Origin of the sequence: Pseudomonas sp. 1D4, assembly GCF_001728925.1 — a bacterium.
In the GTDB taxonomy this organism is placed as follows: Bacteria; Pseudomonadota; Gammaproteobacteria; order Pseudomonadales; family Pseudomonadaceae; genus Metapseudomonas; species Metapseudomonas otitidis.
In genome coordinates this window covers 1-56654 of the sequence record NZ_LXJQ01000005.1, presented here as the reverse complement: position 1 = coordinate 56654, position 56654 = coordinate 1, and the positions used below count along the sequence as shown (strand labels likewise).

Here is a 56654-nt window from a genome sequence, read left to right as displayed (position 1 = left end):
GGCCGGCCGTGAGCCGACCGAGAAGATTCAACTGACCGCCGAGGGCACGCGCCTGCACTGGCTGGCGGAGGGTGCCCTGGAGGTGACCCCGCCCGCCGGCGCCGATGACGGCCTGGACCTGCTGCTCTCCGCCGGCATCCACGGCAACGAGACGGCACCGATCGAACTGCTCGACCGGCTGCTCCAGGGCGTGGCCCGGGGTGAACTGAAGCCCCGCGCACGCATTCTCTTCCTGCTCGGCAACCCCGAGGCCATGCGCCGGGGCGAGCGCTATGTGGAGCAGGACATCAACCGCCTGTTCAACGGCCGCCACGAGCAGACCAGCGGCACCGAGGCCATGCGCGCCAACGAGCTGGAACACCTGGCCGCCGCATTCTTCGCCCGTGAGGGCCGCACCCGCCTGCATTACGATTTGCACACCGCCATCCGTGGCTCGAAGGTCGAGCAGTTCGCCCTCTACCCCTACAAAGAAGGGCGTGAGCATTCCCGTCGCGAACTGGCCCGTCTGGGCGCCGCCGGCATCGAAGCGGTGCTGCTGCAGAACAAGACCGGCATCACCTTCAGCTCCTACACCTACGCGCGGCTGGAGGCCGAGGCCTTCACCCTCGAACTCGGCAAGGCCCGGCCGTTTGGGCAGAACGAGGGCGTGAACCTCGATCGGCTGGAAACCCGCCTGCGCCAGTTGATTGAGGGTTCCGAGCCTGAAGCGGACGCGCTGGGCGATCTCAAGCTGTTCGCCGTGTCCCGCGAAGTGATCAAGCACAGCGATGCCTTCCGCCTGCACCTGCCCGATGACGTGGAGAATTTCAGCGAGCTGCCCACCGGCTACCTGTTGGCCGAGGACATCGCCGGGACCCGCTGGGTGGTGGCAGAGCAGGGCGCGCGCATCATCTTCCCCAACCCCAAGGTGAAGAACGGCCTGCGCGCCGGCATCCTCATCGTGCCCGCCAACGTCGACTGATCCAGTGGGCCTATCCCTCGTGGGCTGAAGCCCGCGCCGTGGGGCGCCTGGCGCCCCTTGCCCCACTCGCCGCGCTCCTTTAGGGTCACCCCCTTACCCAGCCAAGGAGCCCGAGATGTCCGTCATCGACCTGCGCAGCGACACCGTCACCCAACCCACCCCGGGGATGCGCGAGGCGATGAACCGCGCCCCGCTGGGTGATGACGTCTATGGCGAAGACCCCACCGTCAACCGCCTTGAGGCCTGGCTGGCCGAGCGCCTGGGGTTCGAGGCGGCGCTCTTCGTCCCCACCGGCACCATGAGCAACCTGCTGGGCCTGATGGCGCACTGCCAACGGGGCGACGAGTACATCGTCGGCCAGCAGGCCCATACCTATAAGTACGAAGGCGGCGGCGCGGCAGTGCTGGGCTCGATCCAGCCACAGCCCATCGAGGGCGAGGCCGACGGCAGCCTGGACCTGGCGAAGGTGGAGGCCGCCATCAAGCAGGACGACTTCCACTTCGCCCGCACCCGCCTGCTGGCGCTGGAGAACACCATGCAGGGCAAGGTCCTGCCCCTGGCGTACCTGGCGGCGGCCCGCGAACTGACCCGCCGCCGTGGCCTGGCGCTGCACCTGGACGGCGCGCGGCTGTACAACGCCGCCGTGAAGCTGGGGGTGGAAGCCGCCGAGATCACCCGCCATTTCGACTCCGTCTCCGTGTGCCTGTCCAAGGGGCTGGGCGCTCCGGTCGGGTCGGTGCTGTGCGGCGGCGCCGAGTTCATCCAGCGTGCCCGCCGGCTGCGCAAGATGGTCGGTGGCGGCATGCGCCAGGCCGGCCTGCTGGCCGCCGCCGGGCACTACGCCCTGGAACACCAGGTGGCGCGCCTGGCTGACGACCACGCCAATGCCGCGCGCCTGGGCGAAGGGCTTGCGGCACTGGGCTTCAGCGTGGAGCCAGTGCAGACCAACATGGTCTACGTCGACATCGGCGAGCGGGCCGCGGCCCTCAAGGCCTTCATGGCCGAGCGCGGCGTGGTATTGAGCGCGGCGGCACGCCTGCGCATGGTCACCCATCTGGATGTCGATGCCGGCGGAATCGAGCGGGTGATCGAGGGTTTTGCCGCGTTTCTCGATCATGCGAGATGAAATCCCCCCGATAGCCCCTTTCTATCGCACAAGGCACTATCCGCGCGGCAAAGGGCCGATATAATGCGGCCCTTTGCCGGCGATTCTTGACCGCAGATTCCGTGGACGAACCTATGAAAAGCGCAGAAATCCGTGAAGCCTTCCTGAGCTTCTTCGAAGAGAAAGGGCACACCCGCGTTGCCTCCAGCTCCCTGATCCCGGGCAACGACCCGACCCTGCTGTTCACCAACGCGGGCATGAACCAGTTCAAGGACTGCTTCCTGGGCCTGGAAAAGCGCGCTTACACCCGTGCCACCACCAGCCAGAAGTGCGTCCGTGCCGGCGGCAAGCACAACGATCTGGACAACGTCGGCTACACCGCGCGCCACCACACCTTCTTCGAAATGCTGGGCAACTTCAGCTTCGGCGACTACTTCAAGCGCGATGCCATCCACTACGCCTGGGAATTCCTCACCGGTGACAAGTGGCTGAAACTGCCCAAGGAAAAGCTCTGGGTCACCGTCTACGCCAGCGACGACGAGGCCTACGACATCTGGACCCAGGAAGTCGGCATCCCCGCCGAGCGCATGGTCCGCATCGGTGACAACAAGGGCGCGCCCTATGCGTCCGACAACTTCTGGGCAATGGGCGATACCGGCCCGTGCGGCCCGTGCACCGAGGTTTTCTACGACCACGGCCCGGACATCTGGGGCGGCCCGCCCGGCTCCCCGGAAGAAGACGGCGATCGCTACATCGAGATCTGGAACAACGTCTTCATGCAGTTCAACCGCACCGCCGATGGCGTGATGCACCCGCTCCCCGCGCCGAGCGTGGACACCGGCATGGGCCTGGAGCGCATCAGCGCCGTGCTGCAGCACGTGCACTCGAACTACGAGATCGACCTGTTCCAGAACCTGCTCAAGGCCGCCGCCGAGGCCATCGGCTGCGCCAACGACGACGCCCCGTCCCTGAAGGTCGTGGCCGACCACATCCGCTCCTGCTCCTTCCTGGTGGCGGACGGTGTGCTGCCGTCCAACGAAGGCCGTGGCTACGTGCTGCGCCGCATCATTCGCCGCGCCTGCCGCCACGGCAACAAGCTGGGCGCCAAGGGCACCTTCTTCCACAAGATCGTCGCTGCCCTGGTGGCCGAGATGGGCGAGGCCTTCCCCGAGCTCAAGCAGCAGCAGGCGCACATCGAGCGTGTGTTGAAGACCGAGGAAGAGCAGTTCGCCAAGACCCTGGAGCATGGCCTGAAGATCCTCGAGCAGGACCTCGTGTCCCTGCAGGGTCAGGTCATCCCGGGCGATATCGTCTTCAAGCTCTATGACACCTATGGGTTCCCGGTGGACCTGACCGCCGACATCGCCCGCGAACGCGAGCTGACCGTCGACGAGGAAGGCTTCGAGCGCGAGATGGAGGCCCAGCGCGAGCGCGCCCGCGCCTCCAGCGCCTTCGGCATGGACTACAACAGCCTGGTCAAGGTCGACGGTGACACCCGCTTCCTCGGCTACGCCGGTACCAGTGGCAGTGGCAAGGTCGTCGCGCTGTTCAAGGCCGGTGCTGCCGTGGACAGCCTCGCCGAAGGCGAGGAGGGCGTGGTGGTGCTGGACCAGACCCCGTTCTACGCCGAGTCCGGCGGCCAGGTGGGTGACTGCGGTTACCTGGAAGGCGCCGGAGTGCGCTTCGACGTCCGCGACACCACCAAGGCCGGCGGTGCCTTCCTGCACCACGGCATTGTGGCCAAGGGCGGCCTCTCGGTCGGTGCCAGCGTCATGGCCGAAGCCGACTCCACCGTTCGCAGTGCCACGGCGCTGAATCACTCCGCGACCCACCTGCTGCACGCAGCCCTGCGCCGCGTGCTCGGTGAGCACGTGCAGCAGAAAGGCTCCCTGGTGGACAGCCAGCGCCTGCGCTTCGACTTCAGCCACTTCGAGGCCATCAAGCCCGAGCAGCTGAAAGCGCTGGAAGACATCGTCAACACCGAGATCCGCCGCAACACCGCAGTCGAGACCGAAGAGACCGACATCGAAACCGCCAAGGCCAAGGGCGCCATGGCGCTGTTTGGCGAGAAGTACGGCGACCAGGTGCGTGTGCTGAGCATGGGCGGTGATTTCTCCGTCGAGCTCTGCGGTGGTACCCACGTCTCCCGCACCGGCGACATCGGCCTGTTCAAGATCACCAGCGAAGGCGGTGTTGCCTCCGGCGTGCGCCGTATCGAGGCAGTCACCGGTGCTGCGGCCCTGGCCTACCTGAACGGTGCCGAGGAGCAACTGAAGGAAGCGGCCGTGCTGGTCAAGGGCAGCCGTGACAACGTCCTGGACAAGCTCGCAGCCCTGCTGGAGCGCAACCGCCAGCTGGAAAAAGAAGTCGACCAGCTCAAGGCCAAGGCGGCCAGCGCGGCCGGCGATGACCTAGCGGCATCGGCAGTGGAGGTCAAGGGTGTCAAGGTCCTGGCCGCGCGCCTGGACGTGGACGGCGACGCGCTGCTGGCGCTGGTCGACCAATTGAAGAACAAGCTCGGCCGCGCAGTGATCCTGCTCGGCGGTGCGCTGGAGGGCAAGGTGACACTGGTCGCCGGCGTCACCCAGGACCTGACCGGCCAACTCAAAGCCGGCGATCTGATGAAGCAGGCCGCAGCAGCGGTCGGTGGCAAGGGCGGTGGCCGTCCGGACATGGCGCGTGGCGGTGGTACCGACGCCGCAGCCCTGGATCAGGCCCTGGCACTTGCCGTTCCGTTCGTCGAGCAGGGGCTCTGATGCCGTTGGCGCCCGGTTGCCACCCGCACCGGGCGCCCGCCGGAACCCTTCGCCAGGAGCTCCGCGCCACGCCCGGCGGGCCCTTGGCAGTGTCCTGCGTTGATTGTTTAATGGGCGCCCTTCACGGGATTAGGCGGCTTTGAAATGGCTTTGATCGTACAGAAGTTTGGGGGGACCTCGGTCGGCACCATCGAGCGCATCGAGCAGGTGGCCGAGAAGGTCAAGAAATTCCGCGAGCGCGGTGACGACATCGTCGTGGTGGTTTCCGCCATGAGCGGCGAAACCAATCGCCTCATCGATCTGGCCAAGCAGATCAGCGACAACAAGCCGGTTCCGCGTGAGCTGGACGTGATGGTGTCCACCGGCGAGCAGGTGACCATCGCCCTGCTGGCGATGGCGCTGATCAAGCGCGGTGTGCCGGCCATCTCCTACACCGGCAACCAGGTCCGCATCCTCACCGACAGCGCCCACAACAAGGCGCGCATCCTGCAGATCGACGACCAGAAGATCCGCGCTGACCTCAAGTCCGGTCACGTCGTGGTGGTGGCCGGTTTCCAGGGTGTGGACGAGCACGGCAACATCACCACCCTCGGCCGTGGTGGCTCCGACACCACCGGCGTAGCCCTGGCGGCTGCCCTGAGGGCGGACGAGTGCCAGATCTACACCGATGTAGATGGCGTCTACACCACCGACCCGCGCGTTGTCCCTCAGGCCCGTCGCCTGGACAAGATCACCTTCGAGGAAATGCTGGAAATGGCCAGCCTCGGCTCCAAGGTGCTGCAGATCCGCTCGGTGGAGTTTGCCGGCAAGTACAACGTTCCGCTGCGCGTGCTGCACAGCTTCCAGGAGGGTCCGGGCACCCTCATTACCCTTGATGAAGAGGAATCCATGGAACAGCCGATCATTTCCGGCATCGCCTTCAACCGCGACGAGGCCAAGCTGACCATCCGTGGCGTGCCGGACATCCCCGGCGTGGCCTTCAAGATCCTCGGCCCGGTGAGTGCGGCCAACATCGAAGTGGACATGATCGTGCAGAACGTCGCGCACGATAACACCACCGATTTCACCTTCACCGTGCACAACAATGACTACCAGAACGCCCTAGCCGTGCTGGAGAAGACCGCTGCCGAGATCGGCGCCCGTGAAGTCGGCGGCAACACCAACATCGCCAAGGTTTCCATCGTCGGTGTCGGCATGCGCTCCCACGCGGGCGTCGCCAGCCGCATGTTCGAAGCCCTGGCCAAGGAAAGCATCAACATCCAGATGATCTCGACCTCCGAGATCAAGGTCTCCGTCGTCATCGAGGAGAAGTACCTCGAGCTGGCCGTCCGTGCTCTGCACACTGCCTTTGAACTGGATGCACCCGCTCGACAGAGCGAGTGAGCCTTATAACGAAAGGCGCGGCTCACACCGCGCCTTTCGTCGTTTTTGGTCTGCGGTGGTGGAACTTTCCTTTTGCCATCGCTGGTCAATACTTGGGTGGACGCCCCTTGAAATTCATGGGGGGCCGACGCCATTTCTTTTTTGCAGACTGTCCCTGAAACACATCCGTGAGGAGAAAGGAATGCTGATTCTGACTCGCCGGGTCGGAGAGACCCTGATGGTCGGTGATGAAGTCACCGTCACCGTATTAGGCGTGAAAGGTAATCAGGTGCGCATTGGCGTCAACGCCCCGAAAGAGGTAGCCGTGCACCGTGAGGAAATTTACCAGCGCATCCAGAAAGAGAAAGACCAGGAACCAAACCACTAATTTTTCTACTTTTTTTCTTTGCAAACGGGGAAAACATGGTTATCATGCGCCCCGTGTTGCGGAGAGGTGGCCGAGTGGCCGAAGGCGCTCCCCTGCTAAGGGAGTACACCTCAAAAGGGTGTCGGGGGTTCGAATCCCCCCTTCTCCGCCATTATTCAGTGTTGTAGAGATGTCAGCGGTTAGTTCGATAAGTTATTGAAAAGTATCGAAAAAATCAGTTGACGGTGGTTTTGAAGTCTCTATAATGCGCGCCCACAACGCACTCGTAGCTCAGCTGGATAGAGTACCCGGCTACGAACCGGGCGGTCAGAGGTTCGAATCCTCTCGAGTGCGCCATTTTCAATCAGCCGATTTAGCGTCGGATGTTTGAAGAAACCAGCGGTGATCTGGTCTAAAAACACCACAACGCACTCGTAGCTCAGCTGGATAGAGTACCCGGCTACGAACCGGGCGGTCAGAGGTTCGAATCCTCTCGAGTGCGCCATACAAGAAAGGCCTGCAGAAATGCAGGCCTTTTTCTTTTTCCGTCTTTTTATCTCTCTGGCAATCGCGTCGCTTTGTACGGGCAAGCGGTCACAGTGCTGCCGTGCCAGTGGCGAGACCGTCGAGGAAGGACTGGTAGTGGCGAGCCGTCTCGGCGGGGCGCTCAATCATCGGCGCGTGTCCGCAGTCCTTCATGATCACCGTGCTGGCGTGCGGGATCAGTGGCTTCATGACGTCAAGGCTCGATACGTCCAGTATGCGGTCCTTGTCGCCCCAGAGCAGCAGGGTAGGGGCCTGGATCTTTGGCAGTTCCGGCTCCAGGGGGATATAGCGCTTCACCAGTTGCTGGAAGATCGCTTCATAGCGGGCCTGGTTGGCGATGGCCCTGTCTGCCAGATAGCGCTTGAGCGGCGCCGGTAGGATCGGCGGATCGACGAAGACGAAGTCCATCAGCCTGTCGTAGTCGGCAGTCCTGGTGACCACCAGCGGGTTGGGCTGGCCCTGTTCAAGAAGGTTGAACAGTTCGCTCTTGTGCGGCGCGGTGATGCCTGCATTGTCGAAGAGTGCCAGTGAGCGCACCCGTTCCGGGTAGCGCGCCGCATACAGCGCCACGATGTGGCCGCCCATGGAGTTGCCGACCAGATGGACCTTGCCCACTTCCAACGCCTGGATGAAGTCCGCCAGCCGCTCGGCCTGGGTACCGACGTCATAGCTGCCTTCTGGCCGGCTGCTTTCGCCGAAGCCCGGTAGATCGGGCACCACCACCTGATAGCGGCTGCTGAAATGCCGGGCCATGCGCAGCCAGTTGTCCTTGTCTGCCCCGAAGCCGTGGACCATGACGATGGTCTCGCCCAACTGCGGGCCGCCGCCGTAGTAGGCGAAATCCAGCTCGCCTACCGTCAGCGTCTGGCTGTCCAGGCCAGCCAGATGGGTTTCCACCAGCCGTGCACTGGCCATCAGCGCAGGGGGATAGAAATAAAGCGTGGCCGCCACCGCTGCCAGCACCGTCACAAGTCCTGCAAGCAGTTTCTTCATCAAGGCTTCCTTATGACAAAAAACGATTTCAAATGGCCTAAGCTAGCACGGCGTCATGGTCGTGCAGCGCCACGGCCGGCGTCTTCCCAACCAAGCTCCAGTACTGGGACCCCATGATGTACAGACGTCTCTTCCTCGCTCCGTTGCTGATCGCCAGCCTGCTGGTTCCTACCCTCGCCCTGGCGGCCAAGAAGTGTGAGCACCTGGTGGCGACGGGCAACCCCGAGTACCCGCCTTACCTCTGGCGCGACCCGCACAATCCCAAGCTGTTGATTGGTGCCAATGCCGATCTGCTGCACCGCATCGGTGATGAGATCGGCGTGAAGATCGACGTCCTTTACACCGGTCCCTGGTCCCGTGCGCAGGATGAAGTGCGCACCGGCCGGATCGATCTCATCGCCGGCGCCTTCCTCACCCTGCCGCGGCTGGAGACGATGGACTACATCCACCCCGCCTTCCTCGAAACCCCCAGCGTGGTCTGGGTCAAGCACGGCCGCGCGTTCCCCTTCCAGGGGCGTGATGACCTCAGGGGGCGCATCGGTGGCACCCTGGTCAACAACAGCTTCGGCCAGGATTTCGATCAGTTCGCCCGCGACAATCTTTCCCTCGAAGAAGTCCCCAGCGTCACCCAGGCCTTCCAGAAACTGCTGCTGGAACGCACCGAGTTCGTTCTCTACGAGCACTATCCCGGCGTCGCCCTGGCGGAGACCCTCGGCATCACCCATGACCTGGAGGTGCTGGAACCGCCCATCGCCAGCGAAGGGCTACACCTCACGCTCTCTTACAACTCCGCCTGCAACGACCCCTGGCTGCGCGGACAACTGGCGAAAAAGATGACAGAATTGGTCGCCGCAGGGGTGCCGCAGGCCCTGCTGCAACGCAATCTCGAGCGGTGGCGGACCCAGCAGCTACAGCCCGCCACGGCCCCGAAACCGTAGGAACCCCCAGTGATCGAACACCGCATACTGGCCGCCGGCCTGGCACTTCTTGCCCTCTCCGGCTGCGCCAACGATCCCGCCCCCGTCGAGCAGATGCGCCTCTCCGAGCAGGCCGTGGCCCAGGCCCGCGCCGTCGGTGCGAGCGCCGACCAGGTCCCGGAGATGAAACTGGCTGAAGAGAAGCTGGCCCGCGCCCAGAAGAACATGGGCGAGCAGGATTACAAGCGTGCGCGTTTCTTTGCCGAGCAGGCCGAACTGGACGCCCGCCTCGCCGAATCCCTGGTGCTGACCCAGAAGAGCAAGGCCCAGCTCAGCGACCTGACCACCCGCATCAACCGCCTGCGCAAGCAACTGGGGGACCTGGAATGACCCCGCGTATCGCCATGAGCGGCCTCGTTGCCGCGCTCCTGCTGCTCGCTGGCTGTGCCTCCTCGCGCCAGGCCGAGCAGAGCCTGGATGAAGCCCGCAACCGCTTCCAGCAGGTGAAGGAAGACCCCCAGGTACTGGCCAGTGCGCCCAAGGACGTGATCCGCGCTGGGGAATCCCTGGCCCGCGCCGAGCGCCTCGCCACCTACTGGGGCAACGATGCTGACGTCGAGCACTACGCCTTCCTCAGCCAGCGCTACAGCCAGATCGCCGCCCAGCACAGCGAACTGGCCCGTGACCAGGAGCGTGCCGCGCGCCTGCAGGGCGAGCGTGAGCGTCTGCAGCAATCCCTGCGTGAAGCCAAGCTGCTCAGCGCGCAGCAGAAGGGCAACTGGCTCGAAGAGCAGATGGTCGCCCTTGCCGCTACCGAGACTGATCGCGGCCTGGTGATGACCCTGGGCGACGTGCTGTTCGACACCGGCCGCTCCGAGCTCAAGGGCAGTGCCAACCGCACCGTGCTCAAGCTTGTGCAGTTCCTGCAGATCAACCCGCGCCGCACCGTGCGCATCGAGGGCTACACCGACAGCAGCGGTACCCGCGAAGAGAACCTCGCCCTGTCCCGTGACCGCGCCCAGTCCGTGGCTGACGTGCTCACCGACCTCGGGGTCGATGCCAAGCGCATCGAGGTGAAGGCCTATGGCGAAGCCTTCCCCATCGCGGAGAACGCCTCCAACAGCGGCCGCGCGCAGAACCGCCGCGTCGAGATCGTCATCTCCGACGAAAAGGGCAACCTCGGCGAAGCCCGCTGATCGCCCTCTGCGCCACCATTGGAACCCCGGTGACCTCACGGCGCCGGGGTTTTTCATGCCTGCTCGCCACGGCTCGCCCCCATACAGCGCGGGTTTGCAACGGGGCACTTGCGCAACGAAGCGCCACCACCGGTCACTGTGGCGGTACAGTCCCTGGCAATTTTCACTGTATGGTCCACAATTTTGCGGACTGTACCGGTGCAATCCCGTTTTGCTTCGGTACTGTTACGGTCCAGTGAGACAGGTGCCGCCGCCATGACCAATCTGCTGCTTTACCAACGCATCGCCCAGCAACTGGCCGAAGACATCAGGCGTGGCGTGTACCAGCCCGGCGAACGGGTGCCCTCGGTGCGCAAGCTCAGCGCCCAGCTCAACGTCAGCCACGCCACCGTGCTGCAGGCATACGCCAACCTCGAAGACCAGGGCCTGATCCGCGCGCGGCCGCAGTCCGGCTTCTACGTCCACCAGACCCCTGCGCTCACCGCCTCGACCCCCGACATCGCCCGGGTCGAACGCCCCGGCCTGGTCACCCGCGCCAGCATCATCAACCAGGTGCTCACCGAATCCCGTCGCGAGGGCGTGTTCCCCCTCGGCGCCGCCGTGCCCCATGTGGACTACCTCCCCGTGCGCGCCCTGCACCAGCAACTGGCCAAGGTCACCCGCTTCCACAGCCCGCGCGCCTTCAGCTACATGTTCAGCCCCGGTTTCGAGCCACTGCGTCGCCAGGTGGCGATCCGCATGCGCGATGCCGGCGTGGTGGTCGACCCGTCCGAAGTGGTCATCACCCACGGCTGCGTCGACGCCATCCAGATGAGCCTGCGGGTGCTGACCCGCCCCGGCGACCTGATCGCCACCGAATCGCCGACCTACTACGGCCTGCTGCAACTGGCGGACCTGCTCGGGCTCAAGGTCATCGAGATCCCCAGCGACCCCACCACCGGCATCAGCCTCGAAGCCCTGCAACTGGCCGCCAACCAATGGCCCATCAAGGCCCTGGTGCTCACCTCGCGCCTCAGCAACCCGCTGGGCGGCACCGTGCCCGAAGAGCGGCAGAAGCAGCTGCTGCGCCTGGCATCGGACTTCGACATCCAGATTGTCGAGGACGACATCTACGGCGAGCTCATGTTCGAGCAGGGGCCTTCCAAATCCCTCAAGGCCAGTGACCGTGACGGCCGGGTGATCTACTGCTCCAGCTTCTCCAAGACCCTCTCGCCCGGCGTGCGGATCGGCTGGATCGTCGCCGGCAAGTACCAGGACGAAATCCAGCGCCTGCAGACCTTCACCACTCACTCCGCCTGCAGCGTCACCCAGATGGGCGTTGCTGCCTACCTTGAGAACGGCGGCTACGACCGGCACCTGCGCTACATCCGTCAGGAGTACCGCAAGAACCTCACCGCCTTCCAACTGGGGGTGCAGCAGTACTTCCCCGAAGGCACCCAGATGACCCGGCCCAACGGCGGCTTCATCCTCTGGATCAGCCTGCCGGCCAAGGTCAACACCAAGGACCTGCATGTCCGCGCGCTGCAGCAGGGCATCAGCATCGCCCCGGGGCTGATCTTCAGTAACACCGAGCAGTTCAACCACTGCGTGCGCCTGAACTGCGGCATCCCGTGGAACCGCGAAGCCGAGCGCGCCATCATGACCCTCGGCATGCTCGCCAAGCAGCTCTGCCAGGAAGCCGGCGGCAGCTACTGATAACCAGGCGGGGGAGGGCGGACGCTCATTGGCGTTGACAGCCCTCCAGCGTTCCCCGCAGTATCCAGCCCCTCGCAATCTGCAACCTGAGCCCGACCATGCCCGCCCACGCCTTCTCCCGCGCTTTCGTACCGGCCCTGCCGGCACTTGCGCTTGGCGTCGCCGCGAGCAAGGTCAAGAAACAGCCGCTCATTTGACCGGGGCGCGCTGTCCCGTCAGATGGGCTGACAGGACAGCAGGCGCGAAGGTCGAACCCTCTCTCACTCCCGCATCCCTGTACCCCTCCGACGGCGACGACAGACGGTCAGCCTGAAGGAGTGAAGCAATGCCCGCGTTTTCTGGAATCTGGGTCGCCCTGGTGACCCCCTTCGCCGACGGCGAACTCGACCTGCCCGCCCTGCAACGCCTCGCCCGGCACCTGCTGGATGCCGGAGCAGCCGGCCTGGTCGCCTGCGGCAGCACCGGCGAAGCCGCCGCCCTCAGCCGCGACGAGCGCCTCGCCGTGCTGGATGCCCTGCTTGAGGTCGTGCCCGGCGAACGCCTGGTGATGGGCCTGGCCGGCAACAACCTCAACGACGTATTGGGCATGCTCGACGCCATCCAGCCGCGTCTCATCGGCGGCGTGCTGGTCCCGGCGCCTTACTACATCCGCCCCTCCCAGGCCGGCCTGCTCAACTGGTTCAGCCGCATCGCCGACGCCTCCCGGCTGCCGGTAATCCTCTACGACATCCCCTACCGCACCGGCGCCACCCTGGCCCTCGACACCCTGCGCCAGCTCGCCCGCCATCCCCGCATCGTCGCCCTCAAGGATTGCGGCGGCGACACCGGCAAGACCCAGGCCCTGATCGCCGACGGGCAACTGGCCGTGCTGGCCGGCGAAGACAACCAGGTGTTCACCACCCTCTGCCTGGGCGGCAGTGGCGCCATCGCCGCCTCCGCCCACCACCACACCGAGCGTTTCGTCGAGATGGCCGCCTGCGTGCAGCGGGGCGACCTGGCCCGTGCCCGGGCCCTCGCGCACAGCCTGCAACCCCTGATCGAACTGGCTTTCGCCGAGCCCAACCCCGCACCGGTGAAGAGCCTGCTGGCCCAGCGCGGGCTGATCCGCGATGAGCTGCGCGAGCCCATGCAGCCCAGTTCGCCGGCCTTGGTGGAGCGCCTGCGCAGCCTGCTCGTCTGAGCCGGCTGCCGCCCGCCCGCCGGGCCGGGTGGGGCGGCGCCGGGGTTGCGATATATACTTCGCGCCTCTGAACCGAGGAGAGCCTTGTGGCCATCGATTTTCACTGGATTCGCGACGACGCCAAACTGGCCTCCCACTGCGAACGCTGGCGCCGACTGAGTTTCGTCGCGCTGGACACCGAGTTCATGCGTGTCGACACCTTCTACCCCAAGGCCGGCCTGGTCCAGGTCGGTGACGGCGAGACGGCCTGGCTCATCGACCCCCTGCTGATCCAGGACTGGCGCCCCTTCGCCGCCCTGCTCGAAGACCCCGCCGTGACCAAGGTGCTGCATGCCTGTGGCGAAGACCTCGAAGTCTTCCTGCGGCTCACCGGCAGCCTGCCGCAACCGCTGCTCGACACCCAGCTCGCCGCCGGCTACCTCGGCATCGGCTACTCCATGGGCTACTCGCGCCTGGTGAACGCCGTGCTCGGCATCGACCTGCCCAAGGAAGAGACCCGCTCCGACTGGCTGCAGCGCCCGCTCACCGAGATGCAGGAGCGCTACGCCGCCGAGGACGCCGTGCACCTGGCCGAGATCTACCGCATCCTCGACCAGCGTCTCGACGCCACCAAGCGCGCCTGGGTTCTCGAAGACGGCGCCGAACTGGTGGCCAACCTGCGTCGCGAGACCGACCCCCAGACGCTGTACCGCGAGTCCAAGCTCGGCTGGAAACTGTCCCGCCAGCAACTGGCCGTGCTCCGCGCCCTCTACGCCTGGCGCGAGGCCGAGGCCCGCCGCCGCGACCAGCCGCGCAATCGCATCATCCGCGAGCACGCCCTGTGGCCCATGGCGCGTTTCCAGCCGGACAACCTGGTCGCCCTCTCGCGCATCGAAGACATGCACCCGCGCACCGTCCGCCAGGACGGCAACACCCTGCTCAAGCTGATCCGCGAAGCGGCCGAACTGCCGCCCGCCGAATGGCCCGAGGCACTGCCCGAGCCGCTGCCCGCCGAAGTCAACGGCCTGCTCAAGAAGCTGCGCGCCGTCGGCCAGGCCCAGGCCGAGCGCCTGGGCATCGCCCCCGAGCTGATGCTGCGCAAGAAACACCTCGAAGCCCTCATCAAGAGCGGCTTCCCCAACGGCCCCTACCAACTGCCCGAAGGCCTGCGTGGCTGGCGCCGCGAACTGATGGGCCAGGCCCTGCTGGACGTCCTGGCCGGAGAGACCGCCTGATGAAACGCATCTGCTCAATCTACAAGAGCCCCCGCAAGAACGAGATGTACCTCTACGTCGACAAGGCCGAAGCCCTCAGCCGCGTGCCCGAAGGATTGCTGGCCGCCTTCGGCGCCCCCCGGCACACCTTCGACCTGGTCCTCAGCCCCGAGCGCCAGTTGGCCCGCGAGGACATCCACAAGGTGCTGGAGAACATCGAGAAGCAGGGCTACCACCTGCAGATGCCGCCGGGTGAAGAGGAGTACATCGAGCACCTGCCCGAAGAGCTCCTGCGCATGAACGACCCGGTCTGATGCGCGTCCTTCTCGCCGACTCCAACCATGCCCGCCACGCCGAACTGCTGAGCGAGCTCGCCCCCGAACTGGAACTGTTGGCTGCAGATTCGCCTGACGAACTGGCCCGCCTGGCCGCCGACTGCCCGGTGTGGCTGGGCAGCCCGGATCGCCTCGCCGAGCTGTTGCGCCAGGGGCTCCGGCCCGAATGGGCGCAGTCCACCTGGGCCGGCATCACCCCGCTGCTGGCCGAGGGCCTGTCGCGCCAGTACCGCCTCACCCGCGCCGTCGGCATCTTCGGCCAGGTGATGGCCGAATACGTGCTGACCTACCTGCTGGCCCACGAGCGCGCGCTGCTGGCGCGCCTGGCCAGCCAGGTAGAAGGCCGCTGGGATGGCCGGTTGCCGCGCAGCCTCGCCGGGCGACGGGTGCTGGTGGTGGGCGCCGGGGACATCGGCAGCAGCGTCGGGCGCTTCCTCGCCCCCTTCGGTGTCGAGCTGCGCGGCATCGCCCGCCAGCCGCGTCCGCTGGAGCCCTTTGCCGAGGTCGCCGGCCTTGAGGCCCTGCCCGACCAGATCGGCTGGGCCGACTGCGTGGTCAACCTGCTGCCGGACACCCCCGCCACCCAGGACCTCTACAACCGTGCGCTGTTCCAGCGCATGCAGCCCACCGCGCTCTTCATCAACGCCGGGCGTGGCGTTGCGGTGGTGGATCACGACCTGGTCGCGGCCCTCGAAGCCAACGAACTGGCCGGCGCCGTCATCGACGTCTGCCGCCAGGAACCGCTGCCGGCCGAGCACCCCTTCTGGCGCGCCCCGCGCCTGCTGCTCACCGGCCACAGCTCCGCCCCCACCTTGGCCGAGCCGCTGGTCAGGCTGTTCACCGACAACCTCACCCGCTTCCGGCAAGGCCAACCGCTCCGCGGCGAAGTGGATTTCCAGCGCGGCTATTGACCCCAAGCGTGGGGATAATCCACCGGAACGTAGGATGGGCTGAGCTGTGCGAAGCCCATCATTGCCTAGGCGTCCCGTATTCGATGCGGTTCGCACAGCTCACCGCATCCTACGGATGCCCCTGCCACGGCTCGCGTGGGGGTAATCCATCGGAACGTAGGATGGGCTGAGCTGTGCGAAGCCCATCATTGCCGGGCGACCCGGATTCGATGCGGTTCGCACAGCTCACCGCATCCTACGGATGCCCCTGCCACGGCTCACGTGGGGGTAATCCACCGGAATGTAGGATGGGCTGAGCTGTGCGAAGCCCATCATCGCCGGGCGTCCCGGATTCGATGCGGTTCGCACAGCTCACCGCATCCTACGGAGCCTTGCCATGGCTCGCGTGGGGGGAATCCATCGGAACGTAGGATGGGCTGAGCTGTGCGAAGCCCATCATCGCCGGGCGATTCGGATTCGATGCGGTTAGCTCACCGCATCCTACGGAATCCCTGCCATGGCTCTTGTAGGGTGGGTCGCGCTTCATCGACCCACGCGGAGGGAGAGGCCATCAATCCCATGGCGGGCTCCGTTCCCGGGCTGAAGACCGGGCTACGTCAGGGAGGTGTATCGGGCGGGCCGCATTCCACCGATCCACCGTCGGGGCGGCGCTGCTGGAGGATATTGCGAACGATTTTCCTTACACCGCGCTACCGGTCGCTCCTGGGTCGGCGGTGCTTGGCCGGCACCGTCGGCGCGACTAGACTACCGCGCCCCTTCACCCAGTCAGATCGCCATGGCCGCCAAAGTCGAACCCTTCTGGAAGCGCAAGACCCTCGCTCAACTCGATCAGGAGGAGTGGGAGTCCCTGTGTGACGGCTGCGGCCTGTGCTGCCTGCAGAAGCTCGAGGACGAAGACGACGGCGCGGTGTACTACACCCGCATCGCCTGCAAGCTGCTCGACCTCAACACCTGCCGCTGCACCAACTACCCCAAGCGCCGCGACTTCGTGCCCGACTGCATCCAGCTCACCCCGGCCCAGGCCGACGAGTTCCGCTGGCTGCCGCCCACCTGCGGCTACCGCCTGGTGGCCGAGGGCAAGGACCTGCCGCCCTGGCACCCGCTGGTCTGCGGCGACCCCGAGGCCGTGCACAACGCCGGCATCTCCCAGTCCGGGCGCATGGTCAGCGAGACCAAGGTGGCCGAGGACGACTGGGAGGACTACATGATCTTCCGCGCCGGCTAGCGCACCCCAAGGGATCGAATCGCCGTTCGCCGCGTCATAGGGAAATCGCCACGAGGAAGCCCGCCATGTCCCACCGCGCCACCCTGCTGCTGTCCGCCACCGCCCTGCTGTTCAGTGCCCCGCTGCTGGCGGCCAAGCGCACCGACCTCGACTACAGGGTTCGCTTCCTGCCCGACAGCGACCAGGCCGAAGTCCAACTGGTGGTAGAGGAGGGCGAGAAGGTCCGCAGCCTCAGTTTCGACCTGGGCGACAAGGGCTACTACAGCGACTTCAAGGCCGACGGCCAATGGCAGCAGGAAGGCGCCGGCCGAGGCACCTGGCAACCCGCACCGGGCAAGGCCACCCTCAGCTACCGCGTGCGCATCACCCATGACCGCGGCAACGGCACCTTCGATGCGCGGATGACCCCCGACTGGGCCCTGCTGCGCGGCGACGACCTGGTGCCCCCGGCCCGGGCCGACGTGGTGGAAGGCACCGACCTGGCCGCGCGCATCCAGTTCGAACTGCCCAAGGGCTGGACCTCCGTGGAAACCGGCTGGACCCGCGTCGGCAAGAACCGCTTCCGCGTGGACAACGCCGAGCGCGTGTTCGACCGCCCCACCGGCTGGATCATCGCCGGCAAGCTCGGCAGTCGCCGCACCGAACTGGGCAACACCGACGTCACCATCAGCGCCCCGGTGGGCGAGGGCATGCGGCGGATGGACATCCTCACCCTGCTGACCTTCGTCTGGCCCCACGCCCAGGCAGTGTTCCCCCGCGACCCCGGCAAGCTGTTGATCGTCGGCGCCGGCGACCCCATGTGGCGCGGCGGGCTGTCCGGGCCCAACTCCTTCTTCATGCACGCCGACCGCCCGCTGGTCAGCGAGAACGGCACCAGCTCCCTGGTGCACGAACTGGTGCATGTGTTCACCCGCATCCAGGACACCGAGCGCAGCGACTGGATCAGCGAAGGCATCGCCGAGTACTACGCCATCGAACTGATGCGCCGCGCCGGCGGGCTCAGTGAGGACCGTTACCACAAGGTGCGCGCCCACCTGAAGCGCTGGAGCCGCAAGGTCACCAACCTGCGCGGTGAGCATTCCACCGGGCCGACCACCGCCCGCGCCGTGCTGCTGCTGCAGGACCTCGACGAAGAGATCCGCAAGAGCAGCAAGGGCGCTCACTCCCTCGATGACGTGGTGCGCGGGCTGATGCGCCTGGACAAGGTCGCCACGGCAGACTTCGTCGGCATCGCCGAGAACGTCCTCGGCGGCCCCTCCAGAACCCTCGACACGCCGCTGCTGGACGACAAGGCCGCCCGATAGCCCTCAGCGCATCAGTGCGGGTACAGCGGCGGCAGCGCGCTGGCCGTGGTCTGCTGCTGCACCTGGCGCGCCGGCAGCGCGCGGATCGCCTTCCACAGGTCCTCGCCCTGCCAGTGCTGGCCGCTCTCGCTGTAGAGCGCGCCGTTCAGACCGTCCATCGCATCCGACAGCGGCACGAAGCGCGCCGCCATCTCCGCCAGGGTTTCCGGCTGCTGGCGCGCCCAGGCGTCCAGCGCCTGGCGGGTCGCCTGCGGGTCGTTGGCCTGGCAGGCGCGCTTGAGGTCGTCCAGCAGCGTGCGCGGGCTCGGCCCGGTCTGCACCGTCGGCAGGATCGCCGGCTGGCGGCGGGCGTGCCACCACAGGCCGAAGCCCAGCAGCGTGGTCAGCGCCAGGATCAGCGTCGCCAGTTGCCAGGGCCACAGCGGCGGGCCGGCTTGGGTCGGCTGGTCGGCACCGGGTGTTTCCACCGGGGCTTCCGGCTCCATCGCCGGGTTCACCGCCACCTCCAGGGTGCGGGCCGGCAGGCGGCTGTGCTCCAGGCGGTCGTCCCGGGTGTTCCACCACACCACGTCCACTGCCGGCAGCTCGATGCGCCCGGCCGCCGTGGGCACCAGCGCCTCGCGCTCCTCGCGGCTGCCGGTCACTCCGCGCTCGCCCACCTCATTGGCCAACTGAGGCTGGTCCGGGTAGCGGCGCAGGTCATTGGCGCTGGTGGCCGGCAGCGCCGGGATCTGCGCGCTGGAGAGCCCTTCGGTCTTCACCATCAGGCTGCGGGTCAGGGAATCGCCGACCTGCGCCTTGTCCGGCTCCGGGCTCCAGGCTTCCACCAGGGTCAGGTTGCGCGCCGGCAGCCACGGCGCATCGGCCGGGTAGTCCGCCGGGCGCGGCTTCACCGCCAGGGGGATCTGTGGCGAGCTGACCCGCGTCAGGCGGCCCGGGCGCGGCCCGAAGGGCTGGTAGGCGTCCTGGCTGCTGCGTTCGGCCAGGGTCGCGCTGAACACCTGGGAGGGGATCATCAGTTGGCCGCTCTTCTGCGGGAAGATCGCGTAGCGCAGCTCGATCACCCCATGGCGCACGCCGTTGATCTCCTTCTCGTAGGTGCGCGGCTCACCCAGTTGCTCGATGCGCGCATCGGCCATCTGCAGCGGCGTCAGGCTGCTGTCGTCGTACAGCGAGACCGAGTGGTAGATGCGCAGGGTGAGGATGGCCTGGGCCTGCACGTAGACGCTTTCCTGGTCCAGGCTGGCGTCGATGAACACCGGTGCCAGCTTGCCGGAGTCCGCGTTGGGGTCGTTCTTCTGGATGTGCAGCGGGATCGGCTGGGTCTCGGCCTCGCCCAGCTTCAGCGGCGGGATGACCACATAGCCGGTCTGCTTCGGCTGCAGGGTGACGATCCAGCGGGTGGCACGGTTGCTTTGGCCGTTGAGGGTGCTCAGGCGGTTGATCTGGCGGGTGCCGAGGACATCGAACAGCGACTCCAGCGGCGACAGGTCCGGCTTGCCGAACAGCGTCGGGTCGGAGGACTCCAGCACCAGCTCCACTGTCTCGCCTTCGCTGAGGCGGGTGCGGTCGACGCTGGCGGTGAAGCCGGCGGCGTGGGCGAGGCTGGCCAGCAGGAGGAGGATCAGGGCGCAGGTCAGGCGCTTCATTCTTGGTTTTCCTGGCGGCGTTGCTGTTCGTACCAGAACTTGCGGCGCAGCAGTTCGGCGGGGTCGTCGGGAATCTGTCGCAGCCACTGCTCCAGGGACTGGCGGCGTTCGTCGCCCAGGGGCTCGTGCTCGCTGTCCAGCGCTTGTGGCTCGCCGTCCGGTTCGGAGGGCTGGGCGTTGGCCGCTTGCTGGTCCTGGCCGCCGGCACCCTGGCCGTTCTTCTGCTCGGCCTCTGCGGCCTGCGGGTCCTGGCCGGAGTCGGGCTGGGCGTCCTGCTCCGCCGGTTGGGGCGTGCCCTTGGGCGCGTCCTGGGCGGCATCGTCCTGGCCGGTCTGTTGCTGCTGTTGTGGCGTGGAGGTGGGCTGGGGCTGCTCGGCCTGGGCCTGGCGCTGCTTCAGCAGCGCCTCCACCAGGGCCTTGTTCTTCAACGCCGGCTGCAGGTCGGGCTGACGCTCCAGGGCCGAATCGTAGGCATCCAGCGCGGCTTCCAGTTGCTCGGCCTTGGCCAGGGCATTGCCTCGGTTGTAGTGATCGGCGGCGCTGTCGCCGGCGGCGAAGCGCTCGGCAGCCTCGCCGTACTGGCCAGCCTGGTAGAGGGCATAGCCCTGCCAGGCGCGGTCCTGGAAGCGCTGTGCGGCCTCTGCCGGTTGCTGCGCTTCCAGCAGGCGCTGGCCCTGCTGGTCGGCGCGCAGCCACAGGTCGTCCAGCTCGAAGGCCAGGGCAGGGCGGGGCAGCACGAAGAACAGCGGCAGGCAGAAGATCCAGCCCCGGCGGCCGGCGCAGGCGGCGATCAGCAGCAGCGGCAGCAGCAGCCAGTGGCCCTGGTCGGCCCAGGCTTCCAGGCGGGTGGTCTCGCCGCTGTCACGCAGGGTGGTGGCCCCGCCGAGCAGGCCCAGGTTGCGCAGGTCGCGCTCATCCACCCGGGCCGTGGCGTACTTGCCGCCCAGGTCGCCGGCGAAGCGCTTGAGCCCCTGTGCGTCCAGGCGCGGCAGGAGGATGGCGCCCTGGGCGTCCTTGAGGAAGCCGCCGTTGTCCTGGGCGATGGGCGCGCCCTGGGCGGTGCCGATGCCGAGGATCGACAAGCGGTCACTGCGCGAGCCGAGGGCCTTGCGGATGCCAGTGCGCTCGGCCTCGCTGAGGCCATTGGTGATCAGCAGCAGCCGGCCCTGGCCGCGGGCCCCCTGCTCCAGCAGCGCCAGGGCCTTCTGCACCGCCAGGTCGGCGCGCTGGCCGGGCTCGGGCATGATCGCCGGCTTGAGGGCGTCCAGCAGGTTGCCGGCGGTCATCAGGTCGTCCGACAGCGGCACCAGGCTGTGGGCGCTGCCGGCGTAGACGACGATGGCCGTCTGCGCGTCGCGGCGGGCGTCCAGCAGGTCGCGCAGCTTGCGCTTGGCGTGTTCCAGGCGGCTGGGCGGCACGTCGCCGGCGAGCATCGAGGGGGTCAGTTCGAGAATCACCACCAGCGGGTCGGCGCGTTTCTGGGTGCTTTGCTCCACCCGCTGCCAGCTGGGGCCGAGCAGCGCCAGCAGGCCCAGCAGCCAGGCCAGGCCGAGGGCGATCCACGGCAGCCGGCTGCCGCGCTGGCGCCCGCCACCCAGCAGCCAGGGCTGGAAGTGCAGGGGCAGCAACTGCTGCCAGCGGCCGGTGCGGCGTTCGCGGTGCAGCAGCTGCCAGAGCAGCCACAGCAGCAGGGGCAACAGCAGCAGCCACAGCGGGCGCGACCAGTGGGGCCAGAGTTCGCTCATGAGCGCCTCCAGCGGTTGCGGGCCCAGGCCAGCCCCTGCTGGGGCAGGTCGGGCCAGAGTTCACGGGCGATCAGCACCAGGCTCAGCAGCAACGCCAGCCCCAGTGGCCAGCAGTACAGCGCCAGGGCCGGGCGTGCCTGGCTGGGCAACTGGCTCACCGGTTCGAGCGTGTCCAGTGCCAGTTCGATCTCGGTCAGCTCCTGGCTGGAGCGGGCGCGGAAGTACTGGCCGCCGGTCTGCTCGGCGATCTGCCGCAGGGTGGGCTCGTCCAGGTCCAGCGCCGGGTTGAGGCCGAACAGACCGGGTATGCCGCTCTGCTCGGGGTCGGCGCCGATGCCGATGGTGTAGATCTTCACGCCTTCCTCGGCGGCCAGGCGCGCGGCGGTCAAGGGCTCGATCTGGCCGCCGGTGTTGGCGCCGTCGGTCACCAGCACCAGCACGCGGCTGTTGGCCGGGCGCTGGCGCAGGCGCTTCACCGCCAGGCCGATGGCGTCGCCGATGGCGGTGTTCTTGCCGGCGATGCCGATCAGCGCCTCGTCCAGCCACACGTGCACGGTCTTCCGGTCGAAGGTCAGCGGTGCCTGCAGGTAGGCCTGACTGCCGAAGAGGATCAGGCCGATGCGGTCGCCCACCCGGCCGTCGATGAACTCGCCCATCAGGTGCTGCACCAGCGCCAGACGGCTGACCGGCTTGCCGTCCAGGCGCATGTCGGCGTAGTCCATGGAGCCGGACACATCCACCGCCACCAGCAGGTCGCGGCCGCTGGCCGGCAGCGGCTGTGGCTCGCCGACCCACTCGGGGCGCGCGGCGGCGCACAGCAGCAGCAGCCAGAGCAGGGCGAAGGGCGCCTGCTGGCGCCAGGCCGGCAGGTTGGCTCGGGCGCGGCGCCCGGCGAGGGCCTCCAATTCGCCGAGGAAGCTGACCTTCAGCGCCGCCTCGCCGCTGTCGGCCGGCGGCAGCAGCACCCGCAGCAGCCAGGGCAGCGGCGCCAGCAGGAAGATCCAGGGCCAGGCCAGCTCAAACATGCTTGCGTATCCAGGTTTCGACGGCCTGGTGCAGGCCGGCGATGGCCTTGTCGTCGAGTTTGCACTGCGGGCGGTAGGCGCCCTCCACCAGCACCATCCAGCGGGTCAGGCCGGCGGCGGGGCAGCGGTTGTCCAGGTAGGCCAGCCAGGCGCGGCCGTTCAGGGTCAGCACCTGGGCGTCGGGGTAGCGTTGCCGGCACAGGCGCTTGAGCAGCGCATTGAGTTGCTGCAGCCAGGGGCCGGCATGGGCGCCGTCGTAGGGTTTGGCCAGTTGTGCCAGCTCCTGCAGCGCGGCCTCGCGCATCGGGTCCAGGGGCTGGGCCTGCTCGGCCTCCTGGCGCTGCCGCGACAGCCGCCGGGCCAGGCGCCAGGCGCTCCAGACCAGCAGCGGCAGCAGCACGGCGAGCAGCCACCAGCCCGGCGCCGGGGGCCAGAACGGCACGGGCGCGGGGGCGATCAGGGGTTCGAGCTGGTCCAGCGGGTTCATCGCCGCGCCCCACGCTGCAGGTGGTCGCGCAACTGGTCGACCATTTCTTCCTGGGTGGACAGCGGCAGCAGCAGCACCCCCAGGCGCAGGGCCAGGCGCTGCCAGCGGGCACGGCGGGCCTCGCCCTGTTCGCGGTAGGCCTGGCGCAGCTCGGGGTTGTGGGTATCCAGCTCCAATTGGGCCCCCAGCTCGCTGAAGCGCAGCAGCCCGGCGGCCGGCAGCGCGTGGTCGAGGGGGTCGGACAGCGGCAACAGAATCAGGTCGGTGTGCCGGGCCAGCAGTGCCAGTTGCTGTTCGGCAGTGTCCGAGAGGGTGCGCTCGTCGCAGAGGATCACCACCAGGCTGCCGGGGCGCAGCACCTCGCGGGCACGGCGCAGGGCCAGGCTGAACCCTTCGCGGGGCGTCGCCTGGGCGGTGCCCAGACCCTGGTTGGCGCGCACCAGGCGGTTGAGCAGTTGCAGCAGGCTCTGCTTGCTGCGCCGGGGCTTGATCTCGTGGTGCTCGGCATCGCTGAAGACCAGCCCACCGATGCGGTCGTTGTGGCCCAGGGCGGCCCAGCCGATGAGGCTGGCGGCGTGGGCGGCGAGCACCGACTTGAACATCCGCCCGGAGCCGAAGAACAGCCGCTGGCTCTGCTCGACGACGATGAACACCGGGCGCTCGCGCTCCTCGTGGAACAGCTTGGTGTGGGGCTCCTGGGTGCGCGCGGTGACGCGCCAGTCGATGGTGCGCACGTCATCGCCCGGCTGGTAGACGCGCACCTGGTCGAAGTCGACCCCGCGCCCGCGCAGCTTGGAGTGGTGCAGGCCGATCAGCGGGCTGCGCCGCGAGGGCGTGGAGAACAGTTGCACCTCGCGCACGCGGTGGCGGATCTCGATCAGCTCGGCGAGGCTGACCTGCACGCCGGGGACGGCTGCCGGGCTGGTCATGGCGTCAGGCGACGGCGACCACGTCGAGGATGCGTTGCAGCACGCGGTCCTGGTCGATCCCCGCGGCCTCGGCCTCGAAGGTGAGGATCAGGCGATGGCGCAGCGCATCGAAGAGCACCGCCTGGATGTCCTCGGGGCTGACGAAGTCGCGCCCGGCCATCCACGCATGGGCCCGCGCGCAGCGGTCCAGGGCGATGGAGCCGCGCGGGCTGGAACCGTAGGCCAGCCACTCGGCCAACTCGGCGTCGAACTTGGCCGGGGTGCGCGTGGCCATCACCAGTTGCACCAGGTACTCCTCCACAGCGTCGGCCATGTACAGGCCGAGGATTTCCTTGCGTGCGGCGAAGATCGCCTGCTGGCTGACCTGGTGCTCGGGGCGGGTCTCACCGTTGAGGGCGACGCCACGGGCCTGCTGGAGGATCTTGCGTTCCACCGAGGCTTCGGGGAAGCCGATCTTCACGTGCATCAGGAAGCGGTCGAGCTGGGCCTCGGGCAGCGGGTAGGTGCCTTCCTGCTCGATGGGGTTCTGGGTCGCCATCACCAGGAACAGCGGCGGCAGGTCGTAGGTGGAACGGCCGATGGACACCTGGCGCTCGGCCATGGCTTCCAGCAGTGCGGATTGCACCTTGGCTGGCGCGCGGTTGATCTCGTCGGCCAGCACCAGGTTGTGGAAGATCGGTCCCTGCTGGAACACGAAGCTGCCGGTCTCCGGGCGGTAGATCTCGGTGCCGGTGATGTCGGCGGGCAGCAGGTCGGGGGTGAACTGGATGCGGTGGAACTCGGCCTCCACGCCTTCGGCGAGGTCCTTGATGGCCTTGGTCTTGGCCAGGCCCGGCGCGCCTTCCACCAGCAGGTGGCCGTCGGCGAGCAGTGCGATCAGCAGCCGATCGATGAGTTTTTCCTGACCGAGAATCTGGGTGGAAAGGTACTGTCGCAGGGCGACCAGTGCATCGCGGTGTTCCATCGTCGGGCTCGCTCGGGGTGGACGGGGGCAGCCTGGGCCCTCGGAGAAGGCGGGGTACTTTAATCCAAGCAGAGGTCGGCGGCTTAGGCGAGTACGCGAGCGCGCGTCGAAATCGTGACGGGCCGAGCGCTGTGCGCCCGGCCCGTCAGGGCTCAGGCGATCAGCTCGACCTTGCCGCTGGCCAGCCGGTAGACGCCGCCCACCACCTTCAGGCGGCCTTCGGCGACGGCGTCGCGTAGCAGCGTGGAGCGCTCGGTGAGCTGCTTGAGGTTGTCCCGCACGTTCTGCGCGATGGCGTTGTCCAGGGCGTTGCCCTCCTGCTTGAGCACCGCCTTCGCCGACGGCGCGATGGCCGCCGCCAGGGCCTGGATGTGGCCGGGGTAGCGGGCACCGTCGCGGGCCACCTTGAGGCCGGCTTCCACGGCGCCGCAGCCCTCGTGACCGAGCACCATCAGCAGCGGGATGCCAAGTACGGCCACGCCGTATTCCAGGCTGGCCAGGCCATCGTCATTGACGATGTTGCCGGCCACACGCACGGCGAAGAGGTCGCCCCGCGCGGTGTCGAAGGCGTACTCCGGAGCGATGCGCGAATCGGCACAGCTCAGCACCGCCGCGTAGGGGTTCTGGGCCGACACCAGCGCCTCGCGCTCGGTGAGGAAGTCGTGGCGGCGGGTCAGGCCTTCCACGTAGCGCTGGTTGCCCTGCCTCAGCCGGTCCAGCGCCGCGTCGGGGGCCAGGCGGTTCTGCGGCTTGGGCGGTGCCGCAGTCGGGTCGGCGGCCAGAGCGGTGTGGCTCAGCAGGGGCACGGCGGCGACGGCAGCGGCGGTCATCCCGGCCAGGCGCAGGAAGTGCCGGCGCTCCGGGCGGTCAGGGGTGTGGGGGTCGTGGCAGGTGCACATGGTGGGTGCTCCGGTGAGAAAGGGGAGTGGTGAGTGTAGGGGGCACACCGGTCCTGTCGCTGTGGGTGCGCTGTAGGCGTCACTGAAGCACTCATGTCGTCCTCCTTCCGTGAGCTGTGTCGGCTTGCTGAAGGTGGCTGTCCGAGATTGACCGAATATGTCGCAGGACTAAAAGCGTCGCACCGGGTGCCGCCCTTAATCTGTCCGCGAGGGTGACTGCCCGGTCCCAAGCGGTTCCGGCCCGTCACACTGCCTGAATCTCCTCCTGATCCATCACCGCGCGATAAGCGTTCTACGCTTAACCCCCAACAACAGAGCCAAGCGGAGCACAACCATGGCGTTCTTCACCGCGGCCAGCAAAGCCGACTTCCAGCATCAACTGCAGGTGGCACTGGCGCAGCACGTCAGCGAGCAGGTCTTGCCACAAGTAACCCTGTTCGCCGATCAGTTCTTCGGCATCATCGCCCTCGACGAACTCACCCAGCGGCGCCTGTCCGACCTGGTGGGCTGCACCCTGTCGTCGTGGCGCCTGCTGGAACGCTTCGATCCCGCCAAGCCCCAGATCCGCGCGTTCAACCCGGACTACGAGAAGCACGGCTGGCAGTCCACCCACACCGCCGTCGAAGTGCTGCACCCGGACATCCCCTTCCTGGTGGACTCGGTGCGCATGGAGCTGAACCGCCGCGGCTACAACATCCACACCCTGCAGAACAGCGTGCTCAGCGTGCGCCGCGACAAGAAGGGCGCGCTGCAGGAAGTGCTGCCCAAGGGCACCCAGGGCAAGGACGTGCAGCAGGAATCGCTGATGTTCCTGGAGATCGACCGGGTTGCCGCCCCCGCTGCTCTCAAGGTGCTGGAGAAGGCGCTGGAAGACGTGCTGGGTGAGGTGCGTGTCGCCGTCGCCGACTTCAAACCCATGACCGCCAAGGCCCGCGAACTGCTGGCCTGGCTGGACAAGGCCAAGCTGAAGGTGGACCCGGCCGAACTGGCCGAGGTGAAGGTCTTCATGAACTGGCTGGTGGACAACAACTTCACCTTCCTCGGCTACGAGGAGTTCACCGTGGTGGACGAGGGTGAGGCCGGCGGCCACCTGGTGTATGACGAGAAGTCCCTGCTGGGCGTTTCGCGCCTGCGCCGCGCCGGCCTGACCAAGGCCGACCTGCATGTCGAGCAGGAAGCCGTCGACTACCTGCGCGGCCCGGTGCTGCTGTCCTTCGCCAAGGCCGCCGAGCCGAGCCGCGTGCACCGCCCCGCCTACCCGGACTTCGTCTCCATCCGCGAACTGGACGCCAGGGGCCGGGTGGTCAAGGAATGCCGCTTCATGGGCCTGTACACCTCCGGCGTGTACGCCGACAGCGTCACCCGCATTCCCTACATCCGCGACAAGGTCGCCGAGATCCAGCGTCGCTCCGGCTTCGACCCCCGCGCCCACCTGGGCAAGGAACTGGGCCAGGTGCTGGAAGTGCTGCCCCGCGACGACCTGTTCCAGACCCCGGTGGACGACCTGTTCGCCACCGCCATGGCCATCGTGCAGATTCAGGAGCGCAACAAGATCCGCCTGTTCCTGCGCCGCGACCCCTACGGCCGCTTCGCCTACGCCCTGGCCTACGTCCCGCGTGACGTCTACTCCACCGAGAGCCGGGTGAAGATCCAGCAGATCCTCATGGATCGCCTGCAGGCGACCGACTGCGAGTTCTGGACCTTCTTCTCCGAGTCCGTGCTGGCCCGCGTGCAGTTCATCCTGCGCCTGGACCCGAAGAACAAGGCCGTGGTCGATCCCGTGCGCCTGGAGAAGGAAGTCATCCAGGCTTGCCGTTCCTGGAAGGACGACTACGCCAGCCTGATCAACGAAACCTTCGGCGAGGCCAAGGGCACCCGCGTGCTGGCCGACTTCCCGAAAGGCTTCCCCGCCGGCTACCGCGAGCGCTTTGCAGCGCACTCGGCGGTGGTCGACATGCAGCACCTGTACAGCCTGTCCGAGCAGCGCCCACTGGTGATGAGCTTCTACCAGCCGCTGACCCAGGGCGAGCAGTTGCTGCACTGCAAGCTCTACCACGCCGACACGCCGCTGCCGCTGTCCGACGTGCTGCCGATCCTGGAGAACCTCGGCCTGCGCGTGCTGGGCGAGTTTCCCTACCGCCTGACCCGCCAGGACGGCCGTGAATTCTGGGTCCATGACTTCGCCTTCACCGCCGCTGCCGGCGTCGAGGTGGACATCCAGGAACTCAACGACACCCTGCAGGACGCCTTCGTCCACATCGTCGGCGGCGACGCCGAGAACGACGCCTTCAACCGCCTGGTGCTGACCGCCTCCATGCCCTGGCGCGACGTGGCTCTGCTGCGCGCCTATGCCCGCTACCTGAAGCAGATCCGCCTGGGCTTCGACCTGTCCTACATCGCCAGCACCCTGCTCAACCACACCAACATCGCCAAGGAACTGGTGCGGCTGTTCAAGACCCGCTTCTACCTGGCCCGCAAGCTCTCCGCCGAGGACCTGGAAGACAAGCAGCAGAAGCTCGAACAGGCCATCCTCGGCGAGCTGGACAACGTCGCCGTGCTCAACGAGGACCGCATCCTGCGGCGCTACCTCGACCTGATCAAGGCGACCCTGCGCACCAACTTCTACCAGCCCGACGCCAACGGCCAGAACAAGGGCTACTTCAGCTTCAAGCTGAGCCCGCGGCTGATCCCCGACATCCCGCGTCCGGTGCCCAAGTTCGAGATCTTCGTCTACTGCCCGCGCGTCGAAGGCGTGCACCTGCGCTTCGGCGACGTCGCCCGCGGCGGCCTGCGCTGGTCCGACCGCGAGGAAGACTTCCGTACCGAAGTGCTGGGTCTGGTCAAGGCGCAGCAGGTGAAGAACGCCGTCATCGTGCCCATGGGTGCCAAGGGTGGCTTCATCCCCCGGCGTCTGCCGGTGGGCGGCAGCCGTGACGAGATCCAGGCCGAGGCCATCGCCTGCTACCGCATCTTCATCAGCGGCCTGCTGGACATCACCGACAACCTCAAGGACGGCCAGGTGGTGCCGCCGGCCAACGTGGTGCGCCACGACGCCGATGACCCCTACCTGGTGGTGGCGGCCGACAAGGGCACCGCGACCTTCTCCGACATCGCCAACGGCATCGCTCAGGAATACGGCTTCTGGCTGGGCGACGCCTTCGCCTCCGGCGGCTCTGCCGGCTACGACCACAAGGGCATGGGCATCACTGCCAAGGGTGGCTGGGTCTCGGTGCAGCGGCACTTCCGCGAGCACGGCATCGACGTGCAGAAGGACAACATCACCGTCATCGGCATCGGCGACATGGCCGGCGACGTGTTCGGCAACGGCCTGCTGCTGTCGGACAAGCTGCAGCTGGTGGCCGCCTTCAACCACATGCACATCTTCATCGACCCCAACCCGGACGCCGCCAGCAGCTTCGTCGAGCGCAAGCGCATGTTCGACCTGCCGCGTTCCTCCTGGGCCGATTACGACACCAAGCTGATCTCCGAAGGCGGCGGCATCTTCCTGCGCAGCGCCAAGAGCATCGCCATCAGCCCGCAGATGAAGGAGCGCTTCGACATCCAGGCCGACAAGCTGACCCCCACCGAGCTGCTCAACGCCCTGCTCAAGGCCCCGGTGGACCTGATCTGGAACGGCGGTATCGGCACCTACGTCAAGTCCAGCAAGGAAAGCCACGCCGACGTCGGCGACAAGGCCAACGACGCCCTGCGCGTGGACGGCCGCGAACTGCGCGCCAAGGTGGTGGGCGAGGGCGGCAACCTGGGCATGACCCAGCTCGGCCGCGTGGAATTCGGCCTCACCGGCGGTGCCAGCAACACCGACTTCATCGACAACGCCGGTGGCGTGGACTGCTCCGACCACGAGGTGAACATCAAGATCCTGCTGGGTGAGATCGTCGCGGCCGGCGACATGACCGGCAAGCAGCGCAACACCCTGCTGGCGAAGATGACCGACGCCGTCTCCAACCTGGTGCTCGGCAACAACTACAAGCAGACCCAGGCCCTCTCCCTGGCCCAGCGCCGCGCCCGCGAGCGCATCAGCGAGTACAAGCGCCTGATCGCCGCTCTCGAAGCCGCCGGCAAGCTGGACCGTGCCCTGGAGTTCCTGCCCAGCGACGAGGAACTCAACGAGCGCCTCGCCAACGGCCAGGGTCTGACCCGTCCCGAGCTGTCGGTGCTGATCTCCTACAGCAAGATCGACCTCAAGGAATCGCTGCTCAAATCCCTGGTGCCGGACGACGACTACCTCGCCCGCGAGATGGAGACCGCCTTCCCGCCGCTGCTGGCCGAGAAGTACGGCGAGGCCATGCGCCGCCATCGCCTGAAGCGCGAGATCATCAGCACCCAGATCGCCAACGACCTGGTCAACCACATGGGCATCACCTTCGTGCAGCGCCTGAAGGAGTCCACCGGCATGAGCGCCGCCAACGTCGCCGGCGCCTACGTGGTGGTGCGCGACGTGTTCCGCCTGGCGCACTGGTGGAAGCAGATCGAGGCCCTGGACTACAAGGTGCCCGCCGAACTGCAACTGACCCTGATGGACGAGCTGATGCGCCTCGGCCGCCGCGCCACCCGCTGGTTCCTGCGCAGCCGCCGCGAAGACCAGAACGCCGCCCGTGACGTCGGCCACTTCGGCCCCCGCGTCGCCGAACTGGCCGGCCGCCTGGACGAACTGCTGGAAGGCCCCGCCCGCGAGCAGTGGCTGGCCCGCTACCAGGCCTACGTCGAAGCCGGCGCACCGGAGGAACTGGCCCGCGTCGTCGCCGGCACCAGCCACCTGTACACGCTGCTGCCGATCATCGAAGCCGCCGACGTCACCGGCAAGGATGCCGCCGAAGTGGCGGCCGCCTACTTCGCCATCGGCGGCGCGCTGGACCTGTCCTGGTACCTGCAGCAGATCACCGGCCTGCCGGTGGAGAACAACTGGCAGGCGCTGGCCCGCGAAGCCTTCCGCGATGACCTCGACGGTCAGCAGCGGGCGATCACCATTTCTGTGCTGCAGATGGCCGATGCCCCGGCGGACATGGACGAGCGTGTCGCGCTCTGGCTGGAACAGCACCGCCCGCTGGTGGAGCGCTGGAAGGTGATGCTCACCGAACTGCGCGCCGCCACCGGCACGGACTACGCGATGTACGCCGTGGCCAACCGTGAGCTGATGGACCTGGCCCTGAGCGGCCAGCACGGGGTGAACATCCCCTGATGCCCGGTCGACCCTGAGTTGTTGTGCTCTCAGCCCCGCCTGTGTGCGGGGCTTTTTTTCGGCTGCCTGCCCGTTGCGCGGCAGGCACTGCCACACCAGCCTGCCGAGGCGTGCCTCAGAGGAACTCGGCGCGAATGCGGTCGAGGTCCAGCGGGTCGATGTCGCCGTCGGGTCCGAAGCGCAGGTCGGCCTCGGCGGGGTCGTCCACCTCGCTGCCACGGGCCTCGGCGTGCAGCTCGAACAGGGTGTGGAGATCCGGCGTGGCCAGGTCGCTCATGGCCCGGAGCATCAGGGCGATGCCGCTGAGGTTGTTGGCCACGTTGTTCCAGCGCGGGTAGCCGCCCAGGCCGATGTCGGTCCAGATCACCTGCCGCGCCTCCAGGTCGAGGATGAAGGGCAGGCAGGTCTGCTGGTCGCTGGCCAGGTCCAGGCGGTCTTCCACGGTGCGTGCCTCGAAGGGCTGCCCGGAGTTCACCTGGTCACGGGCCATCCAGCCGGCGAAGCACTCCGGCAGGTCGCAATAGGGCTGGCGGGTGTAGCTGTTGATGCAGGTGACCACGAAGCGGATGCCGCGTTTGCGCAGCAGCTCCAGGCCCAGGTCGATGAATTCCGCCGCGCCGTTCGGGGCGTCGACGATGTCGCCGCTGTGGTGCCCGCCGTAGTGGCGCAGGTTGTAGTAGGACACCAGGTCGCGGTAGCCGAAGCCGCCATCGAAGAACGCCGCCGAGAGGTCGATGTCGGTGCGCTCGCGGCCGTTGGTCCACCAGAGGAACAGGCGGATGAAGCGGGTGTCCGGCAGCGGCAGGCGGCTGCCGCGCACCAGGGTGCGCAGTGCCTTGGCGGCCGAACGCTGGGCCAGCGGCACCTTCAGCTCCGCCAGCCGTGGGTCCAGGTAGCAGCGACCCAGCGGCGGGCGTGTGGCGAAGCGCGCCACCAGGGCCGCGCGCAGGTGAGCGATGACCTGGGTGCGCAGCGTGCCCGGCAGCGCCGGGCGTTGCTCCGGCGTGCACCAGGCGCGGGCGGCATCGCCCTTGGGGAAGAAGGTGCGCAGTGCGGCCTGGCCGCGGTGCTGGAAATGCGCCAGGGCCTGCAGCAGCACAGCGGTGGACACCTGCTCGGCCACGCGGGCGAAGGTGGCGAGGACGTCCTCGGGTTGGTCACCGCTGCGCAGCAGGTGGTCCAGCCGACGGGCCAGCTCACCGGGACGGGTGCGCAGCAGGCGGGTGGCGTCGGCGCTGTGGCCCGCCGCCAGGGCCTGTTCGACGCGGCTGTTGAACCCTTCGAAGGGGCGGTCTTCACGCAGCACCTGGAAGGCGTCCCAGGCCTGGGGGAAGCGCTCGCGCCACTGGCCGGGGTGCAGGGCTTCGCCCAGGCGCTTCCAGCGCTCCTTCCAGCGCAGCATGTCTTCCACCGGCGCCGGGCAGGCTTCCAACAGCCCCAGCAGCAGGCGCCGCTCGCGCCGCGCAAGGCCCTTGAAGCGGCAGGCCTGGGCCAGTGAGGCATCGCCCTCGCACAGGCACACGGCCAGGCGCAGCACATCGGTGGCGGTGCGCAGTTGGGCCCTGGCGAAGGCCTCGGCGCCATCGAACGGCCCATGGCGCAGCAGCAGCGCGGCGATCAGCGCGAGGTTTTCCTTGAACGGGATGCTTGCCGGCAGCAGCCGCATCACCCCCTCGCCATAGACGCTGACGAAGGTGCGCAGGTCGTCCCGGTCCTCCACCGACAGCGAGCTGCTGGAGGCAGCCAGGCGGGTGAAGATCGCCTCGCGCTCGGCCACGCTGCCCAGGCGGATCAGCCGGGGCGCGCGACCATTGAGTAGCGGCATGGGCGCGTCCGGCGTGGCCGGGTGTTCGCGAAGCAGGGTCAGGTAGTGGTGCAGCGCGCGCTGATACAGCGCGTACTCGGGCACCTGGCGCACGCTGCGGGGGAACTCGGGGAACAGGGGCCGGTACTGCCGGTGGGCACCGGTGAGCGCGGCCAGGGTGGTGCGCAGCTCGACCAGCACCTCGGCCAGTTGTGCCGTGGACTGGGTGGCCAGCCGCTCCACCAGGGGCTCGTCGAGCACGAAACCGAGGTTCTCCACCTCCTGCTGCACCATCACCACGTCCCTCGGGCTGGCACCGCCGGCCCCGGGCTCCAGTACGAAACGACGGCTGCGCCGCAGGAAGAGTCCGTTCACATCAGCTCCTGGAAATGAAAAAGCCCACCAGGCGGTGGGCGGTGTGGAAAGCGGGCACCCTAGTTTCAGAGGTAGAAGGAAGGACGCCCATAGCCACGGCGCGATGATAGTGCGGCTTCGGTCGGCAGGAAAACCGTCGAAGTCGCTAAGCTTCGACGCCTTCGCATTTCCAGGGGCGCCGCTCTGGTGGCGCTGCCCGGGCCGCGCCATCATTGCGCATTTTTTCGCAGGCCCTCGGGGGCGGGATGACGGCATGGAGCAGGGCATGGCATGGGAGGCGGCTTCGGGCGCCTGGTTGCACCTCGGGCAGGACGACGCGCCGCCGCGCTGCCTGGCCTTCTGTGGCGAGGTCCCGGCGCTGTGGCTGGTGCTGCTGGGCGGTGCCCGCGAGGTGCCGGCCGTCACCCCGGCCACGGCGGGTTACCAGGTGCCGGCCATTGGCCTGCGGGTGCCGCTGGAACAGGCCCTGGCCAACTGGCAGCGGCTGAGCGAGTGGCTGCAGGCGCACCCGCAGTTCTACCGCGTGCCCGCCCTGGGCCTGTGCCTGGCGGCGGTGGAGGCATGGTTGCGGACGGCAGCCGAGGACCAGGGCCTGGCCTGGCTGCAGGGCGACCTGGATGCCGTTTCCGGGCCGTTCGACCGCAACGCCCCCTCGCGCAGCGGCTTCTGGCGCTGGAACGCCGATGACCGGCTCCAGGCCCTGGCCGACGGCACGGCGGACCTGCACCGCCTCACCGGCGTGATGGATTTCGAGGAACTGGGCGAGTGGCACCGTGGGTTCGGCTTCGGCACCCTGCGTCACCCCTGGTTCGAAGCGCTGGGGCTGTTGGGTGGGTTCGCCGCGCTGGAGCACCCCTTCCCCGAGCTGCCGACCCGCGAGCCGGTGGAACATGACCCCTGGTGGGAGCACCGCTACCGGGCCCACGCCCAGGGCGGTCGCTGGGGCCTGGTCAGCCAGGCGGACGGCACCTGGCACGAGGCCCCGCGCTGGGACGCCATCCTGCCGGACCGCCACAGCTTCATCCGCGTCTGGGTACGCCAGGGCACGCTGTGGGGTGTGCTGCAGATCGAACCGTCGGTGGAGCTGCTGCTGGCCCCGCAATTCGACGCGGTGGTGGACAGCGCCAGCGACGACCACATGGTGGCCAGCCAGGGCGGCCTGCTGGGGCTGATGCACATTCCCAGCGGCCAGTGGCGGCTGACGCCGCGCTTTCCCGAACTGCGCCGGGAAACCGAAGACCTGCTGCGGGCCCGGGAGGGGGCGCACTATGGCTTCCTCGACCTCGACGGTCAGTGGCGGGCACCGCCCCGCTACCAGGACACACGGCCCTTCGGTGGCACGCTCGCCTTCGATGCCCCGGGCCTGGCCTGGGTGATGGCGGACGGCCGCTGGGGCCTGCTGGACGAGCTGGGCCAGGAGCGCCTGGCCTGCCGTTACGACCAGGTGGAGTGGCGGAAGGAACACGACCATCGCGGCTGGCGCGTGTGGCGGGACGGCCGCCAGGGCTGGGTCGGCATCGACGGCCGCGAGGCGGTGCCCTGCGAATGGGATGAGGTGGACTGCTACGAGCCCTACCGGCACCCCCTGCAGGCCGAGGGCATTTACCGGGTGACCCGCAACGGCCTGCACGGCCTGCTGCCGGCGCTGGGCGACTGGCGTGTGGCCCCGTGCTACACGGAGATCGAACCGCTGGGGCTCGGCCAGGGGGCCGCGCCGTTGCCGGCCGACCCCTGGCGCAATGCGCCGGAACCGGACGGCAGCCTGGCGGCGTGGATCGCCGAGGGCGGTGGCGAGCCCGACGCGCCGCGGCTGCTGATCCGTGTGCGCGATCAGCAGGGGTGCGCGGTGATCGACGAACGCGAACGGCAGTGGGTGCCGCCGTCGCCGGGGCGGGTGGAAACCCTGGGCAACGGCAACCAGCGCTGGCTGAAGCGCACCGATGAGCAGGACCGTCAGCAGCTCTGGAGCCTGGCCCGTGGCGAGCCCGCGCTGCCCGGCTGGCACGCCGGGGTCGAGGTGCTGGAGCTGCCGGACCAGCCGCTGCTGCTGACCTTCGAACGCCTCGACGGCCCCGAGGGCTTCAGCTTGGGCCTGCGCCTGTGGCGGGAAACGGGCGAACTTGCGCTGGAAGGCTGCTTCAGTGCCCTGGCGGGGCAATCGTTCTGGTTGCCACGGCTGGACGATGACACCCGCGAACAACTGCTCGATGCCTGGAGCCGTGGGCAGGACGTACTGGCCGAGGCCTGGGAGGCGGGGCAGGCACAGTCCTGTTTCGTCTGCCCCGGCCAGCCCCGGCAGAGTGCCCAGGCGGCCTGGCAGGCGCGCTACCGGGCCGGCGATCTGCAGGCTGCGTTGGCCTTGTCGCGCCTGGCCGCTTCCCCGACCGAGGCCTACGCCTGGGCACGCCGGGCCTGTGCGCTGGATGGTGGCACGGGCACGCCGAGCGCGGGCGCCTGGTTACAGCTTGCGCGCCTGGTGCTGCAAGGCACGGGCGGAGACGACGCCCTGCTGACCGCCCGTGACTGGGTGGCGCGGGTGCGGGCGTCGGAGCACGAGCTGGACGAAGGCTTCGAGGCGGCGGCCCTGGAGCCGCGCCTGTGGCTGGACCCGGCTGCGGGCCCGGTGGACGGCGCGCGGGCCCTGGCAGCGGCCGATTACCTGGTGGCGGTGACCAGCGTGACCCAGGCGCTGCACCACGAGGGGCGCTACCTGCTGGGGCGCTGCCACCGCGAGGGGCAGGGCACGTCGGTGGACCTGGACGCCGCCCGCGAGCACTGGCGCATCGCCGCCGCCGACGGCCATGGCGCTGCCACCCGGGCGCTGGTGGAGCTGCTGGCCGAGCAGGCCTCGGCCGAGGACGACCAAGCCGCCGCCGAGCGCCTGTGGCTGGAGGCCCGGCAGCACGCCTGGAATTACCTGGAGCACCCCGGCGACGCCGGTGACGCGGCGGTGATCACCGCCTTGCACGGGTTCTGTGGCGAGCTGGAGCTGCTCAGCGAGCCCCTCGATTGGGCCGCCGCCGAATACCACCTGTTGCAGGCCGCCGAGGCGGGTCACCTGCCAGCCATGGGTTTGCTGGCGGTGGAGGTCTATCGCCGACGTGGGAGCCCGCTGCGCGATGGTCGTCAGGCCCGTGCCTGGGCGTTGCGCCATGCCGAGGCCAGTGGCGCGCTGCCGGCGGAAGCGCCGGCCGCCTGGCGCTGGCTGCTGGGCTGGTTCCTCTGGCTGCGGGGTTGAAGCGTGGGCCGCCCGGGCAGGCGGCCCGTGGGCATCAGTAGGTGATGCACACCGACTTCAGCTCGGTGAAGCCTTCGATGGCGGCGCGGCCGAACTCGCGGCCGATGCCGGAGTGCTTGTAGCCGCCGAAGGGCAGGTTGGGGTCCACCGGGACGTGGTTGTTGACCCAGACGGTGCCGGCCTCGATGCGCGGGATGAGGTCCATTACCCGGCCCAGGTCGTTGCTCCAGAGGCTCGCGGCCAGGCCGTAGGGGCTGTCGTTGACCATCTCCACGGCCTGGTCCAGATCGGTCCAGGGCAGCACCGACAGCACCGGGCCGAAGATTTCCTCACGGGCCGGGGTCATGGACTGGCTGACGTTGGCCAGCACGGTGGGCTCGACGAAGAAGCCCGGCAGGTCCGGCTGGCCGCCGCCGATGCAGACCCGCGCGCCCTGTTCCCGCGCCAGGCCCAGGTGATGCAGGACGTGCTGCTGGTGGCGGCGCGAGACCAGTGCGTTGATCTGCGCCTCCGGGTCCAGACCGGGGCCGACCTTCATGCCGGCGACACCGGCACAGAGCGCCTCGACGAAGGCGTCGTAGCGGCTGGCGTGCACGTACAGGCGCGAGGCCGCCGCGCACACCTGCCCCTGGTTGAGCAGGCCGCCGCCGATGGCGCCAGCCACGGCCTGCTCGATGTCGGCATCGGGCAGCACCAGCATGGGGTTCTTGCCGCCCAGTTCGAGGGTGAAGCGGGTCAGGTTGTCCAGCGCCGCGTGGCCGACCTTGCGGCCGACGGCGGTGGAGCCGGTGAAGGACACCTTGTTCACCAGCGGGTGGGCCACCAGGGCGGCCCCGGCGTCGGCCCCGCCCACCAGCACGTTGAACACCCCGGCCGGCACCCCGGCCTGGAGCGCCAGTTCGGCCAGGCGCAGGGCGGTCAGCGGGGTCTCGTCCGCCGGCTTGATGATGATGGTGCAGCCGCAGGCCAGCGCCGGCACCACCTTCCACAGGGCGATCATCATCGGGAAGTTCCACGGCACGATGCCGGCCACCACCCCGGCCGGTTCGCGGCGGGTGTAGGCGTTGAAGCGCGCACCGGCGGGCACCGGGATGGACACGTCGAGGGTCTGGCCTTCGATCTTGGTGGCCCAGCCGGCCATGTAGCGCATGTAGTTCACCGAGGCGCCCACTTCCACCGCGCGCGCCAGGTGGATGGACTTGCCCTGGTTGAGGGCTTCCAGCTGGGCCAGTTCTTCGCCATGGGCTTCCACCAGGTCGGCGAAGCGCAGCAGCACCCGCTCGCGCTCGGCCGGGGCCAGGCGGCTCCAGATACCGGAGCGGAAGGCAGCGCGGGCGGACTGCACGGCGGCATCCACCTGGTCCAGGTCGGCCTGGACGGTCTGTGCCAGCACCTCGCCGCTGGCGGGGTTGTGGATCGGCCGCAGGCTGCCCTGGGCGGGTTGCTGCTGGGCGCCGTCGATGAACGAGGCATGGTGGCGGGCGACGAAGGCGTCGACGGCGGGCAGGGTGGGAATCAGTGCGTGGCTCACGGGCGGCTCCGGGTTCGAGGCAGTTCAGGGAAGGCCCGGAAAGGGCGTTCCCCAGCTTACGAACCCCGCTGCGGCCCGGCTTGACTCTGCCTGCCAGGCGCACATGACCCTGCGTGCAGGGGCGGCGCCCCGTCATCCAGCGGCAACAGCACTGGCACGCAGGGTCAAGCCAGCCCATGGCGGCTGGGCGATAGTGAGCCTGCCGCTCGTGGGCGGCAGGCTTTACTTCATCAGCGCTCCGTTTTTCAGTTTTTGTGCCGCCGTGTTGGTCACCGGCGGCTTTTTTTCGCCTGCGGGTTTGTAGGCACGGTGATGCGGTTCGCCGAGCTCACCGCATCCTACGGACCAAGGGTTCCGTATAGTTCGCGTTTGGTAGTGCCGGGGGAACTATGGGAAAGGAGCGTTATTGATGTATCCAAGCGCATACGAGGCACCGGAAGAGATTCGGGCGCTGTCCGGACCCTGTGGGCCGTTGGCTGTCTGGATGGCGTTGAAACGCCATGGAGTGGAGGTCCCCGCTGAGGAAATCATCAAGCGGTGCCGCTACACCCCTGAAGAGGGGTGTTACACCGTTTGCTTGGCGGAGGCACTCGTTTCCTTTGGCCTGAGGGTCAGGTTTCACACTCAGCCGGATGACGATAAGCAACCAGGGGAGCTGCTTTCATACTCTGCGTTGGAGTGCACCTATCCTGCTGTTTCGTTGGCGACGTTGCATAAGTCGTTCATGCAAGGCGCCTGCGTGATCTTGTTCTACGCCACCTCGTCAGGGGCGCACTTTTCTCCGCTCGCCGGCATTCGGGCAAACAAGCTCCTCCTGGCCAATGATGCTGTTCCGCATATGCTCATATCCCGGTTCCGTCGCCGCTGGCGCGAGCCGGGCATTCTTAGGCAGGCCCTTGTGGTGTTCGGCAAGGAGATGTGAGCGTCCACTGCCTTGAAGTTCCGCGTAGGGTAGTGGGCCGGACTGATAGCCCCAAGGATGATGACCATGGCCCTCGTGCGTGTTGCCCGTTCCGATGATCTGCCGGCCGCGAGTGCGGTGTGCCTGGCGGCGTTCCGAGGCCGGGTAGCGCCGACACTGGGGGCGGAAGGGGTGGCCACTTTCGAGGCGCTGGCGCAGCCCGAGGCATTCGCGGCGCGGCAGGCCGGGGGTAATCGGTTGTGGGTGGCCGAGCACGCGGGGCGGGTGGTCGGGGTGGTGGAGCTGCGTGAGCAGCGGCACCTGTCGATGCTGTTCGTCGACCCGGGCTGCCAGGGGCAGGGCGTCGGTCGGGCGCTGGTGCAGGCCGTGGTCCCTGCGGTGCTGGCCGAGGGGCTGACGGTGAATGCCTCGCTGACCTCGGTGGAGGTTTACCGGCGCTTCGGTTTCACCTGCACGGGCGAGGTGTTCGAGCAGCGTGGCCTGGTGTGCCAGCCGATGGTGCTGGCACTGGAAGATCGCGCGCCCTGAACGCAGAAAGCCCGGCAGGGCCGGGCTTTCTCGGGGATCAGTTCATGCCGATCCAGTTGGGCAGTGCCAGGGAGATCCAGGGGACGTAGGTCACCAGGATGAGGAACAGCAACAGCAGCATCAGCCAGGGCATGGCGGCGCGGATGGTCTGGGTCAGCGGCATGCCGGTCACCGCGGAGGTGACGAACAGGTTGAGCCCCACCGGCGGCGTCACCAGGCCGATCTCCAGGTTCACCACCATGATGATGCCGAGGTGGATCGGGTCGATGCCCAGCTTCACGGCGATGGGGAACAGGATGGGCGCGAGGATCAGGATGATCGCCGACGGTTCCATGAACGCCCCGGCGATCAGCAGCACGATGTTCACCACCAGCAGGAAGGTCACCGGCGTGAGGCCGGCATCGATCACCCAGGCGGTGATCTGTTGCGGCAGTTGTTCGGTGGTCAGCACGTGGGCGAAGAGCATGGCGTTGGCGATGATGAACATCAGCATGATCGACAGCTTGCCCGACTCCAGCAGCACCTTCGGCACTTCGCGGAAGGTCATGTCCTTGTAGACGAACAGCGCGATGAAGGCCGAGTACACCGCCGCGACGGCGGCCGCCTCGGTGGGGGTGAACATGCCCGAGTAGATGCCGCCGAGGATGATCACCATCAGCAGCAGGCCCCAGACGGCACGGCGGGCGGCGGTCAGCCATTCGCGGAAGCTGGCGCGGGGCAGGGCGGGGAGGTTCTTTTTCACCGCGACGATGTAGATGGCCAGCATCAGCGCCACGCCGAGCAGCAGGCCGGGCACGACGCCGGCCATGAACAGCTTGCCCACCGAGGTTTCGGTGGCGGCGGCGTAGACCACCATGACGATCGACGGCGGGATGAGGATGCCCAGGGTGCCGGCGTTGCAGACGATGCCGGCGCCGAACGACTGCGGGTAGCCCGAGCGCACCATGCCGGCAATGGCGATGGAGCCCACGGCGGCGACGGTGGCGGGGCTGGAGCCGGAGAGCGCGGCGAACAGCATGCAGGCCATGACGGCGGCGATGGCCAGGCCGCCACGGATGTGGCCGACGCAGGCGTTGGCGAAGTCGATCAGCCGACGTGCGACGCCGCCGGTGGTCATGAAGGCGCCGGCCAGCAGGAAGAACGGGATCGCCAGCAGGGTGTAGTGCTCGGAGGTTTCGAACAGCTTGATGGCCAGCGAACGCACCGAGTCCGGGCTGAACAGCATGATGGTCACGGAGCCGGCCAGGCCCAGGGACACGCCGATGGGCACGCCCATGAACATGAGCAGGAACAGCAGGAGGAAGAGGAACAGGACGGTCATTTCGAGTCTTCCTTGTGCGGGCTGTCGTCGTGCTCGGAGAGCTTGACCGCTTCGGCGGCTTCATCCGCGAGGCCGAGGCCGGTCTGGCGGCCCTGCAGGATGCGCACGAGGACTTCGGCAAAGCGGATGAACACCAGGGCGAAGCCCAGGGGCAGGATCAGGCCGATGTGCCATTGCTGGATGCCGTAGTGGCCGAGGTCTTCGGCGCCGATGCCGGCGGTGAACAGGGTCTGTACCCATTCGAAGCTGGCGGTGGCCATCAGCCCGGCGTAGCCGAGGCAGCACAGGCAGGCGATGACGCCGATGATGCGCTGGGCCGGACGGGGGAACAGCTTGACCACCGCATCCACGCCGATGTGGCCGGCGGTGCGCACGCCGTAGGCGAGGCCGAAGAAGATCAGCCAGGCGAACAGGGCCTTGGTCAGCGAGTTGCTCCAGGTCATGGCCTGGGCCATGGCGAGGATGGAGTCGCCGATGCCGAACAGGGTTTCACTGGCCGACTCCCAACGGTCCGCCAGGTTGTAGAAGAGGGTGTAGAGGTTGTTGAGGATGACATAGACGAAGGTCACCAGCGTCATGGCCGCCAGGAGGAAGGCGATGAAGGCTTCCTCGAAGTGGTCCCAGACGCGCCGCAGGGCGTTCATGGATGCATCTCCCGATGGCTGGAGCAGACGACGGACGATGACCCGGTGGGCCATCGTCCGTGCGGGTGTTACTGGGCCTGGTTGGCGGCTTCGGCGGCTTTGATCAGGTCGGGGCCGATCTCGCCTTCGAACTTCTTCCACACCGGCTTCATGGCGTCGCGCCATGCGTTGCGCTGCTCGGGGGTGAGTTCGATGATTTCGCTGGTCTTGGCGTCGATGATGCGCTGCTTGTCACCCTGGTTGAGGGCTTCGGCCTGCTTGTTCACCTCTTCGGTGACTTCGACGGTGATCTTCTCCAGCTCGCTGCGGACATCAGCCGGCAGGCCGTTCCAGAACTGGGTGTTGGTGATCAGCATGTAGTCCAGCACGCCGTGGTTGGACTCAGTGATGTACTTCTGCACCTCGTGCATCTTCTGCGAGTAGATGTTCGACCAGGGGTTCTCTGCGCCATTCACCACGCCGGTCTGCAGGCCCTGGTAGACCTCGGCGAAGCTCATCTTGCGCGGGTTGGCGCGCACGGCCTTGAACTGCTCTTCCAGCACGGCGGAGGCCTGCACGCGGAACTTCAGGCCGCGGGCGTCCTTGGGCTCGCGCAGCGGCTTGTTGGCCGAGAGCTGCTTCATGCCGTTGTGCCAGTAGCCCAGGCCGGTGATGTTCTTGCTCTCCATGGACTTGAGCAGCTTCTGCCCTTCGGGGCTGTGCTGGAAGCGGTCAACGGCCTGGATGTCGTTGAACAGGAAGGGCAGGTCGAACAGTTGCACCTGCTTGGTGTACTGCTCGAACTTGGCCAGGGACGGGGCGATCATCTGCACGTCGCCCAGCAGCAGCGCTTCCATTTCCTTGCCGTCGCCGAACAGCGACGAGTTGGGATAGACCTCGACCTTCACCTTGCCGGCCAGACGCTCTTCCGCGAGTTTCTTGAACAGCAGTGCACCCTGGCCCTTGGGCGTGTGCTCGGCGACGACGTGGGAGAACTTGATGATGATGGGGTCGGCCGCATGGGCCAGACCGGCGGCGCCCAGTGCGAGCGCACAGGCGAGGGCTTTCAGAGCAGGTTTGAACATCAGATGTATCCTCTTGTTGTTCTGAGGTGGAACGTCCGTTCCATCAATCCGTTGGAGACAACAAGAGAGTCTAGGCGCCATCCCGGGTTTGGGGGTGGTGCAAAGGGCGCGGCTTGACTGTCGTTCTTGTTGGCTCGCGGCCTCAGAGGGAGCAAGTGTTGTGCCAGGGGATGGCGAGGCTGGAGGGTGCGCCGTTGCTGGGCTCCCGGGGTGGGGTGAATGTTGCGTGGCGGAAATCCGCCAATAGTGGGTGTTTTGGCTGGCGGATTTCCGCCATGTGCGGGCGCGGAGCGGCTGGCGCGCTCCGCGCCGTTTCTTCAGAACATCACGGCCAGGGTCAGTTGGCTGTAGACGTTGGTGCCGCTGCCGCCGACCTGATTGCCGCCGCTGGTCTCGTCACGGTCGGGGCGGTAGAGGCCGACCAGGGGGCTGATCAGCAGGTGGTCGTTGACCGCCCATTCCAGGTACAGGTCCAGCTCGTGGCCGTCGAGGTTGAGCTGCTCGTGGCGGTCCAGGGTGTTGAAGTCGAAATACAGGACGCCGAGGGTGAGGTTCTCCAACGGCTTGGCTGTCAGGCCGACATGGTGGATGCCGGTGTTGCGGTTGAACGGGCCGGCGTAGTTGGAGGCCACTTCACCCTGGAACCAGGTGCCGTAGCCGCTGGAGAAGCCGTTGAACATCGAGTCCCAGTCCTGGGAATAGCGGCTGTAGCGGTAGGTGAGCTTGGGCGCCCAGGCGACGTCGGCGAAGGTATAGCCGGCCTCGGTGTACCAGGCGGTTTCGCGGCCGGCGTCCTTGTCCTGCCAGGCGTATTCGAAGCCGAAGCTGGCGTTCTCGATGCCGGCGTCGCCTTCGCCGCGCAGGCTGTAGATGTCCATGCCTTCGCGCTGCTTCTGGAAGTCGCTGGCCCACTGATCGGTGACGTCGAGGCCATGTATCCAGGTCAGCCCCAGGGTGCCGGCCTTGCCGGTGTAGTCGAGGGTGCCGGCGGCCAGTTCGGTCTCGGCCTGGGCGCGGTTGTCGGATTTGAGCCAGAGCACGCTGCCGTGCAGGCCGTCCTGGCCACCCAGGCGCAGCACGGCAGTGCGGTCGAAGGCGTGGCGGGCGGCGATGTAGTAGGCGCCGCCGCGGTCGAGGGCGCCGTCGGCCGGGCCCTGGCCGAGGTTGGGGCCGTCGTCGTTGATCAGGAAGCCGGTGCCCAGCTTGACCACCTGGCGGCCGAAGGAGACATCGATGCCGTCCTCGCCCAGCACCGGCACCAGGTCGGCGGAGCGCCAGCCCAGGTTGGCGTCTTCGATCTTGGTGGTGCGCTCGCGGCCGAGGGTGTTGCCGGCCGGGTCGCCGTCGCCCCAGGTGGCCGAGCTGACCCAGTTGAGGGCGCCGTAGAGGGTGCCGTTGCCGGCCAGGCCCTGGGTGCCGCTGACGCCGTACTTGATGAAGCCCTCGCGCCAGGTGGAGCCGCCGGAGGTGCCGTCGTAGTTCTTGCGGCTGTTCATCATGCCGTAGACGGCCAGCAGGTCGGCATTCAGGTGGGTGTCCTCATCGGCGTAGAACTCGTAGGCGCGCGCGCCCTGGCTGGCGGCGAGCAGGGCCGCGCCCAGGGCGATGGCCTGTGCCAGCCTGTGCAGTCGGATCGGGTGCCCCATGGTGTGTCTCCCTTGCGTGGTGTTGTGCGTCCGGGGCGTCGGCCCCGTGGTGGGTTCGCATGCCGTGGCGCGGGGCGACGGCGGGGGCATTTGTGCGCCGATGGGGCTGGGCCGTCTTGTCCGTCCCTGCCAGGCGCTTGACCGCGCCGGACGTGGCCTGGCGGATGTCAGCCAGCTACAAGAGGGGCGGCAGGCAGGGGCAAGACGCTGGCGCGGGGCGGGGGCAAAGTGACCTGGACCCTGCACCGTTGCGCCGGTTTTGCGCAGCCCGGTGGGGGCGACAGACGGGCCTGGCGATGCGCCGAATGGCTGATAGGGGAACAGGGGTTGCCTTCATGCTCTGGCCAGGCCGGTGTCACGACAAATCAGAACAACAGACTCCGAGGTCCACCCACCATGTCGCTCAATGAACAGCTCAGCGTGCACCTGAGCCGAGGCTCGGTCGGCTTCCCGACGGCCCTGGCCAGTACCATCGGCCTGATCATGGCCAGCCCGGTCATCCTCACCGCCACCATGGGCTTCGGCATCGGCGGCAGCGCCTTCGCCATCGCCATGCTGATCGCCCTGGTGATGATGCTGGCGCAGTCCACCACCTTCGCCGAAGCCGCGTCGATGATCCCCACCACCGGCTCGGTGTACGACTACATCTCCTGCGGCATGGGGCGCTTCTTCGCCATCACCGGCACCATCGCGGCCTACCTGATCGTCCACGTGTTCGCCGGCACCGCCGAAACCATCCTCTCCGGGGTGATGGCGCTGGTGAACTTCGAGCACCTCAACACCCTGGCCGAGTCGGCGGGGGGCTCCTGGCTGCTGGGCGTGGGCTTCGTGGTGGTGTTCGGCATCCTCAATGCCTTTGGTGTCAGCGTGTTCGGCAAGGCCGAGGTGATCCTCACCTTCGGCATGTGGACCACGCTGATGGTGTTCGGCGTGCTCGGGGTGCTGGCCGCGCCGGCGGTCGAGCTGGACGGCTGGTTCGGCGCCTCCCTGGTGGGCACCGATGTGGTCACCGTGCTGTCCCTGGTGGGCATGGCGATGTTCATGTTCGTCGGCTGCGAGTTCGTCACCCCGCTGGCGCCGGACCTGCGCAACTCCGCCCGCACCATGCCCCGTGCCATGGCCCTGGGCCTGTGTGGCGTGGCCTCGTGCATGTTCATCTACGGCGCGGCGATGAAGCGCCAGGTGGAGAACGTGCTGCTGGACGAGGCCACCGGGGTGCACCTGCTGGATACGCCGATGGCCATCCCGCAGTTCGCCCAGCAGGTGATGGGCGACATCGGGCCGATCTGGCTGGGCATCGGCTTCCTCTTCGCCGGTGCGGCCACCATCAACACCCTGATGGCCGGCGTGCCGCGCATCCTCTATGGCATGGCGGTGGATGGCGCGCTGCCGAAGGTCTTCGCCTACCTGCACCCGCGCTTCAAGACCCCGGTGCTGTGCATTGCCGTGGCGATGCTGATCCCCTGCGCCCACGCGGCCTACCTGGGCGGCAACGCCGACCACATCGTGCCGTTGATCCTCGCGGCGGTCTGTGCCTGGGGCACGGCCTACCTGCTGGTGACGATCTCGGTGGTGCTGCTGCGCCTGCGTCGGCCGGACCTGCCGCGTGCCTACCGCTCGCCGTTCTTCCCGCTGCCGCAGATCGTCTCCAGCGTCGGCATCCTCATCGGCCTGTGGTTCATCGCCCCGCCGGGGATGAGCCGCAGCGACGTCTACGTGCCCTTTGCCGTGATGCTCAGCCTGACCGCCGCCTACGCGCTGTTCTGGACCCTGGTGGTGCAGCGGGTGAACCCGTTCCGCCCGGTGCCGGTGGAGGAGATCCTGGCGAAGGAGTTCAGCCACGAGCCGGGCATTCACCCTGCGGAGTTCCCGGGCCATGTTGCAAAGGCTGTCTGACCGGCTGGGCTGGAACCGCGCACCCTCGGGCTACCGCCCGGGGGTGACCCTGGCCCACCTGCGGCGTGACCTGGCCGGGCTGGACTGCGAGCCGCTGGGCCCCGGCCTGGCGCGTTTCGTGACGGCGGACGGGATGCCGTTCGAGGCCCGCGAGCGCACCCAGTCCGAGCTGCTGATGCACCTGGTGCTGGTGGAGTTCTCCCTCTGCGTGCCGTCCCGCGAGGAGGGCCCGGCGCGGTTGGCGCTGCGCCACACCGGGCTGGTGCGTCGCGAGGGGCTGGCGATCCGCCGCATGTCGGGTCAGGGCGAGACGCTGGAGGCGCTGGTGCACGCGCTGGAAGGCGACCCGGCGCTGAGGGCGGCGCTGATGCCGCTGGACTTCAAGCGCCTGGAACTGGAACGCACGGGCAGCACCTGGCAGGTGCGCCTGGAGCACATGGGCGCCAGCGAGGTGGTCAACCGCATGCCGGCCTTCCGTCGCTACATCCGCCTCGACGGGGCGCAGCGGGCCCTGCTGCTGGATGCGTTGCAGGCGCTGGCGCGGCTGCTGGCGCGCCATTGAGGGCGGGGCTCAGGTCTGGGCGGTGGATGCCTTCTTCATGCCGGGGATCAGCACCAGTTGGCGCAGGTCCGCCACCTTCAGATCGATGCTCTTGCCGCTGGGGGACAGCGCCAGCTCGCCCATGGCGAACACACGGAAGTAGTCCACCTCTTCCCGCAGCAGGCTGTCGAGGTAGCCCCGGAAGCGGTAGGCGTCCATCTGCTCCTTGGCGATGTAGAGGAACACCGGCTTGTTGTCGATGCGGTCGTAGAACTTCAGCTTGAAGCCGCTGCCGTAGCGGTCCACCAGCAAGGCACCGCCCTGCAGCACGCGGTTGGCGTTACCCAGCCGGGCGTAGCGGATGGCCTTGAAGTAAGCGGCGAGGGGCATCTCGCCTTCACCCACCACCCGCAGGCGCATGGCCTTGAAGTCCTCGTCGGACAGCTCCAGCCGTGCCTGCCGGTAGCACTCCACCAGGCGCTCCAGGCTGCTGGTGCGCTGGTTGGCGGAGGCGCGCTGGCGGGGCGTGCCGGCGTCTTCCTGCGGCTTGGCAGGGGCGGGGCTCGGTGCGGGTTTGGCGGTTGCAGCGGGCTCCTGGCCGGTCGCGGGGCGCTCGGCCAGGGGCTCGAACACGTCGATGTAGTCGTGCAGCTTGCGCCGCGCCTGGCGCAGCCGGGCCTCGGCTTCGCTCTCGCCGGGCAGGCGGCCGTCGGCGTCCTCCTCCTCGGTGCGCATCCACTCGCAGTCGGGGGCGTGGGGCGAGTGGGGGTTCTCGCGGAAGTGGGCGGCCTTGTAGGTCTCGTTCGGCTGCTTGTCGTAGTTGGCCGCCGTCACCTTGGTGCCCCGCGCGCGGCAGGCCGGGTTGGAGCAGAGGAAGTCGAAGCGGCTGCGCGGCTCCGGCAGGGAGAAGTACGCCCGCCGGGCTTCGGCGATGGACAGCACCTCGTCCAACTGGACGCAGTAGGCGCGGGTGATGGGGGCTTTGCTGGGCATCCGAGCGGTTCCCTGGCTGGAGGCAAGAGCGGCGATTATGCCGGCCCCGGCGGTGGCGGCAAATGGTTGGCTGGAGTGGACGCCGGGTGGGTGCTAGGGTCGTGGCGTTCGTGCATTCAACAAGGAGTGAGTCATGGCATCGCACAAGCTCAAGGGCGGCAGGCCCGTCGGCAGCGCCCGTTCGAAGGGCCGGGGAGGGCAGGCCGTACCCGGCAACCGCCAGGGCCGTGCCCCACGCAAGACCCGCTCGGGGGTGCCAGCACTGTTGATCGCCGGCGGGATCGTGCTGCTGGTGATCGGCCTCGCGGTACTGACCCGCTGAGGCTGGCAACGCGATTCAGAAGAGCCCCGGCCATCGTGCCGGGGCTTTTGCATTCAGAGGTCGAGCAGTGACGGCGCGATACCGAGCGCCCTGGCGATTTTCTCCCGGGTGGCCTTGCGCGGCCTGCTGGCTTGCTCCTGCTGCGCGTAGGCCGGTTGGCTGATCCCGATCCGGGCGGCCACTTCTGTCTGGGACAGACCCAGGTGACGGCGCCAGGCCGCAATCGGCGTCAGCCCGTCCTTCACCATGTGGCCCACCACCTCGTTGGGCACCCGGTCGGATTGCGGGTGGCTGGCGATGTACTGGGCATAGGGGATGACAACGAAGGCGGGCTTGCCCTCGGCGTCGTTGATGATCTGCACATCAGTAGGTGTGTTCATCGCGCTTCTTGACCTCTTCGATACTCACGATCTGGATGCCGCCGTCCCAGTCGAACAACACCCGGTAGTGGCCGACGCGCAGCCTGTAACCGTACGCGTGATGGACGAGCGCCTTGACGTTTTGCACGTCAGGCATGAAAGCCAGTGCCTGGACCGCGTCATAGAGACGCCGCTGGTCGTTGGGGGTGATCTTGCGGAGTTGCTTGACGGCCTTCCGTGTCCACTGGATCTCATTCATCCCGATGCCACTCAATATATAAGCAATATAAGTAACGTAACAGGTTTTTTTGTCAGGCGAGCCGAAGGCGTTGTAAGGGCGTTCCGGCTCTCCATGGCGCCTCTTCCCAACCGCAGGTGCCGTTCACGCTCCCCCGGCTGGGAGCCCCCTGAACGGGCCAACGTCGATTGGCACCAAACCTGCACAGGACGTGGCGTTGAGCCGCTGTTGCGCCTTCATCGATAACATGTTAACTATTCGCCGACAACAACAAGACAGCCACCCCAATGGAGGTGCCTATGAACGCCGCTCTCGCCGCCCAAGACGGTCTGGATGGCTGGAAAGCCGCGCTGCAAGCCATCTGCGGGAAGTTCGAAACCCAGATCGCCTTCAACCGTTCGCTGTTCATCGGCGACATTTCGCTGCGTGATCATTCCGGCCTCACGATGGCGCACCTGCGCACCAATGCCGGGCTCATCGCCCGCTCGTCGAACAAGGCCGACCACGACAACGACCAGCACTGCTTCCTGGTGAGCCAGCGCAGCGGGCATTCGCAGATCAGCCAGGACGGCGTGGCCATCCACCTCGCCCCCGGCGAGATGCTGCTGATGGATTCGGTCGGCTCCTGCGAGATCACCCCCTTCGGCCTGATCGAGCATTGCTCGCTGTCCCTGCCGCGCCGCGAGGTGGAGCAGGTGGTGAAGCAGCGCACCTTCGGCAAGATCCCCTCCGGTTGCTCCAGCGGGAAGATGCTGCACCTGCTGATGGACCAGCTCTGCCGCGAGGGCGAGGGGCCGGGCGAGGCGGGTGAGCGCGAGGCCATGCAGAGCGCCTTCATCTCGCTGCTGGCGCCGGCCATGGCCCAGTCCGACGAAGAGCTGCCGAGCAGCGAGCCCCTGCACGGCGCCAGCCTGCGCAGCCATGTGCAGAAGCTGATCGACGACTCCCTGTCCCAACCCAACCTCACCCCGCTGGGGTTGGCCAATCGCCTGAACATTTCCGTGCGCCACCTCTACCGACTGTTCGAGGAGCAGGGCGACAGCGTCTGCCGCTACATCCAGCGTTCGCGCCTGCAGCGCAGTGCCGCCGACCTGGCCAACCCGACCCTGCGTAGCGAGTCCATCACCGCCATCGCCTACAAATGGGGCTTCACCGACTCGGCGCACTTCAGCCGCTCGTTCAAGAAGCACTTCGAGCGTTCGCCGAAGGAGTACCGTGCGAGCGCTCTCATGGGGCCCGGCGGTCGCTGAGCCGCCCCCTGAAACGCACAGCGCCGGACGGCCACGAGGACCGCCCGGCGCTTTCGTTTGCAAGTGGTGATCAGGCCAGGCGCGTGGCCAGTGCCTCCACCTGTTGCTCAAGGAACGCGGCGAAGGCCGCACCCGGTTGCTGCAGGCCGATGAATTCCAGCAGCGGGTCCTCCACCGGCGTCCTCACCCCTGCCAGCGTCTCGATGGCCGCCAGCCCGCAGAAGGGCACGTAGGCTTCCGCATATCCCCCTTCGTGGACCAGCACTAGGCGTCCGTCGCAGAGCTGATCCGCCGCCTCCAGCAGCAGGGCGGTCATCTGCCGGAAGGAGTCGCTGTGCAGTTGCATGCGCGCCAGCGGGTCCACTGCGTTGGCGTCGTAGCCGCAGGCGACCACGATCAGTTGCGGGCGGAAGCGTGTCAGCGCCGGCACCACGATGCGGCGCATGGCATGCAGGTAGGCGTCGTGCCCGCTGCCGGCCGGCAGCGGGATGTTCAGGTTGAAGCCGAGCCCGTCGCCGATGCCGCGGTCCTCCACGCCGCCGTACCCGGGCGGGAAGCAGTTCTCCTGGTGCAGGGAGAGGGTCAGCACATCGCTGCGGGCCTCGTAGATGGACTGGGTGCCGTTGCCGTGGTGCACGTCCCAGTCCACTACTGCCACCCGCTCGATGCCGTGGCGCGCCCGCGCCGCCTCGATGGCGATGGGGATGTTGGCCAGCAGGCAGAAGCCCATGGCCTGGTCCGCCAGGCAGTGGTGGCCCGGCGGGCGGGAGAGGGCGTAGGCGTTGTCCGCCTCGCCCCGCAGCACCCGGTCCACCGCCTCGATGGCCAGCCCCGCCGAGCGCAGGGCGATGCCGTAGCTGCCCGGGCCCACCGGGGCTTCCGGGCCCAGCTCGCCGCCGCCGGCATCGCTCAACTGGCGGAAGCGCTCCAGGTAATGCGCCGGGTGGATGCGCAGCAGGTCCGCCTCGGTGGCAGGCGCGGCGCTGCCCATCTGCAGGTGCTCGGCAAGCCCGGACACCTCCACCAGATTCTTCAGCCGGCGCTTGGTCTCGGGGGATTCGGCGAATCCGGTGGCGGCTGGTGGCTGCACCCAGCCGCCCACCGGCAGGGTCAGCGCGCGCATGCCGGCGCTGTGCCAGAAGCAGTGTTCATCGGAAAGAAAGGCGGTACGGCGACTCATGAGGTGGCTCCAGTGGGATCGAGGGGGGTGAGCGTGGCGCCGGTGGGGCGACGCGCCAGGTGCAGGGCGAGGAACGACAGCAGCAGGCAGCCGGCGCTGACCGCCAGCATGCCGCTGTAGCCCAGCGGGCTTTCCAGCAGCGGGCCGGCGACGGCGGGGCCCAGGGCCAGGCCGCCGCCGATGACCAGGTTGACGCTGTTCATCAGCCGGCCGCTGCGGTCCAGGTCGGCCAGGCAGGCCAGGATCAGCGGCAGGACGAAGGTCCAGGTGTACTTGAACAGCAGCGCCGCCACCGCGAAGCGCAGGGTGCCGGGCAGCCCCAGCAGGAGCAGCACCGACGCCGCCATGGCGGCGTAGCCCAGCACCAGCGGCAGCCCCCGGGGCCAGCGCCCGCCGATCAGGGTGACGCTGGCCGAGCCGGCGATGCCCAGCAGCGAGGCCACCGCCAGCAGGGTGCGGGTGGTGTCCGGGTCGACGCCGGCCCGCTCGGCCAGGGCGCCGATGAAGGTCCACACCCCGCTCAGGCCGATGTAGAAGGCCAGCACCGCAAACAGCCCGCACCAGGCCCGCAGGCGCGAGGGGCTGGCGGCCTGCACGCGGGCCTCCTGTGCCTTCATCCCGGCCGGGAAGGCGCGGGTGAGCGGCAGGCACAGCAGCATCATTCCGGCCAGCCCGAGGTACAACGCGGCCAGGCCGACGTGCGCGAACAGCAGCGGCAGCACCCACAGTCCTACTGCGCCCAGCACCAGTTGGCCGATCAGCCAGAAGCCATAGACCCGGTCACGCTGGTCGCTGGCCACCGCGCTGGCGATGCACAGCACCATCAGCGTGCCGCCGGCCAGGGCGCTGGTGAAGCGCAGGCCCATCAGCAGGGGCAGGTAGGTCTTGTCGGTGATGAAGGCCGAGGCCAGGTTGGCGACGATGAACAGCAGGGCCGCGACCCGTGCCACCCAGCGCCAGTCCAGGCGTGTCTGCCAGAGGTAGGCGGGCAGGGTGGCCAGGCTCATGGCCGCCAGCTCGATGGAGAACAGTTGGCCGATGGCGGCGGCGCCCAGGCCGAGCTGGTGGGCCAACTGGGTGGCGATGGCGGGTGCGGCCATCAGCACCAGGGGCACCACGGCGGCGAACAGCACGATGGCGCAGAGACGCTCGCGGGGCAGCCCCGCCGATTCCTGTGTGGTCATGACGGGGCCCTCAGAAGACGTGGACATAGCGCAGCAGCACGTTGCTCTGCTCGAAGGCGTTGGTGGTGGCGACGTTGCGGGTCACTCCCAGCAGCACCTGGTTCTGCCGGTCCAGCCAGTGGCCCACTTCGAAGCCCACCTGGCTGTAGCGCTGGTGGGTGTCGTCCAGGGTCCGGCCGTTGAGTTCCAGTTCGCCGCCGTCGGCGTGGATCAGGCGCAGGGCGCCATAGGTGCTGGGAGTGAAGTCGTAGGAGGCGAAGGCCTGCAGGCGGTAGAGCGGCTTCTGCTCCAGGTCCTGGCCGAAGTAGTCGTCGTTCTTGCCGTAGAGCTGGGTTTCCAGGTTGGCTTCGAGCATCCAGCGTTCGCCGATGCCCTGGGTGTAGTTGTAGTTGAGGTGCAGCGCCCAGCGGTTGGCGCCGGGGGAGGCATCGGGGTTGCGCCCGTGGTACTCGCCCAGGGGCACGCTGAGCATGGTCAGCAGGCCGCTGTAGGTGCGGCGCTGCGGGTCGTTGATGAAGAACAGCGTGCCGCCCACCTGAGGGTCGCCCAGGCCGCGTTCCGAGCTGCGGCTGGCGCTGCCGGGCGTGCGGATGTCGATGTCGGCGTAGGAGACGATGAACTGCGGCGTGCACAGCGTGCCGCAGAGGTCGGTGAATAGCAGTTGGCGCCAGGCGAAGGCGTTCACCGCCAGGTCGGCCTTGCCGCTGGAGCCGGGGCCGTGGAATTCGCTGGCGCGGGTCATGGGCAGGTAGCCGACGCCGAGCACGGTGCCGACCGGGGCGGAGACGAAGTCCCGCGCGTTGAGGTCGGCGGCGTGGGCCGGGGCGGTCAGCGCCAGGGGCGCGAGGGCGAGCAGGAGCGGAGTACGGCGGGTGAGCATGGGGCGGTCCTCGGGTCTGTGGGCAAAAGGGTTCCCATCCCGCCGGGCGGGCCGGCAGGCGGGGCTTGCTGTGAGGGGGAGCGGGCGTCAGCCCGTTTGGTGCAGCAACTGGCTGATGCCGGCCTTGCCGTTCACGCCGAGCTTGTCGTAGATGCTGCGGATGTGATGGCGCACGGTGTTGGGCGCCACGCCCAGTTCACGGGCGATTTCCTTGTAGGTGCGGCCGCTGCCGAAGCGCTGGGCGATCTCCGCCTCGCGGGCGCTCAGGCAGGCCATGGCCGGGGCACGACGGGCGCTGACCAGGAACAGGTCGCCGACCTGCTTGGACTGCAGGTACAGGTTGCGCCCGCTGAAGCCCTCGGGCTTCACCTCGTCCGGCAGTTGGGGGCCGTTCCACTGGGGCCACTCGCGCAGCAGCAGGTCGACGAAGCCGGGCTCGACGAAGTGCAGCAGACCGTGCCGGTCGCACACTGCCAGCGCCGTGGCGGTGGGGCCTTCAAGGCTTTCCCGGTGGGTGACCAGGCTGCGCAACTGGTTCAGCCCTTCGGCGGCCACCAGATGGGGCATGCACAGGTCGAAGAGGAAGCGCTCCTGGGCATTGAACGGGGCTGCGCCCTCGCGGCGGTAGAGCGCCAGGTGCACGCTGAGGCGGCTCTGCGGGTCCATGTGCACCCCGCAGAGCAGTTCGCGGAAGCCGTGGCGTTGGCCCAGCCAGCGCAGCCCGGGGGAGCTGGCGTCGGACTGGGTGTCGATGACCACCGAGTGGCCCGGGTCGGCGTGGGCACGCTGCACGGTCGGGTCCTGGTCGCGGATGGATTGCCAGTCCGCCAGGTAGTGGCTGGGCAGGTTGTAGAGCTGGGTGCTGTGCTCGCAGGGCAGGCCGTCGATCAGGGCGGCACGGCCCCACCAGGCCTTGTCGAAGTCGATCAACTGGCGCAGGCGGGCCAGCACGCCGGCGTGGAAGCGCTGCATGGCGCGTTCCTGGGCCAGGCGGGTGAGGTCCAGCAGCAGGGCGTTGTAGGCGCCGATCTGCCGGGGCGTGATCTGGATATCGGTGAGTGCGGACATGCAAAGCACCTCGCTGCGACTTTGTTGTTTTTGTAGTCATCAGTGGGCGGCCGGTGTCGGGACGACGGGGCAGGGCCATGGCGCGAGTATCTCCAGCGCCGGCAGGCCCCACCATCCTGCAAATGCAGGATGGTGGGGGTGTTCAGACGAACGCGCCGGGGGCTTCCGGCAGGGTGGCGCCGCCGTCCACCACCAGCGTCTGGCCGGTGATGTAGGCGGCCTGCTCGGAGGCCAGGAACAGCATGGCGCCGGCAATGTCGGCCGGCTCCCCCAGGCGCCCGAGGGGCACGCTGCGGGCGATGGCCTCGGCATGGCCGGCATCCCCCAGGTTGGCCATCGCCGGGGTGCGGATCATCCCCGGCTCCACGCCGTTCACCCGCACCCGGTCGCCGGCCAGTTCCAGGGCTGCGTTGCGGATGAAGCCGTTGACCCCGGCTTTGGACGCGGCGTAGTGGGTCAGCCCCGGGTAGGCGACGCGCGGGCCGGTGACCGAGGAGGTCACCAGCAGGCTGCCGCCCCCGGCCCGGCGCAGCAGCGGCAGAGCGCCCTGGGCGAGCCAGAACAGCGCACCGAGGTTGACCGCCAGGGTGCGCGCCAGCCGGGCTTCGTCCAGTTGCTCCAGAGGCGTGAGGGGGAAGTAGGCGGCGTTGTGCACCACCACGTCCAGGCGCTCCAGCCCGGCCATCAGCGCCTCGATGGCGCGGCGCTCGGCCAGGTCCACCGCGTAGGCACGGGCGGCCCGGCCCTGGTCACGCAACCGGGCGGCCACGGCCTCGGCCGGTGCGGCCTGGAGGTCGACGATCAGCACCTCCGCCCCGGCTGCCGAGAAGGCCTCGACGATGGCCAGGCCGATGCCCTGGGCGCCGCCGGTGACCAGCACCGTCTGGCCGCTGAAGGCGCCGCTCATGGCGCACCGCCCAGGCGCTCGAAGGCCAGGGTGGGGACGTCCACCACCGTCGCGCCGCCATCGGCCACCAGCGTCGTGCCGGTGATGATCGAGGCCTCGTCGCTGACCAGGAAGCGGCACAGCGCGGCGATCTCTTCCGGCCAGGCCGGCCGGCGCAGCGGCACGTCCGCCGTGACGCGGGCGTAGGCGCTGTCCAGGTCCTCGCCGTAATGGGCCATCAGCGGCTGCATCTCGGCATCGGCCATGGGCGTGCGCACCCAGCCCGGGCACACGCAGTTCACCCGCACGCCGTGGGGGCCGTAGTCCCGCGCGAGCGAGCGGTTCAGGCCCAGCAGGGCGTGCTTGGCGGTGGTGTAGCCGCACACCTCGGGGCCGGCGGCGAGGGAGGCGATGGAGCCGAGCAGGACGATGCTGCCGCGCCGATCCAGCAGCAGCGGCAGGCAGGCTCGGGCGCTCTGGAAGGCACTGCCGAGGTTGCTGTGCAGGGCGCCGTTCCAGGCCTCGTCGTCGGTCTGGATCGCGCTGCCCAGGCCGTGGCCGCCGGCGCAGGCGATCAGCGCATCGAGCCCGCCGAAGCGCGCCCTCACGCGCTCGACGAAGCCCGCCCAGTCCGCACTGCTGGCGGCATCGCCCACCAGCACCAGGCCGCCGGTAGCGGCAGCGACCCGCTCCAGCGGCTCACGGCGACGCCCCACCAGCACCAGTTGGGCGCCGTCCTCGGCCAGGCGCCGGGCGCAGGCCTCGCCGATGCCGGTGCCGGCCCCGGTGATGAGGACGGTGCGCTCACGCATCGCCGTACTCCGTGCGGTTGAGCACGTCGCAATGGGAGCTCACCGGGAAGTTGGAGAGGGCGGCGAAGTCGGCATCGGCGTAGCCGAAGATCTTGCCGTCGCTGCGGTGGGCCTTCAGGTCGATCATCACCAGCCCCAGGGTGGGGACGATCTTCTCCCGCCAGACGAACAGGTAGAGCTCATCGGCGATGCGGTAGTAGTGGCAGCGGTCGGTGTCGCACAGACCCTGCTCGACGCCGGCCAGGCATTGCCAGGTGTAGAACTGCTCGTTGAGGTAGATGTGCTCGTAGACCTCGGTGGGGCTGTAGCGGTAGCGGTTGCGCAGGCCCACCAGCTCGGCGGTCGGCGCGTGGGGGCAGGCGCCCGGCTCCCAGGGGCGGTCCAGGGTGCCGTGGAGGAACTGCACGGACACGTCGGTGAGGTCGCGCCCCTCCAGCGCCCGGCGGTACAGGCCCTGCTCGGTGGCCTCGCGCTGCGGCAACTGGCCGAGCACCGCGGTGAAGGACTGGCTGAGGGTGTCCAGCACCAGGCTCACCGACCAGGCCTGGCCGTTCTCGTGCTTGATGAAGTCCACCAGGTACAGCCCCGGCCGCACCGACGTGGCGCGGTAGGGCGAGCGCCCGCTCGCGCTGCCGTCGGCCAGCGCCCAGTCCAACTGGCCGTCGACGAAGGCATGGGCGATGCGCCAGCCGTTCTCGAACACCAGCTCGAAGCGGTGGCCATCCAGGTCCGCCAGGTTGGGCAGGATGAACGCCCCCGGGGCAAAGCCCTCGGCCAGCGCGCCTACGGTGATCCAGTCGGTTGATGCGGTCATGGGAAGCTCCTTGTGCAATGGAACCTCCATGGTCCGCGCTGGCGGGCGGGGCGGGTATCAACCGGATGGTTGAGGGCGGTTGACACCGCCCAGTGGCGCAACCGTACACAGCTATCGGAAGCGCCTGATGGAATCCCCCTAATACAAACAGTCAGTCTCCGTCCTCCCAGTTCCAAAGGACGGAGCACAGCATGTTCAACCCCGCCAACCAGGT

Annotated in this window: 47 protein-coding genes and 3 tRNA genes (1 of these 50 running past the window's edge); 26 read left to right on the top strand and 24 right to left on the bottom strand. The window is 68.1% G+C overall.

The genetic code is table 11. From position 1 onward, the window contains the following. From astE to A7D27_RS03965, 8 genes are all read left to right on the top strand, one after another. Nucleotides 1-961: the 3' portion of a succinylglutamate desuccinylase gene (astE, locus tag A7D27_RS04000; RefSeq protein WP_069559655.1), read on the top strand. Its footprint begins 35 nt before the window's first position; only the last 961 of its 996 coding nucleotides appear in the window; its start codon lies beyond the left edge, outside the window; it ends in the stop codon at nt 959-961. Nucleotides 962-1076: 115 nt separating this feature from the next. Then, nucleotides 1077-2087, top strand: coding sequence for a low-specificity L-threonine aldolase (gene ltaE, locus A7D27_RS03995; RefSeq protein WP_069564145.1), 1011 nt, complete (start codon nt 1077-1079; stop codon nt 2085-2087). Nucleotides 2088-2200: 113 nt separating this feature from the next. Then, complete coding sequence (gene alaS / locus A7D27_RS03990) at nt 2201-4822, top strand: alanine--tRNA ligase (RefSeq protein ID WP_069564144.1); 2622 nt, start codon at nt 2201-2203, stop codon at nt 4820-4822. Nucleotides 4823-4966: 144 nt separating this feature from the next. After that, a complete protein-coding gene (locus A7D27_RS03985; RefSeq protein ID WP_069564143.1) occupies nt 4967-6205 on the top strand; it encodes an aspartate kinase in 1239 nt (412 codons plus the stop codon). A gap of 181 nt (nt 6206-6386) precedes the next feature. Further along, nucleotides 6387-6572 carry a carbon storage regulator CsrA gene (gene csrA, locus A7D27_RS03980; protein WP_007159101.1) on the top strand — a complete coding sequence of 62 codons (186 nt, stop codon included), beginning with the start codon at nt 6387-6389 and terminating at the stop codon, nt 6570-6572. A gap of 60 nt (nt 6573-6632) precedes the next feature. Then, nucleotides 6633-6723, top strand: a tRNA-Ser gene (locus tag A7D27_RS03975). Nucleotides 6724-6831: 108 nt separating this feature from the next. Continuing rightward, nucleotides 6832-6908 (top strand) — tRNA-Arg (locus A7D27_RS03970). Between the two features lie 71 nt (nt 6909-6979). Continuing rightward, nucleotides 6980-7056: transfer RNA gene (locus A7D27_RS03965), tRNA-Arg, on the top strand. Nucleotides 7057-7145: 89 nt separating this feature from the next. Here A7D27_RS03965 and A7D27_RS03960 read toward each other — a convergent pair. After that, a complete protein-coding gene (locus A7D27_RS03960) occupies nt 7146-8090 on the bottom strand; it encodes an alpha/beta fold hydrolase (RefSeq protein WP_069564142.1) in 945 nt (314 codons plus the stop codon). Nucleotides 8091-8206: 116 nt separating this feature from the next. On the opposite strand from A7D27_RS03960, the gene A7D27_RS03955 reads away from it, so the two are divergent. From A7D27_RS03955 to A7D27_RS03910, 10 genes are all read left to right on the top strand, one after another. Then, nucleotides 8207-9028, top strand: a complete 822-nt coding sequence (locus A7D27_RS03955; RefSeq protein ID WP_069559650.1) for an ABC transporter substrate-binding protein — start codon at nt 8207-8209, stop codon at nt 9026-9028. A 39-nt stretch (nt 9029-9067) separates the two neighbouring features. Further along, the gene (locus A7D27_RS03950; RefSeq protein WP_069559789.1) at nt 9068-9397 is read left to right on the top strand and encodes a DUF4398 domain-containing protein; all 330 of its coding nucleotides are present in this window, start codon (nt 9068-9070) and stop codon (nt 9395-9397) included. After that, nucleotides 9394-10203: an OmpA family protein gene (locus tag A7D27_RS03945; protein WP_069559649.1), complete on the top strand. Its 810-nt coding sequence runs from the start codon at nt 9394-9396 to the stop codon at nt 10201-10203. The genes A7D27_RS03950 and A7D27_RS03945 overlap by 4 nt, the downstream gene beginning before the upstream one ends. Nucleotides 10204-10458: 255 nt before the next feature. Beyond that, nucleotides 10459-11898 carry a PLP-dependent aminotransferase family protein gene (locus tag A7D27_RS03940; protein ID WP_069564141.1) on the top strand — a complete coding sequence of 480 codons (1440 nt, stop codon included), beginning with the start codon at nt 10459-10461 and terminating at the stop codon, nt 11896-11898. Nucleotides 11899-12223: 325 nt separating this feature from the next. Continuing rightward, nucleotides 12224-13078 (top strand): 4-hydroxy-tetrahydrodipicolinate synthase, encoded by an 855-nt coding sequence (dapA, locus tag A7D27_RS03935; protein WP_069564140.1) that lies wholly within the window; start codon nt 12224-12226, stop codon nt 13076-13078. 86 nt (nt 13079-13164) lie between these two features. Continuing rightward, the gene (gene rnd, locus A7D27_RS03930; RefSeq protein WP_069564139.1) at nt 13165-14292 is read left to right on the top strand and encodes a ribonuclease D; all 1128 of its coding nucleotides are present in this window, start codon (nt 13165-13167) and stop codon (nt 14290-14292) included. Then, entirely contained in the window at nt 14292-14585 is a 294-nt protein-coding gene (locus A7D27_RS03925; RefSeq protein ID WP_044412257.1) for a YcgL domain-containing protein, read from the top strand. Before rnd ends, A7D27_RS03925 begins: the two co-directional genes overlap by 1 nt. Beyond that, nucleotides 14585-15517 carry a D-2-hydroxyacid dehydrogenase gene (locus A7D27_RS03920; RefSeq protein WP_069564138.1) on the top strand — a complete coding sequence of 311 codons (933 nt, stop codon included), beginning with the start codon at nt 14585-14587 and terminating at the stop codon, nt 15515-15517. Before A7D27_RS03925 ends, A7D27_RS03920 begins: the two co-directional genes overlap by 1 nt. 775 nt (nt 15518-16292) lie before the next feature. Further along, nucleotides 16293-16742, top strand: a complete 450-nt coding sequence (locus tag A7D27_RS03915; protein ID WP_069559644.1) for a YcgN family cysteine cluster protein — start codon at nt 16293-16295, stop codon at nt 16740-16742. 65 nt (nt 16743-16807) lie between these two features. Then, a complete protein-coding gene (locus A7D27_RS03910; RefSeq protein ID WP_069564137.1) occupies nt 16808-18046 on the top strand; it encodes a hypothetical protein in 1239 nt (412 codons plus the stop codon). An 11-nt stretch (nt 18047-18057) separates the two neighbouring features. On the opposite strand, the gene A7D27_RS03905 is transcribed toward A7D27_RS03910, so the two are convergent. The 7 genes from A7D27_RS03905 to A7D27_RS03875 form a co-directional block, all read right to left on the bottom strand. Beyond that, nucleotides 18058-19695: a BatD family protein gene (locus A7D27_RS03905; RefSeq protein ID WP_069564136.1), complete on the bottom strand. Its 1638-nt coding sequence runs from the start codon at nt 19693-19695 to the stop codon at nt 18058-18060. Continuing rightward, on the bottom strand, nt 19692-21440 hold the full coding sequence (locus tag A7D27_RS03900; protein WP_069564135.1) for a VWA domain-containing protein: 1749 nt from the start codon (nt 21438-21440) through the stop codon (nt 19692-19694). The genes A7D27_RS03905 and A7D27_RS03900 overlap by 4 nt, the downstream gene beginning before the upstream one ends. Next, nucleotides 21437-22465 carry a VWA domain-containing protein gene (locus tag A7D27_RS03895; protein ID WP_069564134.1) on the bottom strand — a complete coding sequence of 343 codons (1029 nt, stop codon included), beginning with the start codon at nt 22463-22465 and terminating at the stop codon, nt 21437-21439. The genes A7D27_RS03900 and A7D27_RS03895 overlap by 4 nt, the downstream gene beginning before the upstream one ends. Further along, nucleotides 22458-22952, bottom strand: coding sequence for a DUF4381 domain-containing protein (locus A7D27_RS03890; RefSeq protein ID WP_069564133.1), 495 nt, complete (start codon nt 22950-22952; stop codon nt 22458-22460). The genes A7D27_RS03895 and A7D27_RS03890 overlap by 8 nt, the downstream gene beginning before the upstream one ends. After that, nucleotides 22949-23881: a DUF58 domain-containing protein gene (locus tag A7D27_RS03885; RefSeq protein ID WP_069559638.1), complete on the bottom strand. Its 933-nt coding sequence runs from the start codon at nt 23879-23881 to the stop codon at nt 22949-22951. Before A7D27_RS03885 ends, A7D27_RS03890 begins: the two co-directional genes overlap by 4 nt. A gap of 4 nt (nt 23882-23885) precedes the next feature. Next, nucleotides 23886-24845 carry a MoxR family ATPase gene (locus A7D27_RS03880; RefSeq protein WP_044412232.1) on the bottom strand — a complete coding sequence of 320 codons (960 nt, stop codon included), beginning with the start codon at nt 24843-24845 and terminating at the stop codon, nt 23886-23888. A 152-nt stretch (nt 24846-24997) separates the two neighbouring features. After that, on the bottom strand, nt 24998-25744 hold the full coding sequence (locus tag A7D27_RS03875; RefSeq protein ID WP_069559637.1) for a carbonic anhydrase: 747 nt from the start codon (nt 25742-25744) through the stop codon (nt 24998-25000). A gap of 334 nt (nt 25745-26078) precedes the next feature. Between A7D27_RS03875 and A7D27_RS03870 the strand changes: the two genes are divergently transcribed. Beyond that, nucleotides 26079-30944 (top strand): NAD-glutamate dehydrogenase, encoded by a 4866-nt coding sequence (locus A7D27_RS03870; RefSeq protein WP_069564132.1) that lies wholly within the window; start codon nt 26079-26081, stop codon nt 30942-30944. A 115-nt stretch (nt 30945-31059) separates the two neighbouring features. Here A7D27_RS03870 and A7D27_RS03865 read toward each other — a convergent pair whose 3' ends face one another. After that, on the bottom strand, nt 31060-33123 hold the full coding sequence (locus A7D27_RS03865) for a TerD family protein (RefSeq protein ID WP_069564131.1): 2064 nt from the start codon (nt 33121-33123) through the stop codon (nt 31060-31062). A 265-nt stretch (nt 33124-33388) separates the two neighbouring features. Between A7D27_RS03865 and A7D27_RS03860 the strand changes: the two genes are divergently transcribed. After that, nucleotides 33389-36361: a WG repeat-containing protein gene (locus tag A7D27_RS03860; RefSeq protein WP_069564130.1), complete on the top strand. Its 2973-nt coding sequence runs from the start codon at nt 33389-33391 to the stop codon at nt 36359-36361. A gap of 34 nt (nt 36362-36395) precedes the next feature. Here the strand turns inward: A7D27_RS03860 and A7D27_RS03855 are convergent, their stop codons facing one another. Continuing rightward, the gene (locus tag A7D27_RS03855) at nt 36396-37892 is read right to left on the bottom strand and encodes an aldehyde dehydrogenase family protein (RefSeq protein WP_069564129.1); all 1497 of its coding nucleotides are present in this window, start codon (nt 37890-37892) and stop codon (nt 36396-36398) included. A 409-nt stretch (nt 37893-38301) separates the two neighbouring features. Between A7D27_RS03855 and A7D27_RS03850 the strand changes: the two genes are divergently transcribed. Then, on the top strand, nt 38302-38814 hold the full coding sequence (locus A7D27_RS03850; RefSeq protein WP_069564128.1) for a hypothetical protein: 513 nt from the start codon (nt 38302-38304) through the stop codon (nt 38812-38814). A gap of 66 nt (nt 38815-38880) precedes the next feature. Beyond that, nucleotides 38881-39342: a GNAT family N-acetyltransferase gene (locus A7D27_RS03845; protein WP_069564127.1), complete on the top strand. Its 462-nt coding sequence runs from the start codon at nt 38881-38883 to the stop codon at nt 39340-39342. 37 nt (nt 39343-39379) lie between these two features. Here the strand turns inward: A7D27_RS03845 and dctM are convergent, their stop codons facing one another. The 4 genes from dctM to A7D27_RS03825 form a co-directional block, all read right to left on the bottom strand. Continuing rightward, entirely contained in the window at nt 39380-40663 is a 1284-nt protein-coding gene (dctM, locus tag A7D27_RS03840; RefSeq protein WP_069559632.1) for a C4-dicarboxylate TRAP transporter large permease protein DctM, read from the bottom strand. Further along, nucleotides 40660-41307 carry a TRAP transporter small permease gene (locus A7D27_RS03835; RefSeq protein WP_069559631.1) on the bottom strand — a complete coding sequence of 216 codons (648 nt, stop codon included), beginning with the start codon at nt 41305-41307 and terminating at the stop codon, nt 40660-40662. Before A7D27_RS03835 ends, dctM begins: the two co-directional genes overlap by 4 nt. A gap of 68 nt (nt 41308-41375) precedes the next feature. Then, on the bottom strand, nt 41376-42371 hold the full coding sequence (gene dctP, locus A7D27_RS03830) for a C4-dicarboxylate TRAP substrate-binding protein DctP (protein ID WP_069559630.1): 996 nt from the start codon (nt 42369-42371) through the stop codon (nt 41376-41378). A 317-nt stretch (nt 42372-42688) separates the two neighbouring features. Then, the gene (locus A7D27_RS03825) at nt 42689-44017 is read right to left on the bottom strand and encodes a hypothetical protein (RefSeq protein WP_069564126.1); all 1329 of its coding nucleotides are present in this window, start codon (nt 44015-44017) and stop codon (nt 42689-42691) included. Between the two features lie 396 nt (nt 44018-44413). Between A7D27_RS03825 and A7D27_RS03820 the strand changes: the two genes are divergently transcribed. Next, complete coding sequence (locus A7D27_RS03820) at nt 44414-45913, top strand: APC family permease (protein ID WP_069564125.1); 1500 nt, start codon at nt 44414-44416, stop codon at nt 45911-45913. Beyond that, nucleotides 45894-46475 carry a DUF3156 family protein gene (locus A7D27_RS03815; protein WP_083265514.1) on the top strand — a complete coding sequence of 194 codons (582 nt, stop codon included), beginning with the start codon at nt 45894-45896 and terminating at the stop codon, nt 46473-46475. Before A7D27_RS03820 ends, A7D27_RS03815 begins: the two co-directional genes overlap by 20 nt. Before the next feature lie 9 nt (nt 46476-46484). Here the strand turns inward: A7D27_RS03815 and A7D27_RS03810 are convergent, their stop codons facing one another. Continuing rightward, nucleotides 46485-47447 (bottom strand): hypothetical protein, encoded by a 963-nt coding sequence (locus A7D27_RS03810; RefSeq protein WP_069559627.1) that lies wholly within the window; start codon nt 47445-47447, stop codon nt 46485-46487. 133 nt (nt 47448-47580) lie between these two features. Here A7D27_RS03810 and A7D27_RS03805 point away from each other — a divergent pair, with 133 nt between their 5' ends. Then, nucleotides 47581-47769 (top strand): hypothetical protein, encoded by a 189-nt coding sequence (locus A7D27_RS03805; protein ID WP_069564123.1) that lies wholly within the window; start codon nt 47581-47583, stop codon nt 47767-47769. Nucleotides 47770-47822: 53 nt separating this feature from the next. Here A7D27_RS03805 and A7D27_RS03800 read toward each other — a convergent pair whose 3' ends face one another. Continuing rightward, entirely contained in the window at nt 47823-48149 is a 327-nt protein-coding gene (locus tag A7D27_RS03800) for a helix-turn-helix domain-containing protein (RefSeq protein WP_069564122.1), read from the bottom strand. Next, complete coding sequence (locus tag A7D27_RS03795; protein ID WP_044412180.1) at nt 48133-48387, bottom strand: type II toxin-antitoxin system RelE/ParE family toxin; 255 nt, start codon at nt 48385-48387, stop codon at nt 48133-48135. Before A7D27_RS03795 ends, A7D27_RS03800 begins: the two co-directional genes overlap by 17 nt. Before the next feature lie 278 nt (nt 48388-48665). Here A7D27_RS03795 and feaR point away from each other — a divergent pair, with 278 nt between their 5' ends. After that, a complete protein-coding gene (gene feaR / locus A7D27_RS03790) occupies nt 48666-49616 on the top strand; it encodes a transcriptional regulator FeaR (RefSeq protein ID WP_069564121.1) in 951 nt (316 codons plus the stop codon). Nucleotides 49617-49686: 70 nt separating this feature from the next. Here feaR and A7D27_RS03785 read toward each other — a convergent pair whose 3' ends face one another. The 7 genes from A7D27_RS03785 to A7D27_RS03755 form a co-directional block, all read right to left on the bottom strand. Then, nucleotides 49687-50796, bottom strand: coding sequence for a class II histone deacetylase (locus tag A7D27_RS03785; RefSeq protein ID WP_069564120.1), 1110 nt, complete (start codon nt 50794-50796; stop codon nt 49687-49689). Beyond that, a complete protein-coding gene (locus A7D27_RS03780) occupies nt 50793-51980 on the bottom strand; it encodes an MFS transporter (RefSeq protein ID WP_069564119.1) in 1188 nt (395 codons plus the stop codon). Before A7D27_RS03780 ends, A7D27_RS03785 begins: the two co-directional genes overlap by 4 nt. A gap of 10 nt (nt 51981-51990) precedes the next feature. Further along, nucleotides 51991-52860, bottom strand: coding sequence for a transporter (locus A7D27_RS03775; RefSeq protein WP_069564118.1), 870 nt, complete (start codon nt 52858-52860; stop codon nt 51991-51993). 87 nt (nt 52861-52947) lie between these two features. Next, nucleotides 52948-53928 carry a LuxR C-terminal-related transcriptional regulator gene (locus tag A7D27_RS03770; RefSeq protein WP_069564117.1) on the bottom strand — a complete coding sequence of 327 codons (981 nt, stop codon included), beginning with the start codon at nt 53926-53928 and terminating at the stop codon, nt 52948-52950. Nucleotides 53929-54070: 142 nt separating this feature from the next. Further along, nucleotides 54071-54835: an SDR family oxidoreductase gene (locus tag A7D27_RS03765; protein ID WP_069564116.1), complete on the bottom strand. Its 765-nt coding sequence runs from the start codon at nt 54833-54835 to the stop codon at nt 54071-54073. Next, nucleotides 54832-55626 (bottom strand): SDR family NAD(P)-dependent oxidoreductase, encoded by a 795-nt coding sequence (locus A7D27_RS03760; RefSeq protein WP_069564115.1) that lies wholly within the window; start codon nt 55624-55626, stop codon nt 54832-54834. The genes A7D27_RS03765 and A7D27_RS03760 overlap by 4 nt, the downstream gene beginning before the upstream one ends. Beyond that, a complete protein-coding gene (locus A7D27_RS03755; protein ID WP_069564114.1) occupies nt 55619-56440 on the bottom strand; it encodes a molybdenum cofactor biosynthesis F family protein in 822 nt (273 codons plus the stop codon). Before A7D27_RS03755 ends, A7D27_RS03760 begins: the two co-directional genes overlap by 8 nt. Between the last annotated feature and the right edge of the window lie 214 nt (nt 56441-56654).

Coding starts and splice junctions, on each gene's coding strand:
- ltaE (WP_069564145.1), top strand. CDS start 1,077: ATGTCCGTCATCGACCTGCGCAGCGACACCGTCACCCAACCCACCCCG.
- alaS (WP_069564144.1), top strand. CDS start 2,201: ATGAAAAGCGCAGAAATCCGTGAAGCCTTCCTGAGCTTCTTCGAAGAG.
- A7D27_RS03985 (WP_069564143.1), top strand. CDS start 4,967: ATGGCTTTGATCGTACAGAAGTTTGGGGGGACCTCGGTCGGCACCATC.
- csrA (WP_007159101.1), top strand. CDS start 6,387: ATGCTGATTCTGACTCGCCGGGTCGGAGAGACCCTGATGGTCGGTGAT.
- A7D27_RS03960 (WP_069564142.1), bottom strand. CDS start 8,090: ATGAAGAAACTGCTTGCAGGACTTGTGACGGTGCTGGCAGCGGTGGCG.
- A7D27_RS03955 (WP_069559650.1), top strand. CDS start 8,207: ATGTACAGACGTCTCTTCCTCGCTCCGTTGCTGATCGCCAGCCTGCTG.
- A7D27_RS03945 (WP_069559649.1), top strand. CDS start 9,394: ATGACCCCGCGTATCGCCATGAGCGGCCTCGTTGCCGCGCTCCTGCTG.
- A7D27_RS03940 (WP_069564141.1), top strand. CDS start 10,459: ATGACCAATCTGCTGCTTTACCAACGCATCGCCCAGCAACTGGCCGAA.
- dapA (WP_069564140.1), top strand. CDS start 12,224: ATGCCCGCGTTTTCTGGAATCTGGGTCGCCCTGGTGACCCCCTTCGCC.
- A7D27_RS03925 (WP_044412257.1), top strand. CDS start 14,292: ATGAAACGCATCTGCTCAATCTACAAGAGCCCCCGCAAGAACGAGATG.
- A7D27_RS03920 (WP_069564138.1), top strand. CDS start 14,585: ATGCGCGTCCTTCTCGCCGACTCCAACCATGCCCGCCACGCCGAACTG.
- A7D27_RS03915 (WP_069559644.1), top strand. CDS start 16,293: ATGGCCGCCAAAGTCGAACCCTTCTGGAAGCGCAAGACCCTCGCTCAA.
- A7D27_RS03910 (WP_069564137.1), top strand. CDS start 16,808: ATGTCCCACCGCGCCACCCTGCTGCTGTCCGCCACCGCCCTGCTGTTC.
- A7D27_RS03905 (WP_069564136.1), bottom strand. CDS start 19,695: ATGAAGCGCCTGACCTGCGCCCTGATCCTCCTCCTGCTGGCCAGCCTC.
- A7D27_RS03900 (WP_069564135.1), bottom strand. CDS start 21,440: ATGAGCGAACTCTGGCCCCACTGGTCGCGCCCGCTGTGGCTGCTGCTG.
- A7D27_RS03895 (WP_069564134.1), bottom strand. CDS start 22,465: ATGTTTGAGCTGGCCTGGCCCTGGATCTTCCTGCTGGCGCCGCTGCCC.
- A7D27_RS03890 (WP_069564133.1), bottom strand. CDS start 22,952: ATGAACCCGCTGGACCAGCTCGAACCCCTGATCGCCCCCGCGCCCGTG.
- A7D27_RS03885 (WP_069559638.1), bottom strand. CDS start 23,881: ATGACCAGCCCGGCAGCCGTCCCCGGCGTGCAGGTCAGCCTCGCCGAG.
- A7D27_RS03880 (WP_044412232.1), bottom strand. CDS start 24,845: ATGGAACACCGCGATGCACTGGTCGCCCTGCGACAGTACCTTTCCACC.
- A7D27_RS03875 (WP_069559637.1), bottom strand. CDS start 25,744: ATGTGCACCTGCCACGACCCCCACACCCCTGACCGCCCGGAGCGCCGG.
- A7D27_RS03870 (WP_069564132.1), top strand. CDS start 26,079: ATGGCGTTCTTCACCGCGGCCAGCAAAGCCGACTTCCAGCATCAACTG.
- A7D27_RS03860 (WP_069564130.1), top strand. CDS start 33,389: ATGGCATGGGAGGCGGCTTCGGGCGCCTGGTTGCACCTCGGGCAGGAC.
- A7D27_RS03850 (WP_069564128.1), top strand. CDS start 38,302: ATGTATCCAAGCGCATACGAGGCACCGGAAGAGATTCGGGCGCTGTCC.
- A7D27_RS03845 (WP_069564127.1), top strand. CDS start 38,881: ATGGCCCTCGTGCGTGTTGCCCGTTCCGATGATCTGCCGGCCGCGAGT.
- dctM (WP_069559632.1), bottom strand. CDS start 40,663: ATGACCGTCCTGTTCCTCTTCCTCCTGCTGTTCCTGCTCATGTTCATG.
- A7D27_RS03835 (WP_069559631.1), bottom strand. CDS start 41,307: ATGAACGCCCTGCGGCGCGTCTGGGACCACTTCGAGGAAGCCTTCATC.
- dctP (WP_069559630.1), bottom strand. CDS start 42,371: ATGTTCAAACCTGCTCTGAAAGCCCTCGCCTGTGCGCTCGCACTGGGC.
- A7D27_RS03825 (WP_069564126.1), bottom strand. CDS start 44,017: ATGGGGCACCCGATCCGACTGCACAGGCTGGCACAGGCCATCGCCCTG.
- A7D27_RS03820 (WP_069564125.1), top strand. CDS start 44,414: ATGTCGCTCAATGAACAGCTCAGCGTGCACCTGAGCCGAGGCTCGGTC.
- A7D27_RS03815 (WP_083265514.1), top strand. CDS start 45,894: ATGTTGCAAAGGCTGTCTGACCGGCTGGGCTGGAACCGCGCACCCTCG.
- A7D27_RS03810 (WP_069559627.1), bottom strand. CDS start 47,447: ATGCCCAGCAAAGCCCCCATCACCCGCGCCTACTGCGTCCAGTTGGAC.
- A7D27_RS03805 (WP_069564123.1), top strand. CDS start 47,581: ATGGCATCGCACAAGCTCAAGGGCGGCAGGCCCGTCGGCAGCGCCCGT.
- A7D27_RS03800 (WP_069564122.1), bottom strand. CDS start 48,149: ATGAACACACCTACTGATGTGCAGATCATCAACGACGCCGAGGGCAAG.
- A7D27_RS03795 (WP_044412180.1), bottom strand. CDS start 48,387: ATGAATGAGATCCAGTGGACACGGAAGGCCGTCAAGCAACTCCGCAAG.
- feaR (WP_069564121.1), top strand. CDS start 48,666: ATGAACGCCGCTCTCGCCGCCCAAGACGGTCTGGATGGCTGGAAAGCC.
- A7D27_RS03785 (WP_069564120.1), bottom strand. CDS start 50,796: ATGAGTCGCCGTACCGCCTTTCTTTCCGATGAACACTGCTTCTGGCAC.
- A7D27_RS03780 (WP_069564119.1), bottom strand. CDS start 51,980: ATGACCACACAGGAATCGGCGGGGCTGCCCCGCGAGCGTCTCTGCGCC.
- A7D27_RS03775 (WP_069564118.1), bottom strand. CDS start 52,860: ATGCTCACCCGCCGTACTCCGCTCCTGCTCGCCCTCGCGCCCCTGGCG.
- A7D27_RS03770 (WP_069564117.1), bottom strand. CDS start 53,928: ATGTCCGCACTCACCGATATCCAGATCACGCCCCGGCAGATCGGCGCC.
- A7D27_RS03765 (WP_069564116.1), bottom strand. CDS start 54,835: ATGAGCGGCGCCTTCAGCGGCCAGACGGTGCTGGTCACCGGCGGCGCC.
- A7D27_RS03760 (WP_069564115.1), bottom strand. CDS start 55,626: ATGCGTGAGCGCACCGTCCTCATCACCGGGGCCGGCACCGGCATCGGC.
- A7D27_RS03755 (WP_069564114.1), bottom strand. CDS start 56,440: ATGACCGCATCAACCGACTGGATCACCGTAGGCGCGCTGGCCGAGGGC.